The sequence below is a fragment of the Deltaproteobacteria bacterium CG11_big_fil_rev_8_21_14_0_20_42_23 genome, from assembly GCA_002796345.1.
Classification (GTDB): domain Bacteria; phylum UBA10199; class UBA10199; order 2-02-FULL-44-16; family 2-02-FULL-44-16; genus 1-14-0-20-42-23.
Genome location: PCXC01000038.1, coordinates 1 through 52,564, shown reverse-complemented (window position 1 = coordinate 52,564; position 52,564 = coordinate 1). Strand labels below are relative to the sequence as shown.

49 protein-coding genes are annotated in these 52,564 nt (G+C 42.8%); 16 read left to right on the top strand and 33 right to left on the bottom strand.

Features of this window, described 5'->3' with window-relative positions; genetic code table 11:
• Positions 1-189: 189 nt before the first annotated feature.
• Positions 190-1,698, bottom strand: coding sequence for an Rne/Rng family ribonuclease (locus tag COV43_05230; GenBank protein ID PIR25566.1), 1,509 nt, complete (start codon positions 1,696-1,698; stop codon positions 190-192).
• 225 nt (positions 1,699-1,923) lie between these two features.
• On the opposite strand from COV43_05230, the gene COV43_05225 reads away from it, so the two are divergent.
• The gene (locus COV43_05225) at positions 1,924-2,625 is read left to right on the top strand and encodes a hypothetical protein (GenBank protein PIR25565.1); all 702 of its coding nucleotides are present in this window, start codon (positions 1,924-1,926) and stop codon (positions 2,623-2,625) included.
• A gap of 76 nt (positions 2,626-2,701) precedes the next feature.
• Complete coding sequence (locus COV43_05220; protein PIR25564.1) at positions 2,702-3,799, top strand: redox-regulated ATPase YchF; 1,098 nt, start codon at positions 2,702-2,704, stop codon at positions 3,797-3,799.
• Here the strand turns inward: COV43_05220 and COV43_05215 are convergent.
• The 5 genes from COV43_05215 to COV43_05195 form a co-directional block, all read right to left on the bottom strand.
• Positions 3,789-5,234, bottom strand: a complete 1,446-nt coding sequence (locus COV43_05215; protein ID PIR25563.1) for a hypothetical protein — start codon at positions 5,232-5,234, stop codon at positions 3,789-3,791. The two genes, COV43_05220 and COV43_05215, sit on opposite strands and share 11 nt — an antisense overlap.
• Positions 5,218-6,468: a hypothetical protein gene (locus tag COV43_05210; GenBank protein ID PIR25562.1), complete on the bottom strand. Its 1,251-nt coding sequence runs from the start codon at positions 6,466-6,468 to the stop codon at positions 5,218-5,220. Before COV43_05210 ends, COV43_05215 begins: the two co-directional genes overlap by 17 nt.
• 31 nt (positions 6,469-6,499) lie before the next feature.
• Positions 6,500-7,663: a fatty acid desaturase gene (locus tag COV43_05205; GenBank protein PIR25561.1), complete on the bottom strand. Its 1,164-nt coding sequence runs from the start codon at positions 7,661-7,663 to the stop codon at positions 6,500-6,502.
• A gap of 95 nt (positions 7,664-7,758) precedes the next feature.
• On the bottom strand, positions 7,759-8,865 hold the full coding sequence (locus COV43_05200; GenBank protein PIR25560.1) for a hypothetical protein: 1,107 nt from the start codon (positions 8,863-8,865) through the stop codon (positions 7,759-7,761).
• 63 nt (positions 8,866-8,928) lie between these two features.
• Positions 8,929-9,234: a hypothetical protein gene (locus tag COV43_05195; GenBank protein PIR25559.1), complete on the bottom strand. Its 306-nt coding sequence runs from the start codon at positions 9,232-9,234 to the stop codon at positions 8,929-8,931.
• Positions 9,235-9,380: 146 nt separating this feature from the next.
• On the opposite strand from COV43_05195, the gene lexA reads away from it, so the two are divergent.
• Both lexA and COV43_05185 read left to right on the top strand, forming a co-directional pair.
• Positions 9,381-9,968 carry a repressor LexA gene (gene lexA / locus COV43_05190; protein PIR25558.1) on the top strand — a complete coding sequence of 196 codons (588 nt, stop codon included), beginning with the start codon at positions 9,381-9,383 and terminating at the stop codon, positions 9,966-9,968.
• A gap of 28 nt (positions 9,969-9,996) precedes the next feature.
• Positions 9,997-11,277: a DNA polymerase IV gene (locus COV43_05185; GenBank protein ID PIR25557.1), complete on the top strand. Its 1,281-nt coding sequence runs from the start codon at positions 9,997-9,999 to the stop codon at positions 11,275-11,277.
• 29 nt (positions 11,278-11,306) lie between these two features.
• Here the strand turns inward: COV43_05185 and COV43_05180 are convergent, their stop codons facing one another.
• The 15 genes from COV43_05180 to COV43_05110 all read right to left on the bottom strand — a co-directional run bounded on the left by COV43_05180 (position 11,307) and on the right by COV43_05110 (position 26,546).
• The gene (locus COV43_05180; GenBank protein PIR25556.1) at positions 11,307-12,464 is read right to left on the bottom strand and encodes a hypothetical protein; all 1,158 of its coding nucleotides are present in this window, start codon (positions 12,462-12,464) and stop codon (positions 11,307-11,309) included.
• 106 nt (positions 12,465-12,570) lie between these two features.
• Complete coding sequence (locus COV43_05175) at positions 12,571-13,239, bottom strand: hypothetical protein (protein PIR25555.1); 669 nt, start codon at positions 13,237-13,239, stop codon at positions 12,571-12,573.
• Positions 13,240-13,262: 23 nt separating this feature from the next.
• Positions 13,263-14,060 (bottom strand): hypothetical protein, encoded by a 798-nt coding sequence (locus tag COV43_05170; GenBank protein ID PIR25554.1) that lies wholly within the window; start codon positions 14,058-14,060, stop codon positions 13,263-13,265.
• 24 nt (positions 14,061-14,084) lie between these two features.
• Complete coding sequence (lspA, locus tag COV43_05165) at positions 14,085-14,606, bottom strand: signal peptidase II (GenBank protein PIR25553.1); 522 nt, start codon at positions 14,604-14,606, stop codon at positions 14,085-14,087.
• 29 nt (positions 14,607-14,635) lie between these two features.
• Positions 14,636-15,154, bottom strand: a complete 519-nt coding sequence (locus COV43_05160) for a hypothetical protein (GenBank protein PIR25552.1) — start codon at positions 15,152-15,154, stop codon at positions 14,636-14,638.
• Positions 15,151-15,942, bottom strand: a complete 792-nt coding sequence (gene lgt / locus COV43_05155; protein PIR25551.1) for a prolipoprotein diacylglyceryl transferase — start codon at positions 15,940-15,942, stop codon at positions 15,151-15,153. Before lgt ends, COV43_05160 begins: the two co-directional genes overlap by 4 nt.
• Positions 15,943-15,989: 47 nt before the next feature.
• A complete protein-coding gene (locus COV43_05150) occupies positions 15,990-17,495 on the bottom strand; it encodes a hypothetical protein (GenBank protein PIR25550.1) in 1,506 nt (501 codons plus the stop codon).
• Positions 17,496-17,959: 464 nt separating this feature from the next.
• Complete coding sequence (locus COV43_05145; GenBank protein PIR25549.1) at positions 17,960-18,475, bottom strand: hypothetical protein; 516 nt, start codon at positions 18,473-18,475, stop codon at positions 17,960-17,962.
• Positions 18,472-19,470, bottom strand: coding sequence for a peptide ABC transporter substrate-binding protein (locus tag COV43_05140; protein PIR25548.1), 999 nt, complete (start codon positions 19,468-19,470; stop codon positions 18,472-18,474). Before COV43_05140 ends, COV43_05145 begins: the two co-directional genes overlap by 4 nt.
• A 26-nt stretch (positions 19,471-19,496) precedes the next feature.
• Positions 19,497-20,486: a peptide ABC transporter ATP-binding protein gene (locus tag COV43_05135; protein ID PIR25547.1), complete on the bottom strand. Its 990-nt coding sequence runs from the start codon at positions 20,484-20,486 to the stop codon at positions 19,497-19,499.
• A gap of 12 nt (positions 20,487-20,498) precedes the next feature.
• Positions 20,499-21,491 (bottom strand): peptide ABC transporter permease, encoded by a 993-nt coding sequence (locus COV43_05130; protein ID PIR25546.1) that lies wholly within the window; start codon positions 21,489-21,491, stop codon positions 20,499-20,501.
• A gap of 5 nt (positions 21,492-21,496) precedes the next feature.
• Positions 21,497-22,501 (bottom strand): diguanylate cyclase, encoded by a 1,005-nt coding sequence (locus COV43_05125; protein ID PIR25545.1) that lies wholly within the window; start codon positions 22,499-22,501, stop codon positions 21,497-21,499.
• Positions 22,502-22,566: 65 nt separating this feature from the next.
• Positions 22,567-24,159: a hypothetical protein gene (locus COV43_05120; protein ID PIR25544.1), complete on the bottom strand. Its 1,593-nt coding sequence runs from the start codon at positions 24,157-24,159 to the stop codon at positions 22,567-22,569.
• Between the two features lies 1 nt (position 24,160).
• Positions 24,161-24,826, bottom strand: a complete 666-nt coding sequence (locus tag COV43_05115; GenBank protein ID PIR25543.1) for a hypothetical protein — start codon at positions 24,824-24,826, stop codon at positions 24,161-24,163.
• 28 nt (positions 24,827-24,854) lie between these two features.
• Entirely contained in the window at positions 24,855-26,546 is a 1,692-nt protein-coding gene (locus COV43_05110) for a hypothetical protein (GenBank protein ID PIR25542.1), read from the bottom strand.
• A gap of 75 nt (positions 26,547-26,621) precedes the next feature.
• Between COV43_05110 and COV43_05105 the strand changes: the two genes are divergently transcribed.
• Complete coding sequence (locus tag COV43_05105) at positions 26,622-28,268, top strand: hypothetical protein (protein PIR25541.1); 1,647 nt, start codon at positions 26,622-26,624, stop codon at positions 28,266-28,268.
• Here COV43_05105 and COV43_05100 read toward each other — a convergent pair.
• Together COV43_05100 and COV43_05095 are read right to left on the bottom strand one after the other, a co-directional pair.
• Positions 28,189-28,923 carry a TlyA family rRNA (cytidine-2'-O)-methyltransferase gene (locus tag COV43_05100; protein ID PIR25540.1) on the bottom strand — a complete coding sequence of 245 codons (735 nt, stop codon included), beginning with the start codon at positions 28,921-28,923 and terminating at the stop codon, positions 28,189-28,191. The genes COV43_05105 and COV43_05100 overlap by 80 nt on opposite strands.
• A 7-nt stretch (positions 28,924-28,930) precedes the next feature.
• Positions 28,931-29,767, bottom strand: coding sequence for a hypothetical protein (locus COV43_05095; protein ID PIR25539.1), 837 nt, complete (start codon positions 29,765-29,767; stop codon positions 28,931-28,933).
• A 115-nt stretch (positions 29,768-29,882) separates the two neighbouring features.
• Here COV43_05095 and rsmD point away from each other — a divergent pair, with 115 nt between their 5' ends.
• The 4 genes from rsmD to COV43_05075 are packed head-to-tail and all read left to right on the top strand — an operon-like array spanning position 29,883 to position 33,112.
• A complete protein-coding gene (gene rsmD, locus COV43_05090) occupies positions 29,883-30,452 on the top strand; it encodes a 16S rRNA (guanine(966)-N(2))-methyltransferase RsmD (GenBank protein PIR25538.1) in 570 nt (189 codons plus the stop codon).
• A complete protein-coding gene (locus COV43_05085; GenBank protein PIR25537.1) occupies positions 30,449-30,931 on the top strand; it encodes a pantetheine-phosphate adenylyltransferase in 483 nt (160 codons plus the stop codon). The genes rsmD and COV43_05085 overlap by 4 nt, the downstream gene beginning before the upstream one ends.
• A gap of 14 nt (positions 30,932-30,945) precedes the next feature.
• Complete coding sequence (locus COV43_05080; protein ID PIR25536.1) at positions 30,946-32,145, top strand: aspartate aminotransferase; 1,200 nt, start codon at positions 30,946-30,948, stop codon at positions 32,143-32,145.
• Positions 32,146-32,176: 31 nt separating this feature from the next.
• A complete protein-coding gene (locus tag COV43_05075) occupies positions 32,177-33,112 on the top strand; it encodes an EamA family transporter (protein ID PIR25535.1) in 936 nt (311 codons plus the stop codon).
• 42 nt (positions 33,113-33,154) lie between these two features.
• Here the strand turns inward: COV43_05075 and COV43_05070 are convergent, their stop codons facing one another.
• From COV43_05070 to COV43_05035, 8 genes are all read right to left on the bottom strand, one after another.
• Positions 33,155-33,538, bottom strand: coding sequence for a hypothetical protein (locus tag COV43_05070; protein ID PIR25534.1), 384 nt, complete (start codon positions 33,536-33,538; stop codon positions 33,155-33,157).
• A complete protein-coding gene (locus tag COV43_05065; protein ID PIR25533.1) occupies positions 33,514-33,792 on the bottom strand; it encodes a hypothetical protein in 279 nt (92 codons plus the stop codon). Before COV43_05065 ends, COV43_05070 begins: the two co-directional genes overlap by 25 nt.
• A 140-nt stretch (positions 33,793-33,932) precedes the next feature.
• Entirely contained in the window at positions 33,933-34,847 is a 915-nt protein-coding gene (locus COV43_05060) for a membrane protein (GenBank protein ID PIR25532.1), read from the bottom strand.
• A 17-nt stretch (positions 34,848-34,864) separates the two neighbouring features.
• Positions 34,865-37,969, bottom strand: a complete 3,105-nt coding sequence (locus COV43_05055) for an MFS transporter (protein ID PIR25531.1) — start codon at positions 37,967-37,969, stop codon at positions 34,865-34,867.
• A gap of 6 nt (positions 37,970-37,975) precedes the next feature.
• The gene (locus COV43_05050; protein PIR25530.1) at positions 37,976-39,427 is read right to left on the bottom strand and encodes a hypothetical protein; all 1,452 of its coding nucleotides are present in this window, start codon (positions 39,425-39,427) and stop codon (positions 37,976-37,978) included.
• 97 nt (positions 39,428-39,524) lie between these two features.
• The gene (locus tag COV43_05045) at positions 39,525-40,790 is read right to left on the bottom strand and encodes an Mn transporter (GenBank protein ID PIR25529.1); all 1,266 of its coding nucleotides are present in this window, start codon (positions 40,788-40,790) and stop codon (positions 39,525-39,527) included.
• Positions 40,791-40,798: 8 nt separating this feature from the next.
• A complete protein-coding gene (locus COV43_05040) occupies positions 40,799-42,076 on the bottom strand; it encodes a hypothetical protein (GenBank protein PIR25528.1) in 1,278 nt (425 codons plus the stop codon).
• 120 nt (positions 42,077-42,196) lie between these two features.
• Positions 42,197-43,114, bottom strand: coding sequence for a hypothetical protein (locus COV43_05035; GenBank protein PIR25527.1), 918 nt, complete (start codon positions 43,112-43,114; stop codon positions 42,197-42,199).
• Between the two features lie 135 nt (positions 43,115-43,249).
• Between COV43_05035 and COV43_05030 the strand changes: the two genes are divergently transcribed.
• A complete protein-coding gene (locus tag COV43_05030; protein ID PIR25567.1) occupies positions 43,250-43,915 on the top strand; it encodes a uracil-DNA glycosylase in 666 nt (221 codons plus the stop codon).
• A gap of 37 nt (positions 43,916-43,952) precedes the next feature.
• On the opposite strand, the gene COV43_05025 is transcribed toward COV43_05030, so the two are convergent.
• Both COV43_05025 and COV43_05020 read right to left on the bottom strand, forming a co-directional pair.
• A complete protein-coding gene (locus COV43_05025) occupies positions 43,953-45,545 on the bottom strand; it encodes a hypothetical protein (GenBank protein PIR25526.1) in 1,593 nt (530 codons plus the stop codon).
• Complete coding sequence (locus COV43_05020) at positions 45,542-45,742, bottom strand: hypothetical protein (protein ID PIR25525.1); 201 nt, start codon at positions 45,740-45,742, stop codon at positions 45,542-45,544. Before COV43_05020 ends, COV43_05025 begins: the two co-directional genes overlap by 4 nt.
• A 117-nt stretch (positions 45,743-45,859) precedes the next feature.
• On the opposite strand from COV43_05020, the gene COV43_05015 reads away from it, so the two are divergent.
• Genes COV43_05015 through secF form a run of 6 tightly spaced genes read left to right on the top strand, consistent with a single transcriptional unit; the run spans position 45,860 to position 52,332 of the window.
• Positions 45,860-47,014 carry a hypothetical protein gene (locus COV43_05015; GenBank protein PIR25524.1) on the top strand — a complete coding sequence of 385 codons (1,155 nt, stop codon included), beginning with the start codon at positions 45,860-45,862 and terminating at the stop codon, positions 47,012-47,014.
• 57 nt (positions 47,015-47,071) lie between these two features.
• Entirely contained in the window at positions 47,072-48,103 is a 1,032-nt protein-coding gene (locus tag COV43_05010; GenBank protein ID PIR25523.1) for a tRNA preQ1(34) S-adenosylmethionine ribosyltransferase-isomerase QueA, read from the top strand.
• A gap of 46 nt (positions 48,104-48,149) precedes the next feature.
• Entirely contained in the window at positions 48,150-49,310 is a 1,161-nt protein-coding gene (locus COV43_05005) for a tRNA guanosine(34) transglycosylase Tgt (GenBank protein ID PIR25522.1), read from the top strand.
• A 50-nt stretch (positions 49,311-49,360) separates the two neighbouring features.
• Positions 49,361-49,690, top strand: coding sequence for a preprotein translocase subunit YajC (gene yajC / locus COV43_05000; GenBank protein PIR25521.1), 330 nt, complete (start codon positions 49,361-49,363; stop codon positions 49,688-49,690).
• Between the two features lie 21 nt (positions 49,691-49,711).
• On the top strand, positions 49,712-51,442 hold the full coding sequence (secD, locus tag COV43_04995) for a protein translocase subunit SecD (protein ID PIR25520.1): 1,731 nt from the start codon (positions 49,712-49,714) through the stop codon (positions 51,440-51,442).
• Complete coding sequence (gene secF / locus COV43_04990) at positions 51,442-52,332, top strand: protein translocase subunit SecF (protein PIR25519.1); 891 nt, start codon at positions 51,442-51,444, stop codon at positions 52,330-52,332. The genes secD and secF overlap by 1 nt, the downstream gene beginning before the upstream one ends.
• Positions 52,333-52,564: the final 232 nt, after the last annotated feature.

Sequence of the window (52,564 nt, the reverse complement as noted above, 5' to 3'; positions counted from 1 at the left end):
TTGAATTTAGTATCAACAACTATTTGAATTTATTTAGGATAGTGGTAACTCGAGCACACATTTTTTGCCATTATGCCCATCCTGAGTGAAACAGAAGGATCTCCTCTGAGCAATTGAACAAGGAGATCACCTTGCCTGACCGGCAGGCAGGCCACGTCGCTATGCTCCTCGTGATGACAAAGAGGGAACTTACTTCCCCTCAACGTCAAACTGTTCGAAGTGGTAATCGATCATGCCGCTAATGGAAATTCTGCGACCAATTCTTTTTTCCAAGTCATCTAACTGTTCACGCTCGTCATCGTAGAGAGCTTGCGCTACTTTAGGGTGACAAATAACTACAATCTGTTTTCCCGCAATATGATCTACTTCTCTTCTTATTTCGCGAAAAATTTCGTAGCAAAGCGTTGCTGCACTTTTGAGATATCCTTTTCCTTCGCAATAGGTGCAAGGGTTTGTGAGCTGGCGGCGCAAATCTTCTCGCGTACGTTTTCTGGTCATCTCCACCAAACCAAGCTCAGAAATTTTAGTCACACTTGTTCTGGCTTTGTCTTGGCTAAGCGCTTCCTTCAACGCGTGATACACTTTTTGTCGGTTGGCTTCACGTTGCATGTCAATGAAATCGAGAATAATAATTCCGCCAATATCGCGAAGACGAAGTTGATAGACAATCTCCTTCACCGCTTCCAGATTGGTTTTCACGATAGTGTCTTCCACATCACGCTTGCCCACAAAACGGCCAGTGTTTACATCGATAGCCGTAAGCGCTTCCGTTTGCTCGATGATGACATAGCCACCACTTTTCAGCCAAACTTTTTGGCCAAGCGCTCTGGTGATCTCAATCTCAATGCCAAAAGCATCGAACACAGGTTCGCTTCCGCTATATAATTCCAATGCACTTTTGGCGTCTGGCATATACTGCGAAATAAAAGCTTCAATGGTATTGAGCGCCACTTCCGAATCCAAAACGACGCGGTCAATATCGGGAGTAAAGTGATCTCTAGCAACTCTATCGAGCACGCCAAGTTCAGAGCGAACAAGTGATGGACTTTTTACTTTTGTTGCCGACACTTCAATCTCTGCCCATAGCTTTGTTAAGTATTCAATGTCAGCTTGAATTTCGGCTTCACTTGCTCCTTCGCAAACGGTGCGAGCAATAAATCCACCAACGTGATCTTTGCTACATTTTTTGATGATGTTCTTTAGCCGCGTTCGCTCTTCGGCATCTTCTATTCTTCGCGAAGCTCCGTAGTGTTTTACACTTGGCATGTAGACAAGGTATCGGCCGGGAAGACTGATATGGCAGGTAATGCGGGCGCCTTTGGTGCCGATTGGTTCTTTTTCTACTTGAACCAAAATTTCATTTCCCTCTTTCAGCAGCTTATCAATAGAGGAATACACTTTCGTTTTTTTCTTTTTTCGAGGGTCGATATCGTCATCAAGGTCTTTGCGGCCTTTGTCATCCATGTTGTCTTCGCTGATCAAATCATGAGCATGCACAAAAGCCGTCCGCTCCAGACCGATGTCCACAAACGCAGCCTGCATGCCGGGAAGCACGCGCACCACTTTTCCCTTGTAGATATTGCCTACAAGGTGGCCTTGATGAACGCGCTCTATAAAAAGCTCGGTCACCACGCCATTTTCCAAACGAGCCACACGGGTTTCGCCAAGGGTAACGTTGATAATCAGTTCATTTGCCATGTTAAAAGCAGTTACTAGTTACTGGTTTTTAGTTCAAAGATACAAAGTCACGGCCCTCGTAGTCTATATCCCCAAATTGTGCAAGCGGAGTATCTCCCTAGGCAGAAGAGAAATACAGCTCCACATTGGCCTCTTGCACTCTTTGTCTATTATATTAAATCACGAATAGACTTTTTGAGAAGAGCCTCCATATGGCTTCCCACTACAAACAAAGGAGCACACAATATGTTTTATATCGATCCCTCATACCTCATCGTGATGCTGGTTTCACTGGCCTTGTCTTTGTTTGCCTCATCCAAAGTAAAAAGTGCCTTTAAAAAATACAAGCAAGTTCCAGCCCACGGAGGGCTTACAGGTGCAGAAGTGGCGAAACGTATTATGGATTATGCTGGCATTCGCTGTGACCTTGAACCAACCGGGAAAAAAAGCTTCTTTGGTGGCGATGGCGAAGGCTTAGATGATCACTACGATCCCAAAACAAAAACAGTTCGCCTCTCTCCGCAAGTGTATGGCGCGCGGTCTGTTGCGGCTTACGGAATAGCAGCACACGAAGTTGGCCATGCCATTCAACATGCCCAAGGCTACAAGCTGCTTGAATTTCGCAACACCATTGCTCCCGCGGCTCAGCTTGGAAGTAACTTTTCATATTGGCTTATCTTGATCGGCTTTGTTTTAAATTCCCTTAGTTTTATTAAAATTGGGATTATTTTCTTTGCGGTTGTTGTGGTCTTCCAGCTGATTACCGTTCCTGTGGAATTTGATGCCAGCAAGCGTGCCAAAAAACTACTCTCCGAGCTAGGCCTTGTTCATCAAGCGGAAGCCGATGGTGTTGCGGCTGTTTTAAACGCTGCAGCCCTCACCTATGTTGCAGCTGCCGCCACCGCGGTGCTCAATTTGATTTATCTCATCTTACGAAGCCGAAGGTGAAAAATGTTTGCAGTCTCCTTTTTTTCGTTTATATGCTGCGCTCTCTTTATGAGGGCGCTTTTTTTAGGAGGTAGTTGTGGGTTTTAACTGCGGTATTGTTGGGCTTCCCAATGTTGGAAAATCAACCTTGTTCAATGCAATGACAAAGGCCGGCGTGCCTTCTGCCAACTATCCTTTTTGTACCATCGATCACCACAAAGGTATTGTTCCTGTGCCGGATGAAAGATTGAATGTCATCGCTGAAATTGTAAAAACCAAAACCATCATCCCTACCACGGTAGAATTTGTGGATATTGCAGGTTTAGTAGAAGGAGCCCATAAAGGCGAAGGGCTTGGAAATAAATTCTTGGGCAATATTCGCGAAGTGGATGCCATCGCCCATGTTGTGCGCTGCTTCTCCAATGCAGACGTGGTGCATACTTACGGCGAAGTGAATCCTTTGCGCGACATCGAAGTCATTTCACTCGAACTGACGCTTGCTGATTTTGAAAATGTGACCAATCGCCTTTATCGCATCAAGAAAAAAGCAAAGGGAGCCGACAAACAAACCTTGGCTGAAATTGCACTTCTGGAAAGAATTGAACCTTTGCTCAGCGCCGGAAAAGCTGCACGAACAGTTGAGCTTAAAAGTGAAGACGAAGCTCTCATCTTGAAAAGTTTTCAACTGCTTACAGGCAAACCTGTGATGTATGTCTTGAATGTGGGAGAAAACGACATCAACAATCCTTCCGCTACCATCAAGGAAGTACAAGCCTTTGCCGAAGCTGAAGGTTCCAAAACAGTTTCTGTGTGTGCAAGTATCGAACAAGAACTCACCGAACTGAGCGAAGAAGATAAAAAGGAATTTCTTGCAAGTTTAGACCTTGAAGAATCGGGTTTACACCGCCTCATCAAAACCGGGTATGATCTTCTCAATCTCCAAACCTATTTCACCGCCGGCGTAAAAGAAACTCGCGCCTGGACGGTATCGAAAACAGCAACGGCCCCACAAGCTGCAGGCGCTATTCACAGTGACTTTGAAAAAGGCTTCATCAGAGCTGAAGTGTATCACTACACCGACCTCGTCAAAGCTGGCAGTGAGCAAAAAGTGAAAGAAATGGGACTCATGCGCACCGAAGGAAAAGAATACCGCGTAAAAGACGGCGACATCATGCATTTTCTGTTTAATGTGTAACTGCGCTTCCGTAATTTTTTTGTTTTTTTTCTTCCACCATTAATTCTTCTTGTTTCTTTTCTTCTCTCAGTTTCTCTTGTTGATACTCAAGTTGCTCTTCAATGTCTTTGGCAAATGCTGTTAACGCCGTGGGATATAAAGCTGCATCGGGCAATTGAATTGAAGCATCGGTAGTCATGACAAAGGCATTACTTGCATCCCAAAAAAGTCCACCATGCGTTCCCTTTAATCCTCCATGCAACTTTGCTGTGAGCCTGGTAACACTGTCGCCAAATTCAAACTCTTGTTTTGTAGAGCATAAAATAGTTGCTGGATTATCAACCAGTTTGAAAAATGCATCGTGTACTCTTTTTTGTGCAGAAGGATATTGGTGAGAGAAAGTAGCGTTTGCAATATGCTTCCAATGCGCAAAACCATCCGCACGCAACTTTCCACTCTTTTTCAATTCGGTATAGACACTTTGATATGAAAGAGGATCTCCCAAAAGAGGAACATAAGAAAAATAATCACCATCCGCACGCACTTGAGCCTTCTGCATTTGCCGTCCATCAAAGCGAAGGAAGAAAATGTCATTCCCTTTTTTGTAGCTCACTATATCTACACCCGAAATACGAGAAAGCACTTCAGAAATGGTTCCCACTTTATCTGGTTTTGTATAAAAACTTGCACCACTAATGTTTCCCCAATGAACCAAGACAACATCATTTTCACTTAAAAGGTGCTCACTCAATTTAAACTGATGTTTTTCCAAATGATGTTTAATTTTGGAAGTTGAAATAGCTTTAAGTGGTTTGAAGTCAAACCCATGATCAGAAAAAAGAACAAACTCCAAATGTTTTCCGGTTTTCTTTTTGTATCTTCGTTGCAGCCTTTGCAAATATTTATCTACCATTGAAAGAATCGATTTTACTCGCCGCTTTCCCAAAATATGAGCAGCACCATCAGTGCCACCAATATACACCACAAACTGATCGCGCTCTGGCTCTGAAAAAAGAATGTTTGGTATTCGTTCTATGTCACGCTTCACACTGAAACCAGGAATGGCATACATAATAAACTGTGAAAAAAAACTATGCCGGTTGTAATCGAAAAACGTAAGATAATTGGCTGGCGATTTTTGATACGCCGAAAGCAAATTTCCTTCTACTTTGTTAGCAGTATAATCAAAAGAACGTTCATCATACCCAGAGGCTTTGCTCACACCATATGGTTTTAGCAATCCCGTAAAACCTGAAGTGGTAGTGGAGGGGAACGGAGAAATAATAAGTGATGGATCCGAGAACGAAGAAAATTTTCCTTCCGCTTTCATCTCTTTGATAAGGGAAAACGAAACACCATCTAAAGCGAGAAAAAGCGTTGTGCTTTTTTCTTCAGCTTGCACAAAAGAAAAAAAATGTGATGCAAAAAAACACAGGGTACTAAAAAGGATAATCAATCGTCGCACTGGCAGCCACCCCTTCTCTTCCATAACCAATGTCTAATCTTCCCACCACTGACGGCTTGGCCTTGATACGAAGGCCTATGCCGCCGACGGGCTGAAGAGCACTTGTTTCAACTTGAGAAAATGTGTCAAACACTTGCCCAATCGAAAAGAAGGGATCGAGCGATATTTCCACATTTGTTGCCATGATATTCCAACTTGCCAACTCAATGCGTTCCTCAAGATCAAAAGTAAATCGATTTCTCGCAACAAATCGTCTTTCTACAAAAGCGCGTAAGGTTTCAAAACCACCAAGCTGACTTTGCAGATAAAACGGAATTGTTTTTCCAAAGCGTTGAGAAAACTTAAATCCAAGAACCGTCGTGTATTTTCCATTCTGTACTGACCTTGTTATCTTGGAATTCAAATCATAGCCATGAAAAGAAGAATCACTTCCAAATCTCTTGTGCGCAAACAAATATTCTAGCGAAAGTTTTTCGCCATGCTCAGGAAAAACCGGATCTTCGTGAGTGTCGTAAGTAAACAAAAAAGTATTCAAAAGATGTGATGAGTTTCTTACTTCGGCATCGTTTGGAAAAAGTTGCAAGGTGTCTGGTAATGAACCAAGCGCTTTTTGCTGGATTTTCCATCCTTCAAATTGTGCTTGATAGGCAAAGACGATGTCGCGCGTAAGATGATACCCTAGCAAGGCTTGAGCCGTAAATTTTTCAGAAACAAAATTACTTTCATTAGCCTGCAAAGAGTAAGGACCAAAACCATAAAAACGTTCGAAGGGATATTGAATGTAACCAAGCTCATTTTCCAAAACAAAAGCGCCCTTTCGTTTTGGCCCGCGTTGAAAGTGAACGGTTAATTCTTTTGAAAAATGTTCTGCAATTTCGGCAAACACATCAAACGCTGTATCTTTATCGGGATAAACGTAAGCTGCCACAAAACCATCAAAACCCGTCACCTCGTTGTACATTCCTGCGAGAGCAACAAAAGACTTTAAATTTCCCTCGGGATCGGTGCCAAACACAACGGGCAACACGCCATAGGTTTCACCTTCTGAAGGGGAAGTTTTAAAAATGGGAACGGGAAAAATATTCCATTCCAAATCTTTGTAATGTCGATTTTTGAATTGGGGAGAAATTTTACTTTCAGCAAAAAGAGGCTCCGAAAGAAAAAACGAAAATGCACTTATCAAGAGGAGAAAGAAGCTTAGTTTTTTCACATTTCTTCCGCACATGAAAGCATTCTTATGAAAACGGAGCAGCACGTCAAGATTCGAGCACAACCGGCGTTGCGTTTACAAGATCTCGCCAATGTAAAAGAGCTTCTTTAAATTCTTTTTGAGCTAGCTTCATTTCTTTTTTCATTTCTTGAAGTTTTACCTTGGCATGAAGAAACTGTTTTTCTTTAAGCTCTTTGTAATTTCGTTTCAACTCTGCATATTCTTGTTTCAGTGTAACCAACTTTTCTTGAGCTTGGCAAAGCCTGCACTTTGATTCATGCAACATTTTTTCTGCTCGCTCATGAACAGTGTGAGAATAAGCTTTTACACGATCTAAAAAATACACTTCATCTGCTTGAATGCTGGCTTCCAGAATTTTTTTCTCATCCACTTTTTTCAAATTTTTCGCCAAGCCACACCACGCCATGATGTTGATGAGCCACTTCGTAGGGTCCCACTGATAGGCACGAATAGCGTTGCGATAATCGTATTGAAACTTGTGATGAAAATTGTGATACCCTTCTCCAAACGTAATAAGCGCACTGATCCATGAATCTTTTGCTGTAATTTCATCCGAAAAAGATTGCTTTCCCACAAAATGGCAAAGCGAATTGATGCAAAACGTTGCATGATGGTTAATCACCATCCGCGTGAGACCCGCAAACAACAAGCCTCCTAGAGGATCGCCCCAGGTAAACGCAATAAGCGTTGGCAAAATAAAGCCGGAGAAAAACGAAACAACCCAAATAAACTTATGCTGCCACATTACCCATTTATCTTTCGCAAGATCTTTAACCACATCACAACTTGCATCTTCACGTTTTTCTAAAAGCCATCCAATATGCGCATACCAAAAACCTTTGTTGATACCGTATGGATCTTTGTCGGTATCTTCGTAACGATGATGAAGGCGATGCTCAGCACTCCACCACAAAGCAGAGCTTTGGTAACTCGCAGCTCCAAACAGCAGAAAAAATAATTTTGGCAAAAGAGCAATATCGTAGGATTTATGCGAAAGCGCGCGGTGATATCCTGCCGTAATGGAAAGACTGGTGATACAAATGTAGATGCCAAACAAAAGCCAAGTTTGCCATGGCGGACTGCCAAAGTGCACGAAATAGAGAACAAGCCCAACGATTGCAAACACAGGACTAAGGCTGAAGAAAAAAACATTGCGCCAATGATATTTTTCAATTTTATATTTTTTCATTTTTCCTCCTTATTGCTGAGGGTCTACGTACACTTTTTGAGAAAAAAAGTAGAGTGTTTTTTTGAATCGTCGGGAAAAGCTTGTAAAATGGGCACTTAAAGGAGACCTGCCACATACTTCCCAAGAGCGGGAGCTGCAGTTAAGCCCGGAGATTCCATGCCCAGCAAATGCACAACATTGCCTTCACGGAAAAGAGTGAAATCGCCAACTGCTTTTCCATCCTCAAAAAGTTTTGGCCGATTGCCTGCGTAGGAAGGTTCAATTTCGTCCAGCGTTGGTGGTTTTTTCAAGTAGGGAATCATCGCTTCCACAAAATGCTGCGGCGACAAGGAAAAACCATAATCGTGCTTTTCACTCACTTCTTCTTGCGACGGCCCCAACAACACTTCGCCTGCAACATTGCAATGCACATGAATACCCAGGCTGGAAACAAGCGTATTATCGCCGCTTCCCTTCGCCACAAAACTTCGCGGAACAGGATAGAGCACCGCGGTAAGCTTTGAATTTTTCCAACGATAATACTCACCGCGGAATGGCTTTATTTGAAATTGTCTTGGACCACCGCACATTTTGTACACGTCATCAGCATGAAGTCCTGCCGAGTTAACAAGCACATCAAATGGCATTTCGCCGCGAGTGGTTTCAAGCAAGCCTTGTTTTTCATCTATGCCCGTTACCTTGCAAGGCTTGATAATATGCACTTTCCCGGTAGCAGATAAAACACGATCAAGCGTTTGCACATACGATGAAACATCAATCATTGCCGTTGAAGGCTGATACATCACCAACGGTAAATCTTCACGCATCTCTGGAACATGCGTGCTTATTTGCTTTGCCGTCCCATAGCGAAATGGAGCGGCACCACTTTCTTTTGCGTTTTCCATCACGCGAGAAAGCGCTTCCACTTCTGCTTCGCTTGTTGCAGCAAGCCACTTTCCACTTTCTTTGAACGGAACGTTGTAACGGGAAAAAAATTCGCGAGAAAGCCTGTTTCCTTCGATGCACAATTTGGCTTTCAGAGAATGTGGAGGATAGGCAATGCCGGCATGCAGCACTTCACTGTTGCGCCCGGTAGTGTGGTGGCCCAAATATTCTTCTTCCTCAATAAGATAGATATCGCCAGCATTCCCAGATTGGACAAGGGCGTGCGCGATATTGAGGCCAATAATACCGCCACCAATTATAACAATGGTTTCGTTCATGGGCAGGGAATGAATGATGTTTCAGGAAAAAGTGCAAGTGAAATTCGCGGCAAACCAACGGCGTTAAAACTTCAACTGCAACTCCGCCATCAAACCTTGATGCCTAATGCGAATATTTGGCCCCACGCGAAAACTTTCTTCCTGCCTTCCCGGACTATAGTGATTGAGGTAAATCGGCATGGAGAAATTTTTCCATAAATACTCTTGAAGAAGATCGTCGGCACTTTTAAAAGCGAAATCTGTTTCTATTCCAGATTCGAATCCACCTGAATCGTTATCGCTGTCCTTCTCATCTGATACCATGCATACCAATGAAATGGAAAAAATGAACAAAAGAAACGAAACTCCAAAAATAATTTTCGCCTTCATGACACTCCCTTTCGTAAAAAGAACACATCACCTTTAGTAGCAATGTCCGTGCCAATGATTTTTCTTTTTCTTTATTGACAAGTGAACGACCGTTCACTTACTTTGAACAGTGCGAAACGGAAGCGAAAGGAAGAAGGAGGAAGACGATGGCGCCAAAGGTAAAGGCAATTGATGAACAAACCCTGTCAATTTTACGACGATTTCACCGCATGAACCGGCGCATGCCCAGCTATTCTGAAATGGCGCGCATTTTAGGCTTTCACTCCAAAAACGCAGCCTATCGCCTTGCGCAAAAGCTTATTCAAGAAGGCTTCATCGAAAAAGATGACTCCGGACGTCTCTATCCAAAAAGTGAACGCTTTGGCATTCCTCTTTTGGGCTATGTTCAAGCTGGTTTTCCCACTCCGGCCGAAGAGGAATTGGTAGACACTCTCTCCCTCGACGAATACCTCATCGAAAAACCCGAATCCACTTTTTTGTTAAAGGTAAGTGGAGATTCCATGATCCAAGCTGGTATTTTAGAAGATGATTTGGTGATTATTGAACGCGCGCGTTCACCTTACAACGGCGCCATTGTGCTGGCCAATGTAGATCGAGAGTGGACGCTCAAACATTACTACAAACAAGGCAAAAACGTTCGTCTGGTTGCGGCCAATCCCAAATATCCCGATATTTATCCAAGGGAAGAGTTGATTGTTGCAGGAGTCTTAAAGGCCGTGGTCAGAAAATATTAGGAAAACACTTCACACATCGGGGGATGCCATGAAACACCACATCGGAAATCTGCTTTCTTCTTGGCCACAAGCTATTGCCCATGTTGATGCCGATGCCTTTTTTGTGGCGGTAGAACAGGCCATGAATCCAGACCTCAAAGGAAAGCCTGTTATCACTGGCGCCGAACGAGGCATCGCCACCGCCATGAGCTACGAGGCCAAGGCCTTCGGCATCAAAAGAGGCATGCCCCTTTCTGAAGCCACAAGGCTTTGCCCAGAATGCATTCTCATTCCTTCCAACGCAGAAAATTACACCCTTTTCTCTCAGCGCATGCTTCGTATTTTGCACAGCTTTTCACCACAAGTAGAAGCGTACTCAATAGACGAAGCCTTCATCGATCTCACCGGCATGCGAAGACTGCATCAAGCAAGTTACCGCAAAATTGCAGAAACCATACAACAACGCATTCAAGATGAACTTGATATCAGCGTTTCCATCGGTCTTTCTCTTTCGAAAGGTCTGGCGAAGCTTTGCTCGAAGTATAAAAAACCTCATGGCATTACCGTGGTAGAAGGAAAACATATCGCGCTTTTACTCAAGCGCACTTCCATCGAAGCCGTATGGGGTCTGGGTTTCCAGTCGTGTGCACTTTTAAAAAAAGCTAAAATAAAAACGGCATTCGACTTTGTACAAAAACCACAAGAAAAAATTAAGCGCCTTCTTGGGAAAAAAGGTGAAGAAATCTGGAGAGAACTTCGAGGGGAATATGTTTCGATAGTGAGTTCGGGAAATGCTCGGCCTCAGCTTTCAATTCAAAAAAGCAGAACATTCACCCCTCCCTCTTCGGATGAACATCTTGTTCGCGCGCACGCCATGGCCAATCTTGAATCGGCATGCACAAAAGCCAGGAAGCTTAAACTGTTTGCTCAAAAAATTGTTCTCTCTCTCAAAACAGCTCAGTTTGAGTGGAAATCGCTTGAAGCAAAACTTCACTCGCCAACACATAATCCGCTCGACCTCACGCATGTGCTGAAAGAACTTTTTGGCCTTCTCTTCACACCAGGAGTTTCCTATCGCACCACAGGTGTCACCCTCGCTCAGCTGAAAGAAACATCTGCATCACAACTAGAGCTGTTTTCCTCGGCGAAAAAAAATGAGCACGAAGAAAAACTCTTCGAGCTTATCGATAAGATTTGTAAAAAACATGGACGAAATAAAGTGTTTTTGGCGGGAAGTTTACAAGCACACGAAAAGCAAAGTTCAAAAAAACCACGTCTCAGAATCCCACTTTTCAACGAAACCATGCTCAATAAAAAACTGGCTTCGTAGATCAAAAACTCGGGGGCAAGCTCCCGGGCTTAAGGCAGGTGACCTAACCATCTGTTTGCGCTTATAACCATGCAGTTCCCATCCATTTTTACCACATTATTCTTTTGGAGTAACTGAACCGCGGGGACATTGAGATGCTTTGAAAAATAATGCAAGGATTCGGAAAATTGAGTTTCGGCAAGTTTCGTTTCAAGAAGGAGAAAAGGCTTGTTGTCGTTGGTGAGAAGAAAATCTACTTCACGTCCATTACGATCTCGCAAGAAATGAAGCCCAAAATTTCCCTCACCAAGATCGTTCCAAACTTGCACCGCTTTCAACAAATGACTAGCAACAAAATTTTCAAACCTTGCGCCGGCATCTTCAATTTGCGACCAATCATAAAGAAAATATTTTGCTTGTTTGTGAAGAGAACGAACAATATTTCGAGAGTATGGTTTTATTTTGAATACTAAAAATAATTGTTCAAATACTCTCATCCAATTTTGAATAGTCGGAGCACTTACTTGGATATTCTCTGCCAGTGAGCGTTGGCTAAAGAGGGAACCAATACGATGAGGAAGTAATAGCATGAGCTGTTCAACAAGACTAATAAGTTCAATTTGAGAAATTTCTCGCAAGTCTTGTTGAATAAGGAGTTGCCGTCTCGTATTCGACCAACGCCTGTGCTCTTTCACTGACTGAAGAGAAAAAGGTTCGGGAAATCCACCAAAACGTAAAAGTTCGCTTGTATGTTTCAACGGTTCGTGGGCAATTAAAAAATCTTCTGGAACTGTTGGGCGTGATGACGAGTGAAGCTCTCCCAAACTAAAGGGATGCAGATGATAAGGGTAATAACGTCCAAAAAGACTGTCACCTGATTTTTGAAACACATCAAGTCTTGCACTTCCTGTGAGAAGAAGATGAAGGGTTTCATGGTGTTTATCAAAGACTCCTTTAATATGATTTTTCCAACGAGCAAACTTGTGAAATTCATCCAGACAAACCCACTTTTGTGAGGTATATTTTTTTTCTAAAATAATGCGACGATCATCCGCATCGTCATACAGATAATACTTCCCCTTTTTTCCTTTTAAAATGCGCTTTGCAAGAGTGGTCTTCCCCACCTGACGCGGACCAGAAAGAAAGACAAACTTCTTTTGAAGGTCATCAATAATGGTTTTTTCTACATTGCGGTGAAAGTCTTTCATAAAGACAGCTTTACATTTGACATGTCAAATGTAAAGCCTTATTTGCATTTGCCTTTTTTTGACGTTTTTATCGTCAATATCAAGACATTATTCCCGCTGCCCATAACTAGGAATAACAACTCATAAACCAAACCATAAAAACATTACACGCTGCATGGAAAAACACCGCGGCGGTGATGCTGCCGGTCTTTTCACGAAGATAGCCAAACAAAAGTGCGGGGAAGAAAATGGAAAAATGCCACCACTGAACAACAATAAGAGAATGCGCCAAAGCAAATACAAATGCTGTCAGCAGCCAAGATTTTCCTAAATGTACTCCAAATATTTTCCAAGGCTTTGAAGGAAATAGAAGATTCATGCGTTCTTGCAGATAGCCTCGAAAGAAAAATTCTTCTGGGAGCGCTATAACAACAACTTGAAACAAAGCCAACTGCCACATTTCAGCAGTAAATGCAGCAAAGTGAAACGATGAAACATGATAGAAAATTTTCATCCAAAAATGAGCCAGAATTCCAAAAAGTGGAAACACAAGAACTGAAACAAGAAGAAAAAGAAGAACTGAGGAGAAAAACTTTTTTAGCGTAGGATCAAAAAATGAAACATGCGTTTTTGTTTTTTTCAAAAAGAAAAGTGGAATATAAAATAACAAAAAAGCAACAAGAGCTGGCAACAACTCATGAACAAGAGGAATAAAGCGAAGACGAAAAAAAAGATGTGACGGAATAAGCAACAAAAGAAGAGCTATGCATAATTCAAGCATGATTTTTTTTCGCATTCCTCTTCCCTTTCACGCTTCAGCTACAACACATTTGAAGGAAGTGATTTCTTTTTCATCACTTTCCACAAAATAACTCCTGCAAAAAAAGCACATAACATCGAAATTTGACCCGTGGAAAGAGTAACTCCAAAGAAACTAAACAAACCTCTGTCGTCGTCTCCACGTAAAAATTCGATCAAAAAGCGAGAGATTCCGTAATACATAAGAAAAACTGAAGTCACTTGCCCCATAAATTTTTTCTTTTTGTAGACAAAGTGCAAAAGGAAAAAAAGCACAACGGCGCTGAACATAAAATAAATTTGTGTCGCGTGTAGTGGAATATTGGGGTGATAATAATATGCCGTTGAAGCGGGATCGTGAAAAGTAAGGTGAAGCCAAAAATCAGTTGGCTTTCCATAACAGCAGCCTACCAGCAAACAGCCTGCTCGCACGCAAAAGATGACAATGGGCAAAACTTTTACCAACAAATCGACGTAGCGCCAGGCTACAACTTTTTTAAACTTCATGTACCAAACGCACGCAACGGCAGCGCCAATATAGGCACCGATAGAAACAAATCCACCTTGCCAAAAATAGAAAACGCGAATGGGATCAGCCCAATAATAGGAAGGATATTCAACCAAAATATGAAAAATACGCGCGCCGAGCACCGCAGAAAGAATGGCGATAATTCCAAGATCAATCACCATCACCGGGCTCAAGTTTTCTTTTTTGGCTTCATGCGCAGCATAAAAAATGGCAACAAGCGATCCCACCATAATAGTAAAAAAGAATGCGGGAACAGCCATTCCAAAAAGTTCAAAAAGAATTGGTCTCATCTTTGTCCCCCAAAGGTAAAAACGTTAGGCTGGTTTTTTCCACATCGAAATGAGAAGCAAAATCATTGCCGTGCTAATGGCCGCATCGGCAACATTAAACGCAGGCCATTCCAAGGCAAAGAAAAAGGTTTTGCCGAACAGTGAAAAATCCGCCACGTGATCTTGGTAATGAAAAGAAAGAAAATCAACAACGCTTCCAAGCCGGATGCGATCGGTAAAATTTCCAAGCAAACCACCCAAAATAAGCGCCAAAGTAGTTGGCATCAGCTTTTCATTGTTTTGCAAAGAGCGATAAAAAAAGGCCAATGCCACAAGCGCCACAATTCCAATCCCATAAAAGAAAAGAGAACGATAAGGATCTTCAACTTCAGAAAAAATTCCAAAAGCAGCGCCAGTATTTCGAAAAGAAACAAGATCAAAATAACCAGGAATGATACTGATTCTCTCACCAAGAGTGAGAAAATGAAGCACAAGGTTTTTTGTGAATTGATCAAGAAAATAGATCATCGGCGCAAGGAAAAAAGTGATGCGAGTTTTTGTTTTCATGTTTGTTTTTTCCAGAAGCAAAAAGGACTTTATTCTGTAATGCCAAGGTTTGTAATTTCAGGCTCACCTTTTCGAAGTCGTTTTTTGAGATCGGAAAGAATTCTTTTCTCTTCATAGCCTGATGATTTCAAGGTTGAGACAAGACTTTTTACCCTGGAACCAATTTTTACTTTTACTTTATTTTCGTCTGGTTCAACGTAAATGCGAAGTTGGTGGTAGGCACCATTCACCGCATAGTCTCTGTGTTCAAATGGAGCAACATAATGTGAATCAGATTTTGTGGGAACCCAAGTGGTAACAATAAGGCCTTTTGGAAGATCTTCAGATTCAATCCCATAACCAAAAGTGCTCAAACTATCACGAATAGCATAGTAGGCTTCGTTGGGAGTGGACTTCATTTCATCATCAAAATAAACAATTTTTTCACTCACGCGAGCTTGAACCAACGGCTTTGAACATGCAAGCTGCAGTGAAGAAAGCAAAATACAAAAAAGAAAAAGAAATGCAGATCCATGAACAGGTGACTTCAAACGCGAAAAAGATATCATCTTTTTTTCTCCCTTTTTAGGTGAAACAAAATATAGAAAAGCGAAACGAAAAACAAGAGAAGGCTCAAAAACTGAGACGTTGAGAACATACCACCAAAAACAAATCCGCGAATAAGATCGCCTCGGAAATATTCCAGCACAAAACGCACAAGAGAATAGACTGCAATGTAAGAGGCAAAAATCTGACCCGAAAACTTCTGACGCTTTCGCAGTAAAAGGAGAAAGACAAAAAGAAGAAGTTCTGCGCCAGATTCCATCAGCTGTGTGGGATACAGAGGAACATTTGGAGGTGCAATTGTGGACGCTGTATCCGGAAAGACAACCCCATACCAAGCCGCATGATCAAGTTCGCGCCCATAACAGCAGCCCGCAAGAAAGCAACCGATACGTCCAAACACATGGCCCAAAGCAATGCCCGGAGCAATGATGTCAAGATACGCCGAAGCTGAAACTTTTTTTCGTTTGAAAAAAAGAAACGAGGCCGCAAACGCTGTAATGACGCCACCATAAAACGAAAGCCCACCCTTCCAAATCTGAAAGAAGAAAAGTGGATTGGCCGAAAAGCTTTCCCAATCCGAAACCAAAACATAATGAAGTCTGGCGCCAATCATTCCCGAAAAAAGAAGATAGAAAACAAAATCAACTACCGTATCGGGATTTTGCCCACGGACTTTTGCATCATGCTTGGCCCACAAAAGTGCCATGAACACACCGGTGGCAATCATTAAACCATAACTGTGAAGTGCAAAATTTCCTAAAAAGGGAATGTGAAAAAGGATGGGATGCATATTTTAGGGCTTATAATCAAGGAGGAGCAGAGCGTAAAGAAGAAAGATTATTCCGTGCGGATCAACAAAATGTAATCGTTATCTGAAGTACCCGAAAAAGAAAGCGTGCTTGGTGGTGATGAAATGGTATAAAATTTGGCTGCAGAAGAATCAAGACTAGCTGAGGAATATGAAGTGTGAGAATACGTTCTTACTCCCGTCAATGTTGTTCCTCGATTATCATCAGCATCACAGGAAAGACAAACACCTTCCCAATTTCCCGTTGTTGAATTGTATGTACGATCTTCAAAAATGTATCGGCTATCTCTTGTCACTCCAGCATTGGTCATTGCAAGCGCCACACTCCATCGTCCGAAGAATTCTGAAAATTGATCAAAATCTGCTGCACCACCAAAGGCCGCTTCAATATTTTCTGTGCCTCGCAGTGAAGTTTGTTCAAGGCTTTGTAAGAAAGTAGTACTTTTCCCTGATTGCTCGTACAAGAAACGCAAAAAGAGATAGCCACCACCACGCTCATAAAGACTTGGAGATGAAGTGGTGACGATACCAGTAGTAGCCGTGTTATTCAGGTACAACGCGTAACGAGATGGGTTTTCATTTCCGTATCCAAAATAATCTTCCATAAAATGTGAAATGGCTTCATTGAGCCAGCTTTGTTCTATACTTCCACCACTCACGAAAACGTGTTGGTTATAATTGATAGAATGCTGGAGCTCATGCGGAAACACCGCCGGCAATAAATTGCTGAGGCAAAAGCTTTTGCTAATGGTGGGGCCATAATCTCCGTTGGGATCGCACATGATTTGATACACAATTTCACGTTCATTTGAGGCCGGGTTACTTCCAGAACGCGGATGCACATCGGCACTAAAGTTGTATCCTGTAATAATACCTGAAGCAGCTTCCGAAAGAATATTCAGCTGGAAGGTTGCAAGGATCGCCACCTTCCCATCGCCATCCACATCGGAGGCGTCTCCTAAAATGCTGAACTCAGTTCCGGCCATATCATCATACATGTCACCCAAGGTGATGATGTCTGAGGCAGATAAATGTGAATCATCCGCTCTGTCATCGAGATAAAAGATAATGTTGTCTCCAACATATTTTGCGGTAGCATCAACTTCCACATAAGCAGTAACTGAACTTAAACTTGAAAGGACTCGAAACGTTTCACTGTCTCCCACAATCACAGATTTGCTCACACCTTTTCCAAGCGTTGGCGAAGGATCAAGCCACCCTTCCTCAAGAGCAACATCCGACTCGGCCGCTCTCAGCCAGGCATCAAACACTGCTGATGCACCGTATTCGGTTTCTTCATCTCCATCATCATCCACACTTGTGTCGCTCTCTTCATCAAGCTCAGGAATAAGGGATTTTGAAGAAAGATCAGCAAGCGAAAGATCATTTGAAGCTTGAACCAAAGAGCCCGTTCCCCCTTCTTTGGTATTTCCCACAATCATAATAAACTGGGCGCTAGAATCTACGCCGTCAAAACTTACTTCCTCGGTATCACCGCTTGTAAGCTGCAATGAATACATATCTCCAACCGTCATTTCTCCTGGAGATGAAACCGTATTCGAAACCCCAACTCCTCCCGTAGTAGTGTTTTTTGAACTACTGCTCGCAGAGCCCGAAGATCCACCGCAAGCCGAAACCGATAAAAACAGCAGGAGAAGTACGAAAGGGTTAATGTGAGCCCGTAGGCTTGAAAACGACATATTCTTGCTCCCCGAATAACCCTAAGAGAGCAATGAGTGTGCCATAACCTAAACAAGCTATTTTCTAAAATAACATAATATATTCAAACACTTGAAAACGGATGTTTTTTCACCCAAAGATTGAAAAGGGTTTAAAAAAACCCTCCAGAAAGAAGGGGGAAGGAAGGGAAAATGAGAAAACTTTGTTAACTTGATGAATTACAAGGAATTAATGGGAAAAATTGAAAATTCTTTAAAAGATAAGTTTTCACCCGGAAGAGCAAAAAAAGACGCATTTCTGGCACAGGCTGTAAAAAAAATTACTTCTCAAGCCTTACTTCAACAGGCTGTCCTAAGTAAGCTATATGCATGCCCAAAATACTCAAAGAAGAGAGATCCACTTTTTCAGGGACAAATATATCAATCACAAGTCGCGCTCCAATAGGAATGGCAAGCGGATAGGAAAGAAGAGGTTTTGCCGCTTCAGGAACTTGGCTCCAAGCTTCAAGGTCTAAATCTCTGAGGTTAATGAGAGCCTCAACTTGTTTTCTCTCTCCCCTCATTTTCACGTACCACTTATCCTTTGCTGAATCGAGTCGGATAATGTTGAACGAATTATTCACCACCGCCACATTAATCACTCGATATCCCGGAACAAGATTATCGAGCCTGGGGTCATAACTTGCATCCACGGCAAAACCATAACGCTCAAGCGGAACACCTGCATCAACCGTCATGACCTTACTTCTCTTTTTGGCAAACACTGGCGAGGTCAAAAGAGAAACAAACATGAACATGGAAACAATGAGAGCAGTTTTACGAATCATAAACATCATCCTTTAAACAATTCCTCCGAAAGAGGAGGTATAGTTTCTTTAAAATGGCAAGCTGCAAACTGGTTTTGTTGATACGCTTCAAAAACTGGCGTTACTTGAGAACAAACTTCTTTAGCCCACTTACATCGAGGATGAAAGGAACACGCAGATGGAGGATGCAACGGAGAAGGCACATCGCCAGAAAGCAAAATTCTTTTTTTCTTCTCGTTCGGATTTGCTTTTGGCACAGCTGAAACAAGCGCATGCGTATAAGGATGCTTCGCCGTTCCCAAGGCTTCCGCTGGAAAGGTTTCCACAATTTTCCCCAAATACATCACCGCAATGCGATGACTAATATGCTCTACAAGGCGAAGATCATGCGAAATAAAAAGATACGAAAGCCCCTCTTCTTTCTGCAAGTCGAGAAGAAGGTTGATAATTTCTCCGCGGATGGAAACATCTAAAGCTGAAACAGGTTCATCGGCTACAATCAACTTTGGCTTCAAGGCAATGGCTCGTGCAATACCAATGCGTTGGCGTTGCCCACCAGAAAACTCGTGGGGATAGCGTGAAGCGGCACTTTCGGGAAGACCAACTTTGTCTAAAAGTTCTGCAACGCGTTTTTCTCTTTCGGCACGATTCCCAATCTTGTGAATCAGAAACGGCTCCATCAAAATTTCTTGCACCATCATGCGTGGATTTAAAGAAGCATACGGATCTTGAAAAATAATCTGCATCTCTCTTCGCAACGGCTTCATCTGCTTGTGCGAAAGGTGTGAAATGTCGTGACCGTCAAAAAAAATACTTCCCGCATCTGGTTCAAGCAATCGAAGCAAAAGCTGAGCCACTGTAGATTTGCCGCAACCACTTTCTCCCACCAAGCCAAACGTTTCGCCAGGCAAGATATCGAAACTCACTCCATCTACTGCATGCACAAATTCATGGGAACGTGAAAAGATTCCGCCTTTTACGGGAAAATGTTTTACAAGATTTTTTATTTCAAGAATGGGTTTCATGTTTTTTCCAAAACTCTTTTCCTAATCTAAATTCCTGGCACATGCAAACATCTTACAAGCCTTCCCGTATGACAAGGGTCATCAGGAATAGGCTGCTGGCGACAATCAGTTTGCACATAAGCACAACGTTCTTGAAAAGAACATCCAAGCGGCAAGTGAATAAGACTTGGAACGTGTCCTGGAATAGTGGGCAAATGTCCTTTGTGCCGCAAATCTGCTCGTTCTGGAAGTGTGTTCATTAAGCCTTGGGTATAAGGATGCAACGGACGATCAAAAATTTCGCTGGTTTTTCCTTCTTCCACAATTTTTCCTGCATACATAATTAAAACTCGTTCAGCCACTTCCGCAATAACACCAAGATCGTGTGAAATAAGGATCAGCGCCATTCCCAATTTTTCTTTGAGCTCCAAAATCAATTCCAAAATCTGGGCTTGAATGGTCACATCAAGTGCTGTCGTAGGTTCATCAGCAATCAAAATATCTGGCTTACAAGAAAGCGCTATAGAAATCATGACACGTTGACGCATGCCACCAGATAATTGATGTGGATAATCGTCCACGCGTTTTTCAGCGGCGGGAATTCCCACCAACTTTAACATTTCAATGGCCTTCTTTTTCATTTCTCGCTTTGAAAGATGTTCGTGGAGAGAAACGGCTTCGATAATTTGATCTCCGATGGTGTAAACTGGATTGAGCGATGTCATGGGCTCTTGAAAAATCATGGCGATGCGACGCCCTCTCACTGCTCTCATTGCTGATGTGGAAAGTTTTAGTAAATCCACCTGTTCATTGCCAGCGGGATTAGCTAGAAGCATTTCACCAGACACAATTTTTCCAGGCGAATCAAGCAGCCTCAGCAAAGACAACGCCAGCATGCTTTTGCCGCAACCACTTTCTCCAACCAAACCAAGAGATTCACCAGCGCCAAGCGAAAAAGAAACACCATCAACAGCTTTCACCACACCTTCTCGAGTGAAAAAGTGGCTTGCGAGGTTTTTTACTTCAAGCACATTCATGAGTTCTCCTCTTTATTGCTTCAACTTTGGATCAAGTGCATCCCTTAATCCTTCGCCCACAAGATTGTAAGCTGTAACGGTAATAAAAATGGCAACGCCTGGAATAAGCGTAAGCCACCAAGCCACATCCATATATTCTTGCGCTTGCGAAAGAATACTTCCCCAACTTGGCACTTGCGGCGGAACTCCAAAACCCAAAAAAGAAAGCCCGGCTTCGGCCAGAATGGCTCCCGCAATTCCAAAACTTGCCGAAACCAGCACGGGAGCAAAAGCATTGGGAAGCAAATGTCGAAGGACCACTCTAAAATCGCTAGCCCCAAGTGCATGTGCTGCCAAAATAAAATCGCGTTCACGAAATTTGAAAATTTCCGCACGAATTAAACGTGCAATACCTGTCCAACCTGTAACTCCAATTACCAGCATAATGTTGAAAATAGAAGGCCCCACAAATGCAAGCACAGCAAGGATAAGAAAAAAAGTGGGAAAACAAATCATCACTTCAATAAGCCTGGAAATAACCACATCAACCACTCCACCATAAAAACCCGCAAGAGCTCCCAAAAAAACACCAATCAACACCGAAAGCCCAACGGCAACAAAGCCAACCGAAAGCGAAACGCGCGCGCCCCAAATAAGTTGGGCCGCAACATCTCTGCCATCGCCATCTGTTCCTAACAAATGCAAGGCATTCGGAGCTTCCAAAATGTGATCGAGATTATAATTTGTAGGGCTGTAAGGAATGGGAGGAAAAATCATCCACCCTTCTTCGGAACTTTTTTTCATCTCTTTAAAGTCGATGGTTTTATATTTGTTTTCAAATGAAAAAGCCGGGAAAGAGAGCTCTCCTGCATGTTTCCAGACGAGCGGTTTGTCATTGGCCAACACGGGCGCAAACAAAGCAACGCAAAAAAGAAAAAGAATGAAATACCAACATACATAAGCAAGACGATGATAACGAAACTGTTTCCAGATCACCGCGCTGTATCGTTTTGAAAATCCTTTCATCGCCTCTACACCCTTCTTCTTGAAAAAGAAATTCGCGGATCAACAAAAACGTAAAGCAAATCTGTGATGAGAATACTGACGAGCGTGAGAAAGGCGCTAATAGTAGCAATGGCAAGCACAACCGGATAATCTCTTGCAAGCACCGATTCAAATCCAAGGCGTCCCATTCCGGGAAGGGAAAAAATTTGTTCGATAATAACACTTCCTCCCAAAAGAGCTGGCAGCAAAGTACTCATCAGGGTCAGCAAAGGAATGAGAGCATTTCGGAAACCATGTTTCATCACCACTTTCCATTCTGAAAGCCCCTTTGCTCTTGCGGTACGAATGTAATCTTGGCTGATCACTTCCAGCACCGAAACTCTGGCGAAGCGTGCCAAAAAAGAAAAACCGCCATAAGTGAGACACACAAGCGGCAACACCAGATGCCACAAAACATTGCCAATTCTTCCAAAAAAACTAAGTTGGTCGGCACCATCGGAAATAAATCCCACAAGCGGAAACCAGTTAAACACATCGCCTGCAAATAAGACAACCAACATCATGGCCACCCAAAAGCTGGGAAGCGAATACAGCACAAATAAAATAAGCGCCGAAACACGATCGAAAAGCGAATTGGGCTTTAAGGCTGCATACGTCCCAAGCGGAAGTGAAATGAGGTAAATAAGAAAAATAGTCAGCACATTCAAGGTGAGCGTTATAGGAAGAGCATCGCTGATTTTATCCATAACCGGACGATGATCTCGAAATGAAGTACCAAAATCAAAACGAACAACTCGGCTCACCCACAGCAGATACTGAACAGGCAAGGGTTTGTCGAGACCGTATAGTTTTTTGGTATCTTCAACAATTTGCTGATGAACCGCATCAGAGGCAATCATCTGATTACCGGCTTGTGCTTTTAAACTTGCAGGATCACCTGGAGCGAGTTGGACAATAAAAAAAGTAATGAGGGTAATTCCGAAAAAAGTTGGAATCAAAAGAAAAAAGCGTTTCAAAAGATATGCAAGCATTGGCCTCAAAAATCATATTTTTCACGTCTTTGCAAGAATCAAGTCTTGCAACTTGCGACTCAAACTTACCACTCTAGAATTTCTTCACCATGTGGAGCTTGCCATTCGAGAGAATCAAACCCTGCTTTATAGACGTGAACATTCGAAAAACGTTTTGAAATGGCAACCAACGAAGGATTGGTGAACAAAAAGAAAAACGGCTGTTCTTCGTGCAAAATGGCATGCATGCGTTTATAAATTTCTGCTCTTTTTTCTGCATCAAGCTCAGGACGCGCCGATTCAATGAGACGATCTATTTCTTTGTTTTGAAACCCAATCACATTTGAACCTTCTTTTATTTGAGAAGAATGCCACAACTGATAAGGGTCTTGATCAAAAGGAAGAGAAAATGCGAGTGTAATAGAATCGAAATCGTGTTCTTGAACTTTTTTCAAAATGCTCGCAAACTCAAGCTGCTCAATGCTTACTTCAATTCCCACTTTTCCTAATTCTTCTCGCAAAAAAAGACCTATACTTTTTGCAAACTTTGAACCATTCGAAATAAGAAAACGAAAACGAAACGGCACTCCATCTTTATCTCGAATGCCATCACCGTTGTGATCTTTCCACCCTGCTTCATCTAAGAGTTGTTTTGCTCGCTCGGGATTGAAAGGATAAGGCGTAACGGTTTCATTATATGCAGGGCCAAAGCGATAAAACGGGCCTGAAACAATTTCACCTAAACCAAAAAGTTGTTTTTCGAGAATTTTTTCTCGGTCTAGCATCATCGCAAGTGCTTGCCGCACGCGCTTATCCGAGAAATACGGTTTTCTCAAATTCCATCCAATGTAGGAAAAATTTGGTGTGTAGTATTTGTACTTATCGTAACGAGACGTGAAAGATTCTTCGCTTGTTTGCTTTGCCCATTGAAGCGAACGAAGCGAAGAAAAATCGAGACTTCCTTTTTTAAGCATTTGAAAAGACACAGTAGCATCAGGAATAATTTGATAAATAACAGAAGTGACGTCAGGCTTCTTTCCCCAATAATGTTCATTGCGTGTTAACGTAATTTTTTGTCCACTTTTCCATTCTTGAAAACGATAAGCGCCAGTGCCTATGGGAGAACGATTTGCGGGATGCTGATTAAAATCAGTTCCCGTATCAAAAAGATGTTTTGGCAAAACGGGAAGACCACCTATCATTTCCAAGGCTTTAAAGTATGGTGTTTTGTACTTAGCCTGAATGGTATAGCTGTCTATTTTTTTGACTGATTCTACGTCTTGATAATAAACACGCAAAGAAGCTGCATCAACTTTAGGGTCACGAACACGCTCGAAACTGTACAGAACATCGTCTGCGGTAAAGGGAAAACCATCTTGCCATTTTACATCTTGGCGAAGATGGAACGTGTAGGTTTTTTGATCTTCACCAATTTCCCAGCGGCTTGCGAGCATTGGCTTAAACGCAAGCGTTTTATTGTCTCGCTCTAACAACGATTCATAAATACGAGAAAGCACCGTGGAAGAATAAGCATCTCGACTAATAAGAGGATTTAAAATTTCAGGATCGGCGGGAAGCGCTATTAAGAGCGTGCTGGAATCACGCGTAACGCGATAAGTGCAAGAGAGCGTTGTGAGAAGAAAAAAACAAAGCAGCAAAGAAGGAAATATTTTTTTCATGTTAGTTTTGTATCGAATCTAAAGAAAAAAGACGAGCATCAATTTTCCTTGTCCATTCAAACGTTTCATATTCCAAACTCATTTCCACCACTTCATTTTCTTCTAAAAAAGAAAGCTGAATCAAGTGAGGAAAATCACGATCACCTTCAGCTGAATGCTCATCAAAAAAGAGAATCAAATAGGGCTTCTCATCCACAAGAGTTTGTTCATCTTTGTAAAGCCTTGCTTCTCGCACTCTGCCTTGCGTATCTTTGAATTGCTTACTCAGAACATCGTGTGGCACTTCTCCAAAAAACACCGAGACAAGTTGTGCGGGAGACAGATTGAGCTGAAAATATTTTTGCATTTTTTCTCGCGAAGCTTGAAAACGCCCGCTCTTTTTCTTTGCCTGATCCCAAAACCAAACATTCTTGCCATCATTGCCCAAGGCATAGATACGATCAGCCACTTCATCAAGCATATCCACACGAAATAAATCTGGCTTCTGTGCAAGAACAGCCAAACTACTCACTCCACCACCGTTTCCATCTTCAACGGTAAAACGAACTAAAGCCTTTAGGCCCTCACTTTGCGAAGAGGTGATTTTTGCAGGATGAGAAGATTTTGCCGCACACGAAAGAAAAAAAAGAAGAAAACAAATGGAAAAAAAACGAAACATATTCTTCATTGCTCTCTCCTCATGTTTTGGAAAAAAATTATTTTTCCAATTCTGAAATACGATTTTTAATTTTTTCTACTTCTAAAATATCTTGCTCTGGCTTTGTTTCCCACGCTTTAAGTGCTTGCTGGAAATATTCAAGGGCTTGATCTTTCTGCTCTTGAGCCAAACTCACTTCACCCAAGTGATACAAAATAGTAGGCTCATATGAAGCTATTTTTAATGCCTTCATCAAAAGCTTATAGGCATTTTCCAGCTCACCTTGTTTGAAGTACACCCAAGCCAAACTATCGGTGATATAGGCGTCATTTGGCTTAAGCGTTAACGCTCGTTCAATAAGATTTTTTGCCTCTTCAAGATTTTGTGAACTTTCTGCAAGCGTATATCCCACATAGTTTAGCGCAGTTGTGTTTTGAGGATTAATTTCAATGACCTTTCGCATGCTTGACAAGGCCATGTCTCTTTTCCCAAGCCGCTCATACATCATGCCCAACATAAGAAAAATGTTTTCACTTTGTGGAAGATGCACTTTGGCAGACTCAAGCACAGCAAGGGCTTCCTTCAATTTCTGTTCTTGTTCCAAAAGCGCCGCGTGGAGTTCGTAAAACTCACTTGCATCTGGTAATTCTTTTTCCGAAGCCGATAAAAGCTTCAACGCTTTTTCATCTTGCTCTAAAGCACGATATTGTGAAACCAAACGAATACGCGCTTCCTTAAAAAATTCTGAACGTGAAGAAATGCTCAGCAGCACTTCTTCTGCTTCGGGATATTTTTCTATGCTTTGATAAAGCACTCCCAAATAAAATTGCACATTGTCCGAATTTGGATTTTTCTTGAGCAAAAACTGAAACTTTTTGGTTGCCTCTTCAAACTTTCCGGCTTCATAATAAATAAGCGCAATACGAAGTGAAGCGGAAAGATCATTGGGATTCATCTCTTCAATTTTTTCGTAACGCTTTAGTGCTTCTTGCCAATTCTCCACACTTAAATAGAGGCGCGCCATCGTGTGCAAAATATTCGTGTTCTCGGGATCAAGCTGATACGCCTTTTCATAAGCTTCCAGCGCTTTTGTATAATCCTTCAGCTCTCGCTCATAAACCGAAGCGATATAAAGATGGGCCAAAACCGATTCGGGCTGTTGCTGCAAAAGCTTTTCCATGGTTTTGATGGCCTGTTTCGTTTCGCCAAGAGCAACATACTGATGCGCAAGCAATGGGTACACTTCCTCGCGCGTGGGATCTTCAGCAAGAATGCCTTCCAAAAGTGACACCGCCTGCCGGTACTGCTGATTGCCGATGTAGAGCTGCGCCAAAAACACCTGGGCATTTTGCAAACCACGGTCTAAACTCAATGCTTTTTTGCAGGAAATAATGGCCTCGGTCAGATCACCTTTTCTGGCAAGGGTTTGCGCCTTCAGAAAATGTAAAAAAGCATATCGTGGATGCTCCGCTATGGTTTTGTTCAACACGTCTAGCGACGGAGATGGATTTTTGTTTCCTTCAAGCTCTTCTAAACCCATTTTGACAAAATTGAAGTAAGGATCACTTTTTTCGGCTGGCATGCTGGCAGGAGAAACAGACTGTTTTTTGCCCGCGCATGAGAGAAAAAGGCTTAAAAAAACGCACAAACACACTGAAAAACGCACAAAACCTCCAAGATTCGAAAAGAATTGCAGGAACCTACCATCGCCGCCAAAGAACAGCAAGGCTTCATCACGCAACTTTTCCAAAAAACGGCCGATACTCTACGTGATGAGAATACTTCTTGATTTTTACACCTTTCTCTTTAGAAAGCCTGGCAACTTATGAGTGCATCACCAACATATTTTTCTCTCGCTGGACTTACGAGCTACGCCATGCTGGCAACGGGAGCCATGAATGTTCCGGCTGCTGGCACTTCTTTGGCACAAGCGGCAGCAAACACTCTTCGTGAAAATCCCAGTGCAGTACTGGATGCTTTTCGCCCTTACCACGGCGCTGAAAACCGTGGTGCACTGGCCCTTTTTCATCAGAGCGTTACGGCGCCGGGGCTCGCCAGATTTTTGAGTGGAATTCCATATGCTCATCATCCTTTAAATACAATGTTTGCAACTGCTATGAGCCCAGCTACATCAGTCTCTCCAGCCCAATACCTTGGTAAGCTCGCAGATTATCTCGATCTAGCTCAAGGACAAGCGCATAACTTTGACAGACTTGCTGCTCATCACAAACTTCTTCTCACACAACTGCCTCCGCAGCTTTTCGACACGGTTACCCTTAATAGAAATGACAGATATGCAAATATTTCTGAGCGATCCATTGCGTTGCTTTTTCTTACACACTTACCACCTCCCTATGAAGCTGAAGACGCTTGGGCGAATGCTATAGCAAAGATTAGAAGTGTTGAATCAGGTAGTCTCGACTTAGAAAATTCTAGAGATCCCCTTTCGAAGCTTTTGTTAGCATATGCTCAGCCAAGAAACGGTACAACTTCGGAAGCATATCCAGAACTCTTTGCACAACTTTTTTTAGATGGAGGTTACCTTCTTGGAACTGTTCGACAAATTGCAAAAGGAAAGAAGACACCTGAACTTAAAAGAAAATCTATTGAGCAACTTGTTGGAAGTCGCTTAAAAGAAGCAAGGCTATACTTGAAGCATGATGCCCAAAGAGCACAAGAACTCTACCAACAAGCTTTGGCGCTTGCACAAACCACAGGCAACCTGAACCTAGAAGCTAGCGCTATCAGGGAAGCAGCCTACTTTCTTGATTCTCTCACACAACACCAAAGGCATTCACTCTATGAAAAGGCCTTAGATCTTTTTCGATCCGCTGGAAATAAGTTTGAAGAGGCGAATACTGCCATTCTTCTGGCGATGGATCTTGAAGATCATCTTTCAGAGAGAGACTATAGAGCTATAAGAGAACTTCTTAAATCACGTATCTTACGGGCAAAGGCAGCAGCATTATTTAGTGCACTTCATAGAACTCACGGCGCTGACCGTTATCTTAACTACGCTGAGATGGCTGCTGCACAACGAGACCTTCCAGGTTCTATTGATCACAAAACACGCAGAAAACATCCACTTCACTTGCCGCTCGCTCACATGTTCTTAAGCACGCTAGATCAAAAAGACAGAACAAACGGAGCAATTTCTCTCGCTATCAACTATGCGAGAGCGGAAACAACGCTTACAATGGGATCACACGGAACATTCATCGCAAACCTTAGAGCTCCATGCGTTCGGATCTTCGCAGCGCAAGAATTAGCCCAACTTATTGCCAGCATTCTTGAAATTCCGGCAGATCAGATAAGCGTTTCTGAGAGAAAGCTTCATGCCAGAACAGTAACCCTTAGCCTTGCTGCATGTCAGATTTTGGAAGAGAGATATCCTAAGAGGCACAAAAGAATATCAGGTGCTCCTGATTCCCCTTTGCCCCCTGAATCTCAGATGGCACCTGCCCAACCGTAGTCCACCCTAAAGTTGCACCAGCCTCAGACACAAGCTGCACTGCTTCTTGCTGAGCGTTGACATCTTTTACAATACCACCATCGCCCACTTTTTCTGCGGGAAGTTCAAACTGCGGCTTTACTAAAATGATCACGTGAGCGGAAGGTTTTAAAAATGCTGGTAAATACGGCAAGAGTGAACGTGCCGAAATAAAGGAAACATCCATCACCACCAGATCAACTTTTTCGCCTAAGGCTTCGGGTGAAAACGTTTTTAAGTTTGTGCGATCAAACACCACAACGCGTTCATCGTGCTGTAGCTTCATATCCAGTTGACCGTAGCCAACATCAAGCGCAAATACCTTTGCAACGCCGTGCTGCAAAAGGCAATCGGTGAAGCCACCCGTAGATGCACCCACATCAAGGGCTACAAGTCCACTCACATCAACATTAAAATGATGAAGTGCGGTTTCTAGTTTTTTTCCAGCACGGCTGACATATTGTTTTTTTTCACCGCGTAAACGAAGGGGCAAATCTGCCGGAACCAATTCACCAGCTTTGTGCAAAACCGTATCACCAGATAAAACGCGTTTATCCATAACAAGAAAGCTTGCTTCTTTTTTATCTGAAGCAAGCCCTCGTTCTATCAACACTTCATCCAATCGCTTTTTTTTCATATTTACATTACAACGACTTCAAAATCTCTTCGCGTTTTTTCTTGTATTCTTCATCATTAATCAGCCCTTCTTTTTTGAGGGACTCTAACGTTTTTAAACGTTCTTTCACTGAAGATGATTCGGAAACACTTGCTGCATCTGACTTTATGGGTTTTTCATTTTTACTTGAAGAAGTTTCACTGGCTTTATGTTCAGCATCTTCTGCAGCATTTGCCTTTTCCCACGCCGTCATTTCTTCTGGAGTTGCTTGATAGGCAAGATCGATAATTAATTCATCGTTATCATCTGTTGAAAGAGTTTGCCCTGGACGAAGCTCTAATTGAATACGAACACCTTTGGCTTGGGCCGCCGCTTTTTTTCTGCTTCCGCGATTGTCTGCATCACCTAACACACGCGCAAACAGTTTATTGAAGCTGATGTGAAGCTTGTCGCCTTCCAACCAAGTGGAAGCAACCGTGAGCAAATCTTTTCGAAAAATAAAATCTGGATCTTTTGTAAGGTGGGAAAACACTACTTCTTCCGTGGGAGATGCTTGCTCGAAGGCTTTCAAGAGATTGGGAACTAAAAAAGAAAGCGCAGTTTCATCAAACACTTCTTGCTTTACTATTTTTTCCACCAACAAGTGCCGCTTTGAAAGACGAATGGTGGCCAAAGCTTTTTGCAACACTTCCTCATCGAGTTTTTTGGGATGTGTCATGGCCCGCAACTCGGCTTCTTTCACCGAAATTTCTTTCAGCTTTACGTAGTTGTATTTGTTGTTGGTAACAATGTAGGTAGTTTTTGCCGCATATGCAGAACTGCACAAACAGATAAAGCTTAACGCCAACAAAATTCCTTTTTTCATTTTTCCTCCCTCAATTTAAGTGGGGCGCTTCTAGCAAGATTTGCCTTGTAGTGCAAGCAAGCTCAAAAACTCTTTTCTCCTTGCACTCTTTTTTTTCTTCATTAGGAGCCAGCGCATGAGAGTGATTGCTGGCAGGTTCAAAAAAACAAAGCTTGTTGCGCCAAAAACATTTTCCACTCGGCCAGTTTTAGACCAGGTGAAAGAAGCTATTTTCAATATCTTGTTCAATATCAGCGACATGCAAGTGTTAGATCTCTTCGCCGGCTCGGGCTCCATGGGCATTGAAGCCCTGTCACGCGATGCCGCTCATTGCACTTTTGTAGAGAATGGAAAACTGGCCCTGAAGGCCATTTCCGAAAACATTGCAAAATGTTCACTTCAGCCGGAAAACCTTGTCATTCCTACCTCTGTTCAAAGTGCCATCACGCAACTTGAGAAAAAGAAAAAAAGCTTCGACCTCATTTTCGTTGATCCTCCCTACCTTAAAAACCTTCTCAATCCCACGTTGGCAAAGCTCGCAAAAAGCAGCTTGATCCACGAAGAAAGCATTATCGTAGCCGAACATCATCCCAAAGAGCCCATTGAAGCCGACAAACTGGGTTTGGTCTTGACCGACGAACGACGCTATGGTCAAACGCTGATCAGCTTTTTAGCCCTCTGCCCCCAAAAGGAGGAAGACGTATGAATCGCATCGCTATTTGTGCCGGAAGCTTTGATCCTCCCACAGAAGGACACCTCAACATTATCAATCGAGGCCTAAAATTATTCGACAAAATTATCATCGCCGTTGCCATCAACATGAGTAAAACGCCAACGCTAAGTGTTGACGAAAGACTGAGTTTGCTCAAAAAAATTTTCGAAGGAAATTCAAGGGTTGAAGTGGATTCCTTTGAAGGTTTACTTGTGCATTATGCTCAGTCGAAAAAAACATCGTTTGTCTTAAGAGGCATTCGCAACATGAGCGACTACGAATACGAATCACAAATGGCGCTGGCCAACAAAACCTTGTGGCCAGAACTGGAAACCCTTTTTATGATGACAGAGGGAAAATATGCTCATATAAGCTCCAGCATTATCAAGGAGATCATCACTGTTGGTGGATCTGCAGAACAAATGGTTCACCCTCTTGTTGAAAACACCCTCAAAGAAAAATTGCGAAAATAATATCCGGAGGTCGTATGCTTCAGCTTTCCACTCGTGCCCAAAAACTTGAGGCTTCTGCAACCCTTGCCATGGCTGCAAAAGCGAAGGAACTCAAATCTAAAGGTGTTGACGTGATCAGTTTTTCAACTGGCGAACCAGACTTTGATACCCCCGAAAATATTAAAAAAGCGTGCATCGCCTCACTTCAGCGCGGATTCACAAAGTACACTCCAACGCCTGGCATTCCAGAACTTCGAGCTGCCATTTGCGAAAAACTCAAACGTGACAACAATATCATCTACGACCCAAGCCAAATTGTGGTCAGTTGTGGCGCAAAGCAAGCGCTCTACAATGTGTTCATGGCGCTCTTAAATCCTGGCGATGAAGTTATTGTTCCTGCACCCTATTGGGTTTCGTATCCGGAGCAAATCAAGCTCTGTGACGGTGTTCCGGTGATTGTGGAAACACAAAAAGAAAATAATTTTTCACTCCAAGCCGGTGAATTTGAACGCGCTATCACAGCAAAAACAAAAATGCTTGTGCTGTGCAGTCCTTCAAACCCAACTGGAGCCGCTTACACAAAAGAAGACCTCAGCGCCATCATGGATGTGGCCATCAAGCATAACGTTGCTGTCCTTTCGGATGAAATTTATGAACACCTTCTGTATGACAACTTCACTTTTGTTTCTCCCGCTTCACTTTCTACAGCGGCACAAGAAATCACCATTGTGATTAATGGAGTTTCAAAAGCCTATGCCATGACCGGCTGGCGAATGGGATATGCTGCCGGCCCAAAGCACCTCATTGACAAAGTGTCTTCACTGCAGAGTCAGCAGTCCAGCAACATTACCTCGTTTGTGCAAGAAGCCTGCGTTGAAGCCCTCAACGGACCGCAAGATGAAGTGGAAAAGATGCGAAAAACTTTTTCGAAACGAAGAGATCTTATTCTTTCGTTGCTTCGAGATATCCCAGAAATCGAATGCGCAACGCCTCAAGGCGCCTTCTATGTGTTTCCCTGCATTGGCGCATATCTGGGTAAAAAAACTGAATCCGGAGCAAGCATACACACCAGCGATGAACTTGCCGAATATCTTTTGGAAGAAGCGCACATTGCAACCGTTTCTGGAGATGCTTTTGGAGCCCAAAACTATTTGCGGCTTTCCTACGCTTGCGCAGAAGAAAAAATTGTAGAAGGTGTGAGGCGTTTAAAAACAGCACTTTTGCATTTGAAGTAAGCAGAGAAACACTTCCCGTCAGGACTTTACCATGAATTTCCTTCGCTTTCTTTTTCTTGCTTGCTTTTGGGGCGGCTCGTTTTTGGCAATCAAATTTTTAATTGCCGACGTCCAACCCTTTCTAGCTGCAACTTTGCGGGTGGGCCTGTCTTTTCTTTTTTTAACTTTACTCTTTTGCTTTCAGAAGAAAAAGCCCAGCATTCCAAAAGACCTTCGTTTCAAATTACTTTTAGCCTCTCTTTTCTTTCAAGGCATTCCGTTTCTCCTTCTGTTTTGGGGCGAACGTTTTGTTTCTCCAGGCTTGGCAGGTATTCTCAACGGAACCGTTCCGCTGTGGACTTATCTTGTCAGCCTGATCTTCTTCAAAGGGGATGAACTTTTTTCAAAACGAAAACTGTTTGGCCTTTTGATTGGCTTTGTTGGAATGTACACGCTTTTTTCTCCGCAGCTAAACGCATCCGGGAACAATACCGAACTTTTGGGAATAATGGCCATCGTGGGCATGGCCATTTGCTATGGCATCGGTACAGTGATGAACCGATTTTTTCTTTCGCGGCGCAAAGACATCCACATGCTTTCAAGCCTTTATTATCAACACATTGGAAGCTTTCTTTTTATGTGTTGTGCCACACTTCTCTTTGAGGGAAAGCCTCAGTTTCACTCTTTATTCCTTCACGGAAAAACATTGGCGAGCCTTTTGTATTTAAGCTTTTTTTCCACTGCACTTGCTTGGATTTTCTTTTTTCATCTCTTGAAGGAATGGGGATCCGTGCGAACGGTGTCGGTTACCTATGTGGTGCCGTTTTTCGCAGTGCTCTTTGACTATCTTTTTTTGGGAAACTTGCCAGGAAGAGCAGAACTCATTGGCGCATTTGGTATTTTAATTGGCGTAATGTTCTTGCAGCATGAAGAGGTAAAAAAACTCATCCTCCGCAAACACAGAGCCCGCCCACAAATCCCGTGTTAAAACATGCGTTATTCTTTTAAAGCCGGAGCCACACTCTCATTTTCATTTCACTGAAATTACCTGTCGATTGGGATGCACACACCAATCAAATTGTTTCAAAAAAGTCATGCCAACTAATCCTTCAACTCCTTGCTCTTTTAGGTCGTGGCAACGAACTTCTACAGCAGTCATTTTTTCACCTAGAGTCTCGAAGCTTTCGAGCACAAGACGATAGCCTTGTTCTTTACCGACAACAGAGCGAACTGATGAAAAACCAATTCCATCTCTTGCGGAATAACCCAAATCAAAGGCAATTTCATGATCAATAATGAGGGCAGATGAACCAGTATCCAGTACAAATTTTCCATTATAGGTATTGAGTTTGCTTTGGAGTTTGACAGAAACGATTATCAACTCACCATCTAATCGGTATGGGTAATCTGCCATAAGAGTGGAACCTCTGAATTTTTGATGAGTTGACCAGTGAATCGAACAGCTATGTCCCGGTATTTTGGCATCAGTTCTCTGACTTTTTCATGAAAGGCTTTTTTGTTCGGATTATGCGCAATCACCGTTCCTATAATCTCAACAGCATCTTTTTCTTCGTAATCTGCAAGAGCAACCCATTCATCAGGATAATTTTTAACCATTCCTTCCCAGTTCATTTTTTCATTCATAACTCCTCCGCTTTGGAATGCCATTAAACCATGGATAACGGTTAAGTTCAAGACTCCTTCTCGGTTGTTTTAGGATAAGCTCTACATTGGACCTCTTGCATAACCGTAACGAGCAGCCAAACGAAGTCATTGGGTTGCGCAGTAGGTTATGCAAGAGGTCTATTTTAAAACTCAAGAGCTCGAGACTTGAAGCCGTAGCCCATGACATCGTTTACATCGTGCAAAATCACGAATGCAGCTGGGTCGATTTCTTTTACGATGTCGCGCAAATGTGAAATTTGACGTCTATTGATGGCAACGTAGAGAATTTTTTTCGGTTCTCCTTTGTAACCACCTTCACCATGTAAAACGGTAATACCTCGATCGAGTTGTTCGAAAATTTTTAATTTAATCTGTTCATGCTTACCTGAAACAATGAAAGCACCCTTCACATTGGGGCTTCCTTCCGCGGCTAAATCGCACATATGTGACGAAATAAAGAGCGAGAAAAATCCCCAAATAACAATATTGGGATCGCTAAACACAATACCCACCAACAAAATAACAAAAGCATCCACCATGAGATAGCCCATGGTAATGGAAGTGTTGAAATATTTTTTCATAATCATCACGGGAATATCACTGCCTCCCGTGGTGCCCCGAAAACGAAAAATTATTCCCACTCCAATGCCCAGCAAAATTGAACCTGCAATTGCTGCCAAAAGGGGATCATTCGTCATAGCCCACTGAGAGATTTCTTTTCCCACATTGTATTTTTCAAGCACATCCGTAAACAAACCCATGCGATAGACATTTTGAATGGAAAAAAGATCGATGAAGAGAGCTCCCATAATCAAACCAAAAATGGAACCTACACTAAACATGCGCCCAATCAGCAAATGCGCCATGATGAAAAGTGGAATATTCAACCCCACCATCACCGCACCAGCAGGAAGACCAAAAAGATGATAAAAAATTTGCGCCAAGCCTCCAACTCCGCCTGGTGCAATTTTGAAGGGAAGCAAAAACCATGAATAGGCAACGCCAAAAATTAAGGCTCCGCAACTCATTCCAATAAAATTTTTTAAATGCTTTTTCATGTTTCCTCAATTTTTGTTTAAAAAAACCGTTTGTGAAGCTTGGATTTTATTTCTTCGATCACCACATACAAGGTTGGCGTCACAAGTAAAGTTGAAACGGTAGCTACAAGCAAGCCCCAACCAAACGCTAGTGCCATAGGTTTTAAAAAAGGATCATTTCCCATAAAACCATAGGCTACCGGAAGCAGACCAAGAACAGTTGTGACTGTAGTTAAAATAACTGCGCGCAAGCGATACCTTCCCGCTTCATAAGCTGCTGTAAGAATATCTTTTCCCTCTTCACGCATACGATTAATAAAATCGACAAAGACAATGGAATCATTCACCACAACACCCGACAAGCCAATAACTCCCAACATGGCAAAAAAGCTTTTTGGTTCACCGTGTACAACAAAAGCCCACGTGGCACCAACCACTCCAAAAGGAATAGCAAACATAATCACCAAAGGCTGCAACATCGACTTAAACTGAACACACAAAATGAAAAAGATAACCATGCAGGCTATAATAAGCGCAAAGCCAAAATCTTTGAAGCTTTGAAGATTTTTTTCATACTCACCGCCAAATGCAATGTGGTAGCCCTTATGCCGTTGATCTAAATCTCGGAATGCTTTTTTCACTTCGCTTATAACTGAAAGTGAAGTTGCATTTTCTTCATCAACGTTGGCGGAAACAACAATCACTCTTTTTCTGTCGAAATGTCCAAGGCTCAGTACTCCAGGTTTTTTTTCGAATCGTGAAACACTGGTGAGTGGAATTAATTTTCCTTCTGCATTTGGAATAGTGACTTCCTCCAAAACATTCAAATCGTAGCGTCGCTCGTAGGGAAAGCGTACGCGCACATCAATTTCTTCTTCTGACTTTTTAATGGTGGTTGCTACAATGCCGTCTAGAGAAGCTTTCACAGCTTGACCAAAATCTCTTAAGCTAATTCCTGCCTGTGCTAATTTTTGTTCATCAAGTCTAAAGGTGATTTCTTCTTTTCCCTCATCATAACTATCGGTGAGAGCACTAAGACCTTTTAGGCCTTTCAAAAACTCTTGTACTTCAGCTGAAATAACTTGAAGGGTTTCCATCTCTTCCCCTTCAATACGTATCTCAACTGGTTTTCCCACCGGTGGGCCCACTCGAACTTTTTCGAATAAAAGTTTTTCAAGGCCAGCCACTTCTTTTTTGTCTTGCTCGAGCAGTTGTATCAACTGGTCAGCATCTAAATTTCTATCTGCAATGGGCTTAAGAAAAACAGTAATCTGAGCCAAATTGCTGGCGCGTTTAGCTTCTGGATCGTTAGGATCTTCTTGATGTACGCCAACAAGTAAAACAAAATTATCCACTTCAGATTTTGGTAATCGTGCTATCATTTTTTCAACCGGCGTCATTAATTCTGCTGTTCGCTCAAGTGAAGTCCCCGGTGCCGTCTCAGCACGAACAAAGAAAGCCTCTACTCCACGCTGAGGAAAAGCAATGTAGCGAAGTTGGTAGGCTTGATAGAGTGTAATGACCATAACAAGAGAAATGATTCCTAAAAAAAGATAACGTTTTCGAAGAACCCAATGTAAAAGCTTAAGGTATGTTTCGGTAATGGTCTGAATTTTTTGCTCAAGCCAATTACGAATATGCGTAAGACGAGGATGCGTTTTTTTGGGAATACGTTCCATCTCTGCTAAGTGAGAAGGAAGAACAATGAAGGCTTCAAAAAGAGATGCTGCTAAAGCCAAAATGACCACGAGAGGAATGTATCGAGAAAATTTCCCCATGATTCCACCCATAAACATAAGTGGAGTAAACGCGGCACAGGTCGTGAGAATAGAACTTAAAACAGGCTTCCACACTTCAAGCGTTCCCACCAAAGCCGCATCTTTAGCGGACTTCCCCTCTTCCATGTGTCGATGAACATTTTCGGCAATAATAATAGCATCATCAACCAGCATTCCCAACACCATGATAAGCCCAAACATGGTAATGAGATTAATGGTGATGCCATTGAAATACATAAAAATAAAAGTAGTGAGAAATGCGATGGGAATTCCAATAGTAGTTACAAAAGCAATACGAGAAGATAAAAAAGCAAACAAACACACAATGACCAAAAGCATACCAACCCAGCCATTGCTCACCATCACATTCAGCCGGCGTTTTACGTAATATGAAAAATCGTTAATAAGACTAATGCTAAGTTGGGAATCTTGAAGTGTTGATTCATAGTCAGCAACAGTGCTGCGAATTTCTTTTACCAAGTCAATGGCATCTGCTTTTTCTCTTTTGATCACAACCAAGTTAATTGCACGAGTACCATCGGTGCGTGAAATAGTTTCTTCTCGTTCAAAGGTATCTGTCACCTTGGCAAGATCTTCAACCTTTAACGTTCCTCCACCAATGCTGGAGCGGAGAATCATATTGTTAATATCCATCACGCCCGCAAACTCGCCATTGGTGCGCACAAGCGCTTCAACGTGATTATCGATAACACTTCCACCCGCAACATTCACATTGTGATCTGCAAGAGAAGAAATAATTTCGCCCAATGAAATATAATAATCGGCCGCTTTCTGTGGATCTACCTCAACCCAATATTCTCGGTCTCTCCATCCCTTTCTCACTACCTTTGAAACGAGAGGAAGGTCTAAAAAGCGATCTTCAAGCGCCTTTGCATGCACTTGTAAATCGAGCTCACTCATTTCTCCCGAAAGAGAAACTTCAATAATGGGCGTGTCTTTTGTTTTCAGCTCGGTCACAAGAGGCTTGTCTTTGAGGTCTTGAGGAAAATCTGGAACTTTATCTACCGCGCGTTGAATATCATTTACCACTCTTGATATATCATTTGTATCTGGATCAATTTCTAAAACAATCGCAGTTCTTCCTTCAACCGAAACCGAAGTCATTTGAAGAATATCATCAACTTCTTTTAACTCTTTTTCTATGGGGATGGTAATAAGCTTTTCAACTTCTTCCGGCGCTGATCCAGGATAGACGGCACTTACATAAACTTTATCTAAACTAATATTTGGAAAGACATCTCGGTTTAAGCGAGAGAGCGACATAAATCCTGCTATCAAAACAATAATCGTTCCCAAATTTACTAAAAGTGGACGAGAAAGAAAAAATGAAAGAAGTCGTTTCATAAAAAATTATTCCTGGACGCTTTTTTGAAAGGCCGCAGAACCAAGCGTGCCTTTTGCAAGCTCAAATTTCATTTCGGTATTTTTGTATTCTTTCCACATATTTAAAACTCTATCTTCAGCTTCTATAAGATCATCTTGAAAGTTGATAATGCGTTCGGAACTAGATCTTCCCATTTGATATTTTTCGGTTTCTTGCCAAAGCTTTCGAGCATGGAGATGTTTTGCTTCTTCCAATTTTTCCACCTGCTGGGCTTTACGATGCAATGCATCTGAAAGTTGTTGAAGTTCATGATCAATAGAAAGTTTGAGACGTCTTAATTCAAACACAGCCTGCATCTTTTGGAGTTTCGATTGTGTGTAAAGTGCACGCGCTTTTCTATTTTGCAGCGGAAAAGAGAAGTTCACACCAAGCGACCACTTGGGATGATCAGTTTGAAAACTTTCTGAAACGCTTGCATCAATATCATTTTCGGCAAGCGTGCCCACAAGTTCAAGGTTTGGATATCTCCTATTTTTGGCAACAGCAAAATCTACTCCCAAACGTTCCACATTCTTTTTTTGAGCTTGAAAATCGGGTCTCTCCGCTAAAGCTGATTCTAAAAGATCTTGCGTGTAGGAGATTTTTTTCTTTTCACTTTTTTCTGCACTGAACAAAAGCGTAACATCATCATCTATATCTAACGCTGTTCTTAATTCTGCTTCAAAAGCATCGCGTATATTTTCAGATTCTAAAAGTGCAGATGTTCTTAAAAGCACATTTGCTTGTATCGCAAGCACATCAGTTTCTTCAACCGCACCTAAATGTTCTTTCTTGCGAACAATGCTTAAAAAATGTTTCGCCTGATCCAGAGATTCTTTTTTGGCTTTGCATTGCTGCTGACTTACATTCCAATTCCAATACGCATCTAAAACCCCAAGCAAAACTTCTTGAACTGATCGCTTGCTTGCAAAATCAACTGACGCAGAAGAGAGCTTCGAGCTTTCAAGTACTCTTCTTGAGTTTGCTCCCCACGCATTATTCCAAAGTGACTGCGACAGCTGAAGCTCTAAAACACCTTCGTAAAGAGGCGTCGAAGAAATAATGGTGGATCCAAATGTTTTGCTGCGCGTATGCGAATAGCCAAGAGAAGTGGTGGTTCCAGTTGCAAATTCTTTTTTAAGATCAAGATTGAAAAGAGTTGAGTCGATACGATTTCCAAAAAAAGCACTCGAGCGCTCAAGTTCATCTCTTGAATGAGCAGCATTCACATCTAAAGTTACATCGAACTTTGCCTTCGAAAGTGTAATTTGCTCTTCAGCAATGGAGGGATTGAGTTGGATTTGTTTTACCTGAAGATTTTTTTCAAGCACTCGCTCTGTAACTATATTTTCTGAAAGCGTCAGAACATTTTCATCGGCTTGTAAAAAAGAAGATGAAAAAAGGAGGATGAAAAAAAGAAAAATCGTACGCGATTTCATAAAGCAATTATCCTTGTGCAAGAGGTGGCTTAGCTATCACTGCTCTGCTTATTTTGCAAAGTCATTTCAAGCCTTTTGTTGGCTTTCGAATTGTCTTTTAAAAGAAGAAGAAGAACATCAAGAGGGTCAGCAAAATCAATCCCAGAGCGGTTGTCCAAGAAATTATGTTGCCAAGGATACCGTTGGCAAACTCACCCATCAGCTTTTTCTTGTTGATGAGAATCAACATAAAGATGAGGACGAACGGAAGAAGAATACCATTCAAAACCTGCGAAAAAACCATAATAAAGACAAGCGGAAACTTTGGCACCAGCACTACTGCAGCGCTCACGATAATAATTGCTGTGTATAAACCATAAAATTGTGGAGCCTCGCTAAAACTTTTGTTGACGCCAGCTTCAAAGCCAAGGCCTTCACACACATAATAGGCTGTTGCCAAAGGCAAAACTGAAGCCGCAAAAAGAGAGGCATTGAAAAGACCAAAAGAAAAAAGCCACGAGGCGTACTTTCCTGCAAGCGGCTTGAGGGCAAGCGCTGCTTCGGCACCATTTTCAATTTGGATCCCTGCAGGATAAAGCGTTGCTGCACAAGAGATAATAATAAAGAAGACAACCACTCCGGCCATAATGCAGCCAATCCACACATCCCACCTGGATTGGCGATAGTTCTCAACATCAATTCCCTTTTCCACAATGGAAGCCTGCAAATAAAACTGCTGCCACGGCGCAATGGTGGTACCAATAACACCAATCAGCATATACAAGTACGGCCAGTTCATTTCAATTTGTGGATGCACAGCCGCATGCGCCACTTCACCCCAGTCGGGATTGGCCATCACACCCGAAATAGCATAGGTGATATAAAAAAGGCAGGCTCCTAAAAATACTTTTTCCACTGAACGATAGCTTCCCTTCACCACCAGCCACCAGATAAAAAAAGCTGAAGAAGGAACAGAGATGTACTTCGAAACTCCAAAAATATCGAGTGAAGCTGCTACTCCCGCAAATTCGGCCATGGTGTTTGCAAGGTTTGTAACCAACAGCGCCAGCATCACATAAAAGGTAATTTTCAAACCAAAGTGCTCGCGAATAAGGTCTGCAAGCCCTTTTCCCGTCACAGCTCCCATTCTTGCACTCATCTCTTGAATCACAATAAGGGAAAGTATAACTGGTAAAACTGCCCACACAAAACCATAGCCATAATGCGCACCAGCAATAGAGTAGGTTGCAATGCCGCCAGCATCATTATCTACATTTGAAGTGATAATTCCCGGTCCAAGAACTGCGAAGAAAATGGCGAGATTCTTCCAAAGCCCTTTTACGGCAGGTGGTTTTACTTTTTTTATACGTTCACGAAGTTCCATATTTTCACTTATATCCCAGACTTTTCGCCGTATGCTTCTTCAATTACGTGCGTCAACACGTCGTCACTGGTGATAATTCCCTGCAAAATATTTTCATCATCAACTACAGGAGCTACAAAAAAATTGTACTTATCAAACGTGAACGCCACTTCTTTAATGGAGTCGTCGATATGAATTGACGGCACAATAGTTTCCATCAAGTCTTCTACTTTTTTTTCATTTGGCTCAAAGAGGAGATCGCGAACCAAAATACTTCCCAAAATTTTTTGCTCTTCATCCACAATGTAACTACAGTGAATGGTTTCAACCTCTTCTTCTCTTGCGCGAATATGTTCAATGGCTTCACCAACCGTCATATGAATGCCAAGCGTGATAAATTCTGTTGTCATAATACCACCAGCAGAATCATCTTCGTGTTCCAGCAACTCTTCTACCTCTTCTGCTCTTTCTTTTGAGACGTGCGATAAAAGCCGCTTCTGGCCTCGCTTTGAGAGCGCGCGAAATAAATCGGTAGCATCATCAGCTGACATATTTTCAAAAATATCCACCGCTGTTTTCATATCGAGATCTTCAAAGAAATCTTTCTGCCACTTAAGTTCCAACTCTGTTAAAATTTCCACTTGATGCTCAAGATCAAGCATTTTCAACATCGCAGGACGATTGTAAGCATCAAGCTCCATCAACATTTCAGAAATATCAGATGGCGGAATTTCTTGAAGAGCTTCTTGTTCCACATTGAGCTTAATACGACCGCTAGCATCTTGAATGGAAACCGGTTGAACAAACTTCCACGAAATAAAACCTCGCTCGTTAAGATATTTTGAAGAAGGAGAAAAAACTTTTACAATGCGATCAATAAAAGATTCCCAACCTAGCCGGCGCACAATTCCACGCACTCCAACATCAACATGAACAAGACGAAATTCATGGTTGAGCACTAAAAAATGCACATCGTTCACACGCACCACTTTTCGATTGAAGGTATCAACGACTTGTTGATCTACAATACTGGTGCGCAGCGTAATGTGATCGGGAGAATAATACTCTTTTGAAAAAGAAAGTTCCTCATACGTGCTTCTAAGGTGAAAACCTTTTGCTCCATATTGAACTTTTGCCCAAGGAACAACGGCATAACGAGAGGGAAAAGCACCCTTCTTCACCACAATATGAGTAAGATAAGGATAGGCGTTGGAGACGTTTACAATAAAGTCATGAGGCTTCCCAAGCCATCTGCCATGACGGTCAGTAACTCCAAGCTTAAGGACTTCTGTGTAAAATGAGAACATAATAAAGCTTCCGAAATCTGCATAATTTTCGCGTTGATAATGGAGTGGAGTGAAAAAAGCAATAGATAGTTCAGTGGTACGCTGGGGCGATGGTGCAATGGGAAAAAAGGTTTTGTCTCATTAAAGAACATCTGTCACATCCGGCAGCTTAGCATCTGGATCATACAAACCATGCAAAAGTGCGGCGCCATATTTTTTGACAAGCTTTTCAGCATCAGCTTCTTGAATTAAGCCACGCGCTATCATTTTTTTCAAACGTGCACGCAAGCGCGAAGAATAATCGATACGTTCTAGACCAGCGGGATCCATTGAAAAACACTTGGCTTCCTCAGGGTGCTGTAAAAAATCTAAAGCAGCTTTCCACGAAAGTTCGAGATAGTGTTGCCTTCTCCCTTCCTCTAAATCCCACTTCGATTTTTTGGCATACAAACTTAAACTTTCTTTCATGCCTTTTATTTTGTGAAGAATAAGAATGCTGTTGAAAATAGTTTTATTGGTTGAAAAAGAAAAAAGTGTTTTTTTCAAGACTCGTTCAAGCAAAGCATCAAATTCTTCTATTTGATGTTCTGTAATTCTTCCCATCTGCTTCCACGCCACATCACCAACACCCAAATCAAAACGCATTTCCCAATAAAGATGAGATAATGATTTTGTTTTATATGCACGCACCATTTTGTAAGGGACGAAATAATTATGAGCCACCACATCAATGGCAAGATGCAGCAAATAGCCATAGGCCGCGGCTTGCTGACGCTTCGTTTTTGCTTCACTCAAAATGAGTTTCCCCATTCGCCAATTGTGACAATGATAATGATAGCCTGCATATTTTTTTCCCACAATAATATCGGGGCTTGTTGATCCATACACAAAATCATCAGGGTATCTGGAAATAAGTGCTGCAAGATGCGGCGCAATGAGAGGCAAAACTTCAAGGGCGCGAAGTGCGGTTTCTACATGCATCCCCGGGCCCCACGCATAAGCTGATGGAGAATCGAGAAAAAAAAAGCACACTGAAAAAAGAAGGATTGCAATTAGCATGTCAGCTATTATGGTGGCTTCTCTCGATAAATCAATGCCTATCTAAAAGTGGCAAAAAAAATACACTAAAGAGGAAACATGGATAAAAAAAGCTTTTTAGCTGAACTCGAAAAAACACTTCAATACCAAACCCTCATGGGAATAACGAGTATTCCTGTAACAAAAAAAACTCTTTCCTCCAAAGATGTCGTTCAAATAAAAGTGAAAGAAAACCCAACAGCTCTCAAAGGCAATACCGAAGCACTTTTGCAGCTTCGTGAAAATATCGGAGACTGCAAACTGTGCAGACTGTGCGAAGGCAGAACAAACTTAGTGTTTGGAGTAGGAAATCCCAATGCCGATCTTATGTTTGTAGGTGAAGCTCCCGGAAGAGATGAGGATATGCAAGGCGAACCATTTGTGGGAAGAGCAGGAAAACTTCTCACCAAGATCATTGAAGCCATGGGTTATGCACGAAGCGATGTCTACATTGCAAATATCAATAAGTGCCGCCCGCCAAACAATCGCCCACCTGCTGATGATGAAATGCAAACTTGCATTCCTTTTTTGCGCAAGCAAATCGACATCATCGCCCCAAAAGTTATTGTATGCCTTGGCGCAACCGCAGTACGTGGCGTTTTGCAGACGGAGGAAAAAATTGGAAGCCTTCGCGGAAACTTTCAAGACTGGGACGGCATCACCGTAATGCCAACCTATCATCCCGCTTTCTTACTTCGAAATCCAAACATGAAAAAACCAGTTTGGGAAGACATGCTTAAAGTGATTGAATTTTTGAAGAATGACAATACTCTCCCCTCTTAAGTTAAGAGGGGCTGGGGGAGTTATGATGCGTCCTCATTTATTGCATCGAACGGCGCCGCTCTTTTATGCTTGGTTTTTCGGTGCCGTCTTTTGTCATGCCTTCCAGCTCTTTCACTGGGCGTGGTGTGGGTGGGGCGTAACACGTTACTTGATTTCTTCCGCGTTCCTTCGAGCGATATAAGGCAATATCGGCAAAATCTACCAACTCTTCAATTTCACCCACATCATCTGGATATGTCGAAAGCCCCAAAGAAATGGTAACTGTTCTTGTTTCTTTTTGGCCAGCGCTAAAAAAGCGTTGCTTTTCAACCAAGCGGCGCAATTTTTCAGACACCGCTATAGCGCCGTGTTTATCAGTGTCAGGGAGCAGGAGCACAAATTCTTCGCCTCCAAAACGAGCAACGGTATCTACCTCACGAAGATTTTTGACAAAAAGATTTCCCAGTTTTTTCAAGACATCATCTCCAAGAAGATGACCAAAACTATCATTATATTCTTTGAAGTGATCCACATCTACCATCACCACAGAAAGATCTCTGCGAAAACGAACAGCACGTTTCCATTCTACATGCAGCATACGCTGGAAATGACGACGGTTGTAGACACCGGTAAGTTCATCTTTTACCGAAAGCTCTCGCGTTTGCGTATAAAGACGAGCATTCATAATGGCCAGTGCCACCTGACTTGCAACCAGCGACAACATGCGCACATCGTTTGCGCTAAAGGCGTGAACTTGGCTACGAGCAAAGTTAATCACACCTAAAATATCTTTTTTGAACGCAAGTGGAATGGAAAGAAATGAGCCTGCTTTTCCTTCATCTTCTAACTTGTAATGCAGGAACCGTGGATCTTTGCTGACATCGGCAACATAAATTTTTCTTCCCATTTCAGCGGCTAAACTTGAAATGCCTTCACCACGCTGAAACGTTGTTTTCATCACTTTGCTAATATTGACAAAACCATATGCCGCCTTCACTTGCATTTCTTCTTTGCCATCGTTGTAAACCATGATGGCGAATTCATCGATGTGCAAATAGCGTTTCAAGATGGAAGTGAGATGAGCGTAGAGTTTATCAAGATCAGTAACAGAATTTACCTTTTGTCCAATCTCATGAATGAGCGAAAGGTCTTTAACAATAAATTCCAACTTCTTTTTGGAGTGTTCAATTTCAAGATTTTTTTCTTCAAGACTGCGCTTGTACTTCAAAGCTTCATCAGCAATGGCAAGATCTTTCTCCACCTCAACTTGCCGGCGGTAGAGGGTGTCGAGCTGCTTCATCATTTCGTTAAATTGTCTGGCAAGATCGGTTAATTCATCATCGCCTTGAAGTTCTATTTTTTCGTAAAGAGAACCTTTTTTGGCATGATCAACAGCGGTGCGCAAAAGAGAGAGCGGCTTGTCGTAATATCGGTACGACGCAATGGCTGCAGTGAGAGAAACCAAAAAAACTTGAAGCACAAAAAGAAAATGCGAAAGAGAAATGCCAAACACCTGCGAAGAACTTGCTTCAAATTGATTCGAGAAAAAAAGTCCAAAAAACCACAAGACAAACGCCGCCGTTCCCGTGATGAGTAAAACACGAACGGGCACAGAAAGACGATGTGGAATGTGCGCTGGCTTCTGATTCACAACAATGCTCCTTTTCCCTTGAGTAATGCAGGTTCTACCGGGATGTCCAGTCTAAAACAGTAGACCTCTTGCATAACCTGCTGCGCGACCCAATGCCTTCGTTGGGGCACCCCAAAATCCTCACGTATTTCCCTATACGCTCCGGTTTCGGGGCCCCACCCCGCCTCGTCCTTGGGCCGCTCGCGACGGTTCTGCAAGAGGTCTAGTGGGGAAGTGCTGATCCTCTTTTGCTGTTTTCTTTCGTCAAAATTCTGCTAGGGATACGTTCAAAAAAACAGGAGCACTTGCTCTCAGAAGAAAAATTATCTCCAATCATGAAAAAAATAATCCTCATCCTCTTGATTTCACTTGTTTTTCCAGGCTTTTCCTTTGCCAGCTCAGCAAAAAAAATAAGTCACATTCGTGTGCTGATTCAAGAAGATCTTCCCTCCATCAGCCTTGAAGTGGATAAAAGCGGCGCTCACATCACAGCTGAATCTGGAACACAGACAACGTTGCGCCTGAAAAAACTCTTCATCACCTCCAACGCACGTGGCATCGGCATCAACGGACAATCAATTGACGGGAACACTTTTACCCTTTCCCATCCTGAAGCACAGTTTACGGTTAAGGAAAAAACTTACGCCGGAAACCTAACGATCGCGAAAAGGGAAAATGGCCATCTTGATCTCATCAACACCACTTCCCTAGAACGTTATCTGATTGGCATTTTGGGAAGCGAGATGTCGCCAAGTTGGCCCATAGAGGCCCTGAAAGCCCAAGCAGTGGCAGCCAGAAGTTATGCCTACGCAAGTATACAAAGTGTGCGAAAGCACGCGCCGAACAAACTCTTCGATCTGCGCGCAACCGTGATGGATCAAGTCTACAACGGCATATCTCAACTTGACGCGAGAGCAAAAAAAGCAACCGAAGCCACTGAAAATGAAGTGTTGTTTTCAAAGACATCGCCCGCAAGAACTTATTTTCACTCACTTTGCGGAGGGCGAACTGAAAGTGCAGATCATGTTTGGAAAAATGCAAAAGCAACTTATTTCACCAATGATAATTTTTGCAGACGCACTCCACGCATCACGTGGGAATATAACATTCCAAAAAATACTTTCATCCAAAACCTCCATCGAAATGGATTTGACTTTAAAACACTTCAAGACATTTCCGTCATTACACACGAAGACTCACTTCGCGTCGATCACCTTTTGCTTTCAACCAACAACGGTCTCATCATGGTAAAAGCCGACAAGCTTCGGCAAATCTTTGGCTACACTAAAATCAGAAGTACTTGGTTCAACATCGGCATGGGCGACACAGAAGTGATCATCGCCGGCCGAGGTTTTGGCCACGGCGTAGGCATGTGCCAATGGGGCGCCAAAGGTATGGCAGAAGCGGGTTACAGTTACAAAGACATCCTGAAGTTTTACTATGGCAACGCAATGCTGAAAAGGCTTTCGTTATTCTCAGCATCAAAGTAGCATTTTTTGACACTTTCACCTTGAACTCTTGGCGCTTTCCACTATCAAGGCCTGCCTATGAAGGTGAATGACTTTAATTACAGCTATCCTGAAGAGCTTGTAGCTCAGGCTCCTCTTCCCGAACGGGATGCCAGTAAGATGATGCTGCTTTCTCGTGCCCAGAAAACTTTTGCGCATCATCATGTGCGTGAGCTTGCTGCTTTTTTGCGTGAAGGTGATGTGTTGGTGCTCAACAACACCAAAGTAGCGCCGGTGCGCTTGTTTGGAACGCGCGGAGGAAGAGAAAAGATTGAGCTGCTTGTGGTTGAGCCAAGCGACACTGCAAATGTGTGGCGCTGCCTCATCAAAAAGGCAAAAAACATTCGGCCCGGCGAGAAATTTTTCTTTGGCATGCAGGCAACCGCTATAGCAAAAGGCCGCGAAGATATTTACTTGCTCGTAGAATTCAGATCCAACGCCCTCAAGCTGGCCATGAACAATCATGGAGTGCCGCCTCTTCCGCCTTACATCAAACGCACAGAAAAAGATGCTTACACTGAAGCTGACTTCGAACGCTATCAAACTACTTTTGCCGAAAAATTTGGCTCGGCCGCTGCTCCAACTGCTGGCTTGCACTTAAGCCAAAACTTGCTGGCTGAAATAAAACAAAAAGGTGTTGAAGTATGCACTATCACTTTGCACGTTGGCATTGATACCTTTGCGCCAGTGCGTGTTGACACTCTTGAAGAACACAAAATGCACGGCGAAAAAATCAGCATCTCTTCTGAAACAGCAGAACTCATCACGCGCGCCAAACACGAAGGCCGCAGAATTATCGCCGTGGGAACTACCACTACTCGTGCTTTGGAGTCTGCATGGGAAGATAACAAACTGCGCGATGGCCAATGGACTACAAATATTTTCATCACGCCGGGTTATGAATTTAAAGTCATCGATGGCCTGCTCACCAACTTTCATCAGCCCAAATCCACCCTCATCATGATGGTCTCAGCTTTGGTGGGAAAAGACTTCCTGTTCAAATGCTACGAAGAAGCCATCAAACAAGACTACCGCCTTTTCTCTTTTGGCGATTGTATGTTGATTGTTTAGGCTTTAATACTTGCCAGCCAGATTAAAGCATTCTATGAGACGGCCCATGTTTAGCTTCGATCTCATCAGCACATCAGCCGGAACCCGTGGGCGAAGGGGGAAAATCACTACCGCGCATGGTGAAATTCAGACGCCGGTGTTTATGCCTGTTGGCACCCTTGGAACCGTGAAGGCTATGCTGCCCGAAGAACTAAAAGAGCTTGGCGCTTCCATCGTTCTTTCAAATACTTATCACCTCTTTCTTCGACCAGGACATAAACTTGTAGAAGAACTTGGTGGCTTGCATAAGTTTATGAACTGGGATCGGCCCATTCTCACGGATAGCGGCGGATATCAGATTTTTTCGCTGGCCGATTTGCGAAAATCGTTCACCGAAAAAGGTGTTGAGTTTCAAAGTCACCTCGACGGCGGGCAAAAACATTTTCTTTCTCCAGAGTTAGCCATCGAAATTCAAGAATCACTTGGATCTGACATCATGATGGTGTTGGACGAATGCACTCCCTACCCAGCCGATGAAGCCGCGGCAAAAAAATCGATGGACCTCAGCTTGCGCTGGGCCAAGCGTTGCCTGGAGGCGCGCACTTCGCAAAACGCTTTATACGGCATTGTTCAAGGCGGCATGCATCCTCATTTGCGCAAAGAATATATCCAGCGCATTCAAGATATTTCCGAAACTTTTTGCGCGCAATCTGCCAATGCCTCAACCGTTGGCTTCAACGGTTACTCCATCGGCGGGCTCTCTGTTGGCGAGCCTATTCCGCTTATGTATGAAATGACCGAAGTGTGCACTGCACTTCTTCCACAAGACAAGCCGCGCTATTTGATGGGCGTTGGTACTCCGGAAGATTTGGTGGAATGCATCGATCGCGGCATTGATATGTTCGACTGCGTGCTCCCAACCCGAAACGCGCGAAACGGCCATCTGTTTACTTCCGTTGGCGATGTGAAAATCAAAAACGCACCCTACGCCAACGACCCCAGACCACTTGATGAAAACTGCAGCTGTTACACCTGCAAAAACTATAGCCGCGCCTATCTTCGTCACTTGGCACAAGCCAACGAAATTCTTTCGGCACGGCTGAACACAATTCACAATTTACATTTCTACCTCAATTTGATAGATCACGCGCGCCTTACACTAGAGCAAGAAAACTACCCGGAATTCAAGAAGAATTTCCTTGAGAAAAGAAAAACTGGAGCATCATAACGCTTCGTTTTTTTGCTCAAGAAAATCCGGTACCCACGAAGGAGTGTCTTATGTTTTCAGAACTTTTCATTTCAACAGCGCATGCCATGGCAACACCTGGACAAAATGGAGCAGCCGGACAAGGTTCCGCACTCGCTTCATTTGCACCGCTTGTAATCATTTTTGCCATTTTTTATTTTCTTCTTATCCGTCCTCAAAAGAAACAGCAAAAACAACATCAAGAACTGCTCGCAGCTATTGCTAAAGGTGACAAAGTCATCACTCGCGGCGGCATGCATGCAACGGTGTATGGCATTGCCGACAACATCATCACGCTTGAAATTGCCGATAAAGTGCAGGTGAAATTCAACCGTGAAGCGATCGCAACAATTGTGAAATAACTTTTCAACCTAGGTGGAATTATGCCAAACGCATGGAAATGGAAGCTCGCGCTTCTGTGTAGTCTGATTCTCATTTCAATTTACGTTGTTTTGCCCAGTTTTTTAGGAATGTCCGAAAAACGCGAAGCTGCACTTGCATCTGGAACATCGCTTCCTTGGTATTATGATGTGCTTCCTGAAAAAGGCATCAACCTTGGGCTCGATCTCCGCGGCGGTTTGTACCTCGAATTTGAAGTGGAAACGGCAAAAGCAATTGAAAACAGAGTTGATGTGCTTGTTGATGACATCAAAGCTGAACTTGGGAAAAACAATGTTGTCACCAGCGAAATCCGCCAAGAAGTAAAAACGCAAAGCATTGAAATCTTCGCATCCGATGCCAACGCCATTGAAGCCACTCGTGAAATCGTTCAGAAAAACTTTGCAAACGTTTTGGCCATCCAAAAACATGAAAACAATCACTTAAGTTTTGTTTTGGATGAGAGCCATCGCGATTACTTGCTCGATCACATCATCAAGCAAGCACTTGAAAAAGTGCGCAACAGAATCGACCGCTACGGTGTAGCCGAACCTTCCATCCAACGCCTTGGCAACGATCGCATTGCGGTTGAACTTCCCGGCATCAAAGACCCCGAGCGCGCCATTGGCATGATTAAACGCGCGGGCATGCTCGAATTCAAATTGGTGGATGCAAGTGTGCAAGCCGCCGACTTAGCTTCCATGCTCAAAGAAGCTCGAGAGTCACTCAAGCTTGCCGAAGATGATTTTTCACTGGAAGCAAAGCAAAGTATAAACGAGCAGCTTGCAAAAAAACTTCCGCAAGATACCGAAATAAGCTTCAGCCTCAACTATGATCCTCTTTCACACAAACTGCTTGGTGGAACGCCATACCTTCTCACCCGCAGAGCCGCATTAACAGGTCAAATGCTGAAGAGTGCTCAAACCAACATCAACAACAATGAACCTTTTGTCAGCATTACTTTCGATGCTCAAGGCACCACAAAATTTGGCGATCTCACAAAAAACAACGTGGGAAAACAGTTAGCAATTTTGCTTGATGGAGTTGTAAACTCGGCGCCACTTATTCGTGAGCCTATTCTTGGCGGCCGAGCTCAAATTGAAATGGGTCGCGGCAACTTTAGAGATATTTTAAAACAATGCGAAGATCTTGTTTTAGTTTTGAATGAAGGCGCTCTTCCCGCAACACTTACAGAAGCAACCAAAACCATTGTGGGTCCAAGCCTTGGAGCAGATTCCATTAAACAGGGAGTTTCAGCCACACTGCTTGGTGCACTGTGCGTCTTTGTCTTCATGGTGCTTTATTATCGTGGCTCAGGTTTAATTGCCAACGTCGCCCTCGCTATTAATTTACTTTTTATTATGGCGGCACTTGCGCTTTTCCAAGCCACCCTCACCCTTCCTGGTATTGCGGGAATTGTACTCACGCTTGGTATGGCTGTGGATGCGAACGTGCTTATTTTTGAGCGCATCAGAGAAGAACTGAAAAAAGGAAACCTCGCCAAAGCCGCTATCAATGCTGGTTATGGAAACGCAATCCGCACCATCACCGATGCCAACATCACTACACTCATCACGGGAATTGTGTTGTATCAGTTTGGAACTGGCCCCATTAAAGGCTTTGCGGTCACTCTTATTATTGGTCTTGTCATCAGTATGTATACCGCCATCGTGTGCACACGCATGGCATACGATTATTTCTTAATCAAAAAACGAATTACAAAGGTGAGTGTCTAATGAAAACTTTCCATTTTGACTTTATGAAATACAGAGTACTTTTTTTGCTCATGTCTTCAGCCTTAGTTGCCTTCTCCATTTTTGCCATGGTGAAAAAAGGCTTCAACTACGGTATCGACTTTAAAGGCGGAGCCAAACTCGAATACCAATTCAAAGAAGCCATAAATGAACAAGCTATCAGAGATGCTCTTAAAGACTTAAATTTAGGAGACATGAACGTTGTTCGCTTTGGAGATCCTGAAGAACGTCGAATGAGTATTAAAGTTGGATTACCGGAAGAGCACGCCAGCATTAGCGATCCCATCACTGCTGCTCTTGCAAAACAATTTGGAGAAGAAAATGTACAGCTCGATCAAGAAGTAACCGTTGGACCAAAAGTAGGAAAAGATCTTCGCACAAAAGCATGGCTCACCATTCTCACTTCATGGCTCATCATGCTCATCTACATTGGCTTCCGCTTCGATTTCAACTTTGCACCAGGCGCGGTTGTTGCCTTGATTCATGATGTTACCATTACGCTTGGACTTTTTGCTTGGATGGGAAAAGAGATCAACCTTACTATTTTGGCGGCCATCCTCACGTTGATTGGATATTCTGTCAATGACACTATCGTGGTGTTCGATCGCATTCGTGAAAACAAAGCTGACATTTCTCCTTCAACAGTTTTAGACGTGATTAACTCAAGCATCAATTCAACTTTGGGAAGAACGATCATTACTTCCCTTACCGTTTTATTTGTAGTGCTTGTGCTCTTCTACCGCGGTGGCGGCACTTTGCACGACTTTGCCTTTGCCCTCACAGTGGGAACAATCGTGGGAACCTATTCCTCCATCTTCGTTGCTTCACCTTTATATATTTGGATGTACCGCTTGATGTCTTCGAAGAAGTGAATTACAAATTCTGTCATTGCGAGTTTTTGTACAACAAAAACGTGGCAATCTCCTCTGACAATTTTAATCCCATTACCGTAGAGACGTTTTGACAAAACGTCTCTACAATTATTATCGTCATCGCGGCAAAACACAAAATTGTCAGAGGAGATCCTTCGTTCCACTCAGGATGGGCATAATGGCAAAAAATGTGTGCTATTTAGGTTTGAGAAAGAAGTAATAAGCAAAGTAA

Bases quoted from the DNA above. Each gene is read 5' to 3' on its own strand.
- COV43_05045 (PIR25529.1), bottom strand. From the start codon at position 40,790: ATGGAACTTCGTGAACGTATAAAAAAAGTAAAACCACCTGCCGTAAAA.
- COV43_05050 (PIR25530.1), bottom strand. From the start codon at position 39,427: ATGAAATCGCGTACGATTTTTCTTTTTTTCATCCTCCTTTTTTCATCT.
- lspA (PIR25553.1), bottom strand. From the start codon at position 14,606: ATGAAAACAAAAACTCGCATCACTTTTTTCCTTGCGCCGATGATCTAT.
- COV43_05125 (PIR25545.1), bottom strand. From the start codon at position 22,501: ATGCTTGCATATCTTTTGAAACGCTTTTTTCTTTTGATTCCAACTTTT.
- COV43_05055 (PIR25531.1), bottom strand. From the start codon at position 37,969: ATGAAACGACTTCTTTCATTTTTTCTTTCTCGTCCACTTTTAGTAAAT.
- COV43_05030 (PIR25567.1), top strand. From the start codon at position 43,250: ATGGGAATAACGAGTATTCCTGTAACAAAAAAAACTCTTTCCTCCAAA.
- COV43_05160 (PIR25552.1), bottom strand. From the start codon at position 15,154: ATGATATCTTTTTCGCGTTTGAAGTCACCTGTTCATGGATCTGCATTT.
- COV43_05140 (PIR25548.1), bottom strand. From the start codon at position 19,470: ATGAAACCCATTCTTGAAATAAAAAATCTTGTAAAACATTTTCCCGTA.
- COV43_05115 (PIR25543.1), bottom strand. From the start codon at position 24,826: ATGAAGAATATGTTTCGTTTTTTTTCCATTTGTTTTCTTCTTTTTTTT.
- secF (PIR25519.1), top strand. From the start codon at position 51,442: ATGAAAACTTTCCATTTTGACTTTATGAAATACAGAGTACTTTTTTTG.
- COV43_05060 (PIR25532.1), bottom strand. From the start codon at position 34,847: ATGAAAAAGCATTTAAAAAATTTTATTGGAATGAGTTGCGGAGCCTTA.
- yajC (PIR25521.1), top strand. From the start codon at position 49,361: ATGTTTTCAGAACTTTTCATTTCAACAGCGCATGCCATGGCAACACCT.
- secD (PIR25520.1), top strand. From the start codon at position 49,712: ATGCCAAACGCATGGAAATGGAAGCTCGCGCTTCTGTGTAGTCTGATT.
- COV43_05210 (PIR25562.1), bottom strand. From the start codon at position 6,468: ATGTGCGGAAGAAATGTGAAAAAACTAAGCTTCTTTCTCCTCTTGATA.
- COV43_05170 (PIR25554.1), bottom strand. From the start codon at position 14,060: ATGAGACCAATTCTTTTTGAACTTTTTGGAATGGCTGTTCCCGCATTC.
- COV43_05085 (PIR25537.1), top strand. From the start codon at position 30,449: ATGAATCGCATCGCTATTTGTGCCGGAAGCTTTGATCCTCCCACAGAA.
- COV43_05095 (PIR25539.1), bottom strand. From the start codon at position 29,767: ATGAAAAAAGGAATTTTGTTGGCGTTAAGCTTTATCTGTTTGTGCAGT.
- COV43_05145 (PIR25549.1), bottom strand. From the start codon at position 18,475: ATGATGTTTATGATTCGTAAAACTGCTCTCATTGTTTCCATGTTCATG.
- COV43_05070 (PIR25534.1), bottom strand. From the start codon at position 33,538: ATGGCAGATTACCCATACCGATTAGATGGTGAGTTGATAATCGTTTCT.
- COV43_05200 (PIR25560.1), bottom strand. From the start codon at position 8,865: ATGAACGAAACCATTGTTATAATTGGTGGCGGTATTATTGGCCTCAAT.
- COV43_05075 (PIR25535.1), top strand. From the start codon at position 32,177: ATGAATTTCCTTCGCTTTCTTTTTCTTGCTTGCTTTTGGGGCGGCTCG.
- rsmD (PIR25538.1), top strand. From the start codon at position 29,883: ATGAGAGTGATTGCTGGCAGGTTCAAAAAAACAAAGCTTGTTGCGCCA.
- COV43_05150 (PIR25550.1), bottom strand. From the start codon at position 17,495: ATGACGGTTGGAGATATGTATTCATTGCAGCTTACAAGCGGTGATACC.
- COV43_05195 (PIR25559.1), bottom strand. From the start codon at position 9,234: ATGAAGGCGAAAATTATTTTTGGAGTTTCGTTTCTTTTGTTCATTTTT.
- COV43_05225 (PIR25565.1), top strand. From the start codon at position 1,924: ATGTTTTATATCGATCCCTCATACCTCATCGTGATGCTGGTTTCACTG.
- COV43_05185 (PIR25557.1), top strand. From the start codon at position 9,997: ATGAAACACCACATCGGAAATCTGCTTTCTTCTTGGCCACAAGCTATT.
- COV43_05015 (PIR25524.1), top strand. From the start codon at position 45,860: ATGAAAAAAATAATCCTCATCCTCTTGATTTCACTTGTTTTTCCAGGC.
- COV43_05205 (PIR25561.1), bottom strand. From the start codon at position 7,663: ATGAAAAAATATAAAATTGAAAAATATCATTGGCGCAATGTTTTTTTC.
- COV43_05040 (PIR25528.1), bottom strand. From the start codon at position 42,076: ATGTTCTCATTTTACACAGAAGTCCTTAAGCTTGGAGTTACTGACCGT.
- COV43_05105 (PIR25541.1), top strand. From the start codon at position 26,622: ATGAGTGCATCACCAACATATTTTTCTCTCGCTGGACTTACGAGCTAC.
- lgt (PIR25551.1), bottom strand. From the start codon at position 15,942: ATGCATCCCATCCTTTTTCACATTCCCTTTTTAGGAAATTTTGCACTT.
- COV43_05035 (PIR25527.1), bottom strand. From the start codon at position 43,114: ATGCTAATTGCAATCCTTCTTTTTTCAGTGTGCTTTTTTTTTCTCGAT.
- COV43_05175 (PIR25555.1), bottom strand. From the start codon at position 13,239: ATGCGAAAAAAAATCATGCTTGAATTATGCATAGCTCTTCTTTTGTTG.
- COV43_05180 (PIR25556.1), bottom strand. From the start codon at position 12,464: ATGAAAGACTTTCACCGCAATGTAGAAAAAACCATTATTGATGACCTT.
- COV43_05120 (PIR25544.1), bottom strand. From the start codon at position 24,159: ATGAAAAAAATATTTCCTTCTTTGCTGCTTTGTTTTTTTCTTCTCACA.
- COV43_05005 (PIR25522.1), top strand. From the start codon at position 48,150: ATGTTTAGCTTCGATCTCATCAGCACATCAGCCGGAACCCGTGGGCGA.
- COV43_05135 (PIR25547.1), bottom strand. From the start codon at position 20,486: ATGAATGTGCTTGAAGTAAAAAACCTCGCAAGCCACTTTTTCACTCGA.
- lexA (PIR25558.1), top strand. From the start codon at position 9,381: ATGGCGCCAAAGGTAAAGGCAATTGATGAACAAACCCTGTCAATTTTA.
- COV43_05080 (PIR25536.1), top strand. From the start codon at position 30,946: ATGCTTCAGCTTTCCACTCGTGCCCAAAAACTTGAGGCTTCTGCAACC.
- COV43_05010 (PIR25523.1), top strand. From the start codon at position 47,072: ATGAAGGTGAATGACTTTAATTACAGCTATCCTGAAGAGCTTGTAGCT.
- COV43_05130 (PIR25546.1), bottom strand. From the start codon at position 21,491: ATGAAAGGATTTTCAAAACGATACAGCGCGGTGATCTGGAAACAGTTT.
- COV43_05065 (PIR25533.1), bottom strand. From the start codon at position 33,792: ATGGCATTCCAAAGCGGAGGAGTTATGAATGAAAAAATGAACTGGGAA.
- COV43_05100 (PIR25540.1), bottom strand. From the start codon at position 28,923: ATGAAAAAAAAGCGATTGGATGAAGTGTTGATAGAACGAGGGCTTGCT.
- COV43_05230 (PIR25566.1), bottom strand. From the start codon at position 1,698: ATGGCAAATGAACTGATTATCAACGTTACCCTTGGCGAAACCCGTGTG.